Consider the following 54,321-nt stretch of genomic DNA (forward strand, 5'->3'; position numbering starts at 1 on the left):
GCTCACGGCACCCGCGTACGCCTCCCCGGAGCAGGCCCGCGACCAGCGCATCGGCCCCGCGGCCGACCTGTGGGCGCTGGGCTCGATCCTGTACACGATGGTCGAGGGGCGCCCGCCGTTCCGGGACCGGGGACGCCCGGAGAACACCCTGAAGGGCGTGGATCGGCTGCCGCTGCGCACGCCGGTGCGCGCGGGGCCGCTCACCCAGGCCGTGCAGGGGCTGCTCCGCAAGGACTCACGGGAGCGGCTGACCCGCCAGGTGGTGCGCGAGGCACTGACCCGGGCACTGAGCGAGGATCCCGAGGCGACCCTGGCCGCGGCACCGGTCCCGCGGCTGCGTGGCGCCTACGCCGCGATGCGCCCGGGGAGCCCGGCGTGGAGCAGACGGACCATGGTGGCGGGAACGGCCCTGGCCGTCGTCACCGTCGCGGTCGCCGTGCTCGCCGCGACCCAGGGGCTGCCCGGCACGGACAGCGGCAGCGACGCGGCCGAATCACCGGTCCGGCCGCCGGCCTCCGCCGCCACACCGGGCGAGGGCACGGGCGGTGACAGCGCCGATCCGTCCGGGCCGCCCAGCCCGCCCGAGTCCCCCACCCCCACCCCCACCCCGTCGTCCCCGTCCCCGACTCCCACGCCCACACCGTCCGCCCCGGCCACGGCCCTGCCACCCGGCTTCCAGCGCTACCGCGCGGCGGAGGGCTTCTCGGTCGCGCTGCCCGAGGGCTGGAAGCGGCTGGACACCGACCGCGACGGCGAGGCGTACCGGGTCGTCTTCGGCGCCCGGGGGGACGACCGCACGCTGGCCGTCACCTTCAGCGATCAGGCCGGCCCGGACCCCGTGGCCGTGTGGCGGGACGACGTCGAACCCAACCTCAAACAGGCGGACGACTACGACCGGATCGGCGCGATCCGCGCGACGACGTACCAGGGCCGCAAGGCCGCCGACATGGAGTGGACCGCCGACGTCGACGGCACCCGGGTGCACACCCTCGGCCGCGGCTTCCTGCTGGGTGAGGGCCGCAGCTTCTCGCTGCGCTGGACGACCCCGGACGCCGACTGGGAGGACGCCGCCAACCAGGAGGCGCTGCGCACGTTCTTCAAGACCTTCCGGCCGGGCTCGGTCTGAGCAAGACCTTCGGGGCAGGACTGAGCAAGACCTCCCGGCAGGGGCCACACTGAGCAAGGCCTTCCGGCCCGGCTCAGACCGAGCGGCGCGGGGCGCGCAGGGTGGTGAGCCGGCCTCCGTGCAGCGGCTGGGTGCGCCAGTGCGCGGTGAGCGTCCGGTCCGCGAGGGAGCAGGTCAGCGCCAGGCGGTGCGGGGTCTCCAGGAACACCACCTCCACCGCGAGCGTGCCGGCATCGGTCCAGCCGCCGCTCACCGCGGTCGGGACGGGTTCCTCGGCGACCGTCCAGCCCTCCCCCGCGAGACGCAGGGCGAGCCGGTCCGGATGGTCCGGACGGTCCCCGTCTCCGGTGAGGGTGAGCGTCCAGCCGTCCGCGTCCCGGGTGAGCCCGGCCGCCCGGACCGGCTTGGTCTCGTCGGAGGGCGTGAACGCGGCGGCCGCCCAGTCCTGCTCCCGCTCCGGGGCTGCGGGACGGCCCGGGGCGGGCGGCAGCGCGAGCCGGGCGAGGCGCTCCCGCAGCTCCGCGTCGGCGGCCTCGCGGCCCGTCAGCGGCTCGGGGCCGAAGGCGGGCAAGAGGTGCTCCCACACCAGATTCAGGTACTCCTGCATCCGCTCGGTCGCCGAGGTCGCCGCGATCACCACGTCGTGCTCCGGCAGCACCAGACAGAACTGGCCGTAGGCGCCGTCCCCCCGGTAGCCGTGCCGGGACGTCCAGAACTGATAGCCGTAACCCCGGTCCCAGTCCTGCCGGTCCACCTCCCCCATGGCCCCCGCGGTCGGTATGTGGGGCTGCGAGGCCCGGGCCGCCCATCCCTGAGGCAGCAGCCGCCTGCCCTCCCACAGCCCGTCGCACAGATACAGCCGGCCGAGCCGGACGACGGCGTCGGTGGTGGCGTGCAGGCCGCTGAAGCCGAGCTCGCGGCCGGCACGGTCACGGCGCCAGGCCACCTCGCCGATGCCCAGCGGATCCAGCAGCCTGGGCCGCAGGTAGTCGCTGAGCGACTGCCCGGTGGCCCGCTGGACGATCGCGGCGAGCGTGTAGGTGGCGGGCTGGTTGTAGGCGAAGACCGTGCCCGGGTCCTCGTCGGGCGGCAGCCGCAGGAACCCCCGCACGGGCTCGGCGGGGTCCCGCCCGAAGGCCTCGTCGACGGTGTCCCGCCGGTGGCCGCTCGCCATGGACGCCACGTGCCGGACGAGCATGGCCCGGCTGCGCGGGTCGGTGATGTCGGCCTCGAACTCGGGGAAGTACGAGATCACGGGCGCGTCGAAGTCGAGCAGTCCCTCGGTCTCGGCCAGGGCCGCCGCGGTCCCGGTGAAGCTCTTGCTGAGCGAGTACAGCAGGTGGAGGCGGTCGGGGGTGTAGGGCGTCCACCAGCCGGAGGCCACCAGGTGCCCGTGCCGCATGATCATCAGGCTGTGCGGCTCGATCTCGGGGGCGGCTTCGAGGGCGTCGAGGAAGGCGTGGACGCCGGAGGCGTCGACACCCTGGGCGGCCGGACCGGAAGTCGGCAGGGGGGAAGCACTCATGGATGCATCCTGCACCCGTCGGCGACCTTGATCGAGCCGTTTCCGGGCCCGCTGTCAGGGGACTCGCCGGGTATGGTGCAAATCGGATACACGATGATGACCGAGCAGGCCGGCCCCCGAGAGCTCGTCGACCACGTGGTGCGGGCCGAGGAGGCGGGCTTCGACTTCTCGGTGACCTCCGACCACTACTTCCCGTGGCTGCGCTCGCAGGGTCATTCGCCGTACGCCTGGGCCGTGCTCGGCGCGGCCGCCCAGGCCACGTCCCGTATCCCGCTGATGACGTACGTGACGTGCCCGACGTTCCGCTACCACCCGGCGGTGGTGGCGCAGAAGGCGGCGACGCTGCAGTTGCTGTCCGAGGGCCGGTTCCGGCTGGGGCTGGGTTCGGGCGAGAACCTCAACGAGCACGTGGTGGGCGGCGGCTGGCCGTCCGTCGATGTGCGGCACGAGATGTTCGAGGAGGCCGTGGAGATCATCCGCGCGCTCTTCAAGGGCGGACACGTCAACCACCGCGGCACGCACTTCGACGTGGAGTCGGCCAAGCTGTGGGACCTGCCGGACGAGGCGCCGCCCATCGGCATCGCCGTCTCCGGGGAGCGCTCGTGCGAACTCGCGGGCCGGCTCGGCGACCTGGTGATCGCCACGGAGCCCAAGGCCGGGCTGCTGGAGGCCTTCGACCGCCACGGCGGCCGGGGCAAGCCCCGCATCGGCCAGCTGCCGGTCTGCTACGACCCCGACCGGGACGCGGCCGTCGAGCGGGCGCACTCCCAGTTCCGCTGGTTCGGCAGCGGCTGGAAGGTCAACTCGGAGCTGCCGCATCCCGATTCCTTCGACGCGGCCACCCAGTTCGTCAGGCAGGACGACGTCGCCGACGCGATCCCGTGCGGTGACGACCCGGAGGCGTTCGTCGAGGCCGTCCGCCCGTACGCCGAGGCCGGGTTCACCGAGATCGCCCTCGTCCAGATCGGCGGCGAGTCGCAGCCGGCGTACCTGGACTGGTCGGAGAAGACCCTGCTGCCGGCGCTGCGCGACGCGTTCGGCTGAAGTCCTCGGCCATCGCCTCCACGGCCCGTTCGACCAGAAGAGCCCTCCGCACCGGGGGGCTCTTCTTCACGAGCGCGCTGACCCGTTGGGCGTCCTCGGTCGTGGGCAGGAACCCGGCCAGCAGGAGGGGCAGCAGCAGCCGCCGGACGAGTACTTCGCTCTCCGAGGTGACCTGGGGTCTGCGCATCACCGAGACGTTGACCCGGATCGCGTGCTCGTTGCCGGGCGGTACACCCGGCCGGTCCGTCTCGATCGCGGCGTAACGATAGCCGTGCGCCCGGTCACAGGCGGCGCAGCCGACCGGGCCCCGCGTGAGCCGGTCGCCGCAGTCGGGGCACACCAGCCGGTCGAGGGCGGCGTCCACCAGCCGCCAGTCGTGCCGGTCGGGTTCGGCGACGACCATCTCGGCCAGGGCACGCTCCTGGTCGTCGTCCGCGGCGGTGTCCCACTGCTCCAGGAACGCGGCCCACGCCCTCTCGACGATGCCGTCCACCAGGTCGCGGCAGGCGGCACAGGCGGGGGCACCGCCGTACGCGTAGCCGCCGCACTCCGCACAGCGGCGTAGCGACATGTCCGCTCCCTGTCGCACCATGTCCGGCATCCTCCCGCACCCGCGTCCGCCCGGGACAACGGTTTTCGGACGGGCCGCGCGGGCGGTGAACGGCGAGGTCAGCGGGTGCCGCTAGGCTTCCGTGCGCACCTCGTGCAGTCCGATCTGCCCCGCCTCAGGAGAGTCGTCCGTGACCGTTGCCTTCACCCCGCCCGAGACCCCTGTCGCCCCGGCGCCCCTGTCCGACCTGGTCGCGCGGGACGCGCGGGAGTTCGGGGCGTACGCCCGGACCGGAGGGTGGGCCTTCGGGCTGAAGGTGGCGCGCAGTGTGCGGCCCGGCGGTCAGGGCGCGGACGAGACGCCGAAGGTGTCCGCGAAGGAGTTCGCCGAACTCGCCGGCTGCTCCCCGGAGCGGGTCATGCGCTACTACAAGGCGTGGGACCGGGCGGCGGACGACGGCATGGTTCCGCACTTCGAGGCGCTGACGCCCGGTCAGGAGGTGGACCTGCCGGACGCCGACGTGTGGCTGAGCTACTACGTCTCCCGCAACAGCGCCACGTCCGAGCGCGGCACCGCCATCTCCGAGGCCGCCGAGGCGGAGGGCATCCGGCCCACCAAGGCCCTGGAGGTGGCGGAGAACCCCACCGCGCTGCGCGCCGCGATCCTCGCCGACCCCTCCACCGCGCGTGCCGCCCGCCAGGCCCTGCTGGACCGGGTGCGCGAGGACCCGGACCTGCAGTCGGAGCTGGCCCGTGACGTGGTGCGCACCGACGAGCTGAAGAAGGCCGTCGCCGGGGAGAGCAGGGCGGCCGACCGGATCGGGTACGTGCGCCAGATCGCCGAGTCGGGGCAGATCAAGACGCCCGCCGGGCAGACCGTCGACGCCCCCGCCGACCTGCGCCAGGAGGCCGAGCGGCACCTGTCGCTCATCGACGAGCTCGACGAGGGCGAGGACGCCGGCGAGTGGGCCGCCGAGGCGTACGACACGATGAAGTCCCTCGTCGTCGAGGTCGTGGAGACGGACCCGGGGCTGCGCGTGCAGGAGCGGCGCACGAAGTTCTACAGCAGCCTCCAGAAGGCGACCAAGGTGTTCGAGGAGCTGACCTTCGACGACGCCGGGGAGTTCTACGAGGACGACATGGTGCAGCGTCTGGAGGATCTGCAGCGGGCCGTCGCGGTGTGCATCGAGTCGCTGCGCGGCGCCCGCGGGAATCACCCGGTCGGCTGAGCATTCCGGCGAAATCGGGGGTACTAGAGGGCTCTACGTCGGTTCTTCCCGGAGGCCCCCTCGTGAACTCGTTCGTCCACAAGACCCTGGTGGTGCAGCTCCAGGCGGGCGACACGGACCGTTTCTCCGTGCTCGCCCACCTGAGCTACGACGCCGCGGACCCGTTCGCCGTCACCGTGGTCTTCAGCCATGACGGCCGCGTTCTCGCCCGGTGGCAGCTGGACCGGGAGATGCTCGGTGACGCGCTGCGGCGTCCGGTCGGGGAGGGCGACGTGCGGATGCGCCCTCAGGCGCGGGGGATGTGGCAGGAGCTGCGCCTGGAGTTCCTCGGCGACGCCCGGGCCGACGGCGGCCGTCACCACGCCGTGGTGTTCGCCTGGGCGCCGGGGTTCGCGGCGTTCCTGCGCGAGACCTACGAGGTGGTGCGGCCGGGCCGCGAGGAGGTCCATGTCGACGACTTCCTGGCGGGCGTGCTCGCCGGGGGCTGAACCGCCGCCGGTTTTGAGTAGGCGTACTCATGCCGAGGGCCCGCCCCCGACCGGACGATGGGCTGCCTCGAGAGGAGCCCGCCATGTCCGCTGTGTCCGACGTACGTCCGGGTCCCCGGCCGTTGCTGCCCGCCGCCCTCGCCTGGGGTGTGCTCGCGGTGCTGGCCCTGTCCGGGTGGAACCCGCACGACCGCATGACCTGGTTCCTGGAGGTCGTGTGGGTCGTCGTCGGTCTGCCGCTGCTGGTGCTGACCCGGCGGCGCTTCCCGCTCACCGGTCTGTTGTGCTGCCTGCTGGCCGCCCACGCCGTGGTGCTGATGGTGGGCGGCCACTACACCTACGCCGAGGTGCCGCTCGGTGACCGGGTCCGGGACGTCTTCGGTCTGGATCGCAATCCCTATGACCGGTTCGGCCACCTGATGCAGGGCTTCGTGCCGGCCGTGCTGGTGCGCGAGCTGCTGGTGCGCACCTCGCCGCTGCGCGGCAGCCGCTGGCTCGCTCCGCTGACCGTGTGCGCGTGTCTGGCCTTCAGCGCCGTCTTCGAGATGCTCGAGTGGGCGGCCGCCGTGGCCGGAGGGCACGCGGCCGACGCCTTTCTGGCCACCCAGGGCGACGTGTGGGACACGCAGTGGGACATGTTCTGCGCGCTGATCGGGGCCACCGCCTCGCTGCTGCTGCTCAGCCGGGTGCACGACCGGCAGCTGGCGGCGGTGCCGTCACTTCGACGTGTAGCGGTGCCGGGTCCACAGCGGCAGGACGAACCAGCACAGCAGGTACCAGCCGACCACACCGGCGACCAGGTAGGGCACGAAACCGTCGTGCGTGGCCACGCGCAGGATGAGCAGCAGTGAGGCGGTCGTGGTGGCGAGCAGCAGCACGAGGCCGAGCAGGGTGAGCCGGGAGGCCAGCTGGACCGCCTGGGGTTTGACGCGCCGCCCGGCGACGATGCGGTGCAGGGCCACCGGCCCGATGAGCGCCCCGGTCGCGCAGGCACCGAGGACGACCGTCACGAGATAGATCGTCTGGTCGGTGCCGGAGAGGTCGTCGTACTTCTCGGTGAACACCACCGTGAGGAGGAAGCCGAAGAGGATCTGGACGCCCATCTGCGCCACGCGGACTTCCTGGATGAGCTCCTGCCACATCCGGTCCGCTCTCTCCTCCTCCGTCTCGTTGCGCCCCCGGCGCATGGCCCCGCCCTCTGCCGCGTCCGCCACTGTTCCTCCCGGTGTGAGACCTGAGCCCTCCGCGTTCCCGGGTTCCCCGGAACGACTCGTCGTCCCGCGGGCCCCCCGGGAGCGGTTTGAGCGATCAGGGGACGGTTACACGGACGGCGCGAATGACGCAGAACCGAGGAGGTCGTGGACTCATGTCCGGAACACAGCTCACCGTGACGCTCAGCGGCGGAGGCGCCGACGACGCGCGAGCGGTCGTCCGGGCCCTGGAAGGCACGTTCGGGTCGCCCGACGAGCTTCCCGCCGACGAGAACGCGACGGTCCACACGGCGACCTTCGACGGGGAGACGGACGCGCGTCCCGCCGGCGGCGACGGAGCGGGTTCCGGGCGGCTGTCCGCACCGGTGACCGTCACCGTGCAGGGCAGCCCGGAGGCCGTGCGGCGGGCGAGCGACACGCTCACCCGGGCCTTCACGGCACGCGACGACGGCGCCGCCTCCGGCGACCAGGAGCAGGAGAGGCAGCTGCTCCTGGAGCCGTGAGAGGCGGCCTCACCAGCGGGATTCGACCTGGTCCTTGATGCGCCGGTCGTACAGGTCGCGGATCGCCGTCAGCGTCTCGCCGGGCAGCTGCGGGAGGCGGGCGGCGTCCGCGTTGGCCCGGGCCTGTTCGGGTGAGCGCGCGCCGGGGATCACGGTCGTGACGCCGGGCTGCTCGACGATCCACCGCAGGGCCAGCTGGGCCGGGGTGTACCCCTCGGGGGCGAGCGCCGCGAACTCGGCGGCCGCCTCGACACCGGTGACGTAGTCGACGCCGGAGAAGGTCTCGCCCTGGTCGAAGGCCTCGCCGTGCCGGTTGTAGGTGCGGTGGTCGTTCTCCGGGAAGACCGTGTCCCGGGTGTACTTGCCCGACAGCAGGCCGGAGGCCAGCGGCACCCGGGCGATGATGCCCACGCCCGCCTGGCGCGCGGCCGGGAGCACCTCGCGCAGGGGCTTCATGCGGAACGGGTTCAGGATGATCTGCACGCTCGCGACGTGGGGCCGGGCGATGGCGGTCAGCGCCTCCTCGCAGGTCTCGACGCTGACGCCGTAGGCGGCGACGCGCTCCTCCTCGACGAGGGTGTCGAGCGCGTCGAACACCTCGTCCGTGGAGTAGACGGGCGTCGGCGGGCAGTGCAGCTGCACCAGGTCGATGCGGTCGACGCCGAGATTGCGCCGGGAGCGGTCGTTCCAGGCGCGGAAGTTGTCGAGCACGTAGTTACCGGGGATCTGGTCGACCCGGCGGCCCATCTTCGTGGCGACCATGACGTGCAGGTCCGGGCGGCCGCTGAGGAACGCGGCGATGGTCTGCTCGCTGCGCCCGTCGCCGTAGACGTCGGCGGTGTCGAAGAAGGTCACCCCGGCTTCGGCCGCCGTCTCCAGTACCGTCAGGGCTTCCTTGTCGTCGACGTCTCCCCAGTCGGCCCCCAGCTGCCAGGTGCCCAGACCGATGACGGAGGCGTGCTGGTCCGACCTGTCGAATGTGCGCTCGTCCATGGGCGTCAGTCTGTCATCCGTCCCGGCGTCACGCGGAAGTGTCGATCCGGCTCGTCGAGCCCGCTCGATTCACTCGCACGAGTGAATCGATGCGACAGGAACGCGTCACGTGTCAACCAGCCCCTAGCGTGACTCCACGTGACCACTGGTGCAACGAACAACTACCCGTCGGCCGCCTCCCCTTGGACCCGCAGGGGCTTCCTCCGCACCGCCGCCGCACTGGCCGTGGTGCCCGGTCTGCCGGCGGATCCGGCGGTCGCCGCCGCGGAGTTGCCGGGCTTCCCGGCGGACGTCGCGCTGTACCGCTCGGCGTACCGGAACTGGGTCGGCGAGATCACCGCCGACGGCCTGTGGGCCTGTGCGCCGGGCAGCCCGGACGAGCTGGTCGACGTCGTCAACTGGGCGTGGCGGCACGGGTGGCGGGTGCGGGCCCGGGGTGCCTCGCACGGCTGGTCGCCCCTGACGGTCACGGAGGGGACGCCGTCCGGCGCGCCGGTCCTCCTCGTCGACACCGTGCCCCACCTCACCGGTCTGGCCCTGGACTCCCCCACCGCCGTGCGCGCCGGAACCGGCGTGACCATGGAGGCCCTGCTGACCTTCCTTGAGGAGCACGGTCTGGGCGTCACGGCCGCCCCCGCTCCCGGAGTGCTGACCCTGGGCGGCGCCCTCGCCGTCGACGCCCACGGCACCGCCGTTCCCGCGCGGGGCGAGCGGCGGCGGCCCGGGCACACGTACGGCTCGCTCAGCAATCTGGTCCTGTCCCTGACGGCGGTCGTGTGGGACGCCCGGGCCGGCGCGTACGTACTGCGCACCTTCCACCGATACGAGGCGGACTGCGCCGCGCTGCTGACCCACCTCGGACGGGCCCTGGTGACCGAGGTGGTGCTGCGGGTGGGTGCGAACACCGACCTCAGGTGCGTGAGCCGTACGGACATCCCGGCCGGGGAGCTGTTCGCCGCGCCAGGCTCGGGCGACGGGCGGACCTTCGCGAGCTACCTGGACGAGGCGGGGCGGGTCGAGGCGATCTGGTTCGCCTTCACCGAGCACCCCTGGCTGAAGGTGTGGAGCGTCTCCCCCACCCGGCCGCTGACCTCGCGGAAGGTGACCCGGCCGTACAACTACCCGTTCTCGGACAACATCCCGGGACCGGTGGCGGAGCTGGTCGGCCGGATGACGTCGGACGCGGCCTGGTACCTGGCGCCGCTGCTCGGCACCGCCCAGTACGAGGCCGCCGCGCTCGGGCTGGTGACGACGCTGTCCGCGGACCTGTGGGGGCCGTCCAAGAACACACTGCTGTATCTGAAGCCGAGCACGCTGAGGGTGCACGCCAACGGCTACGCGGTCCTCACCTCGCGGGACCGGGTGCAGCGGGTCGTCTCCGAGTTCGCCGCGTTCTACCGGGAGCGGCTGACGGCCTACGCGGCCCGGGGCAGCTTCCCGGTCAACGGCTCGGTGGAGATCCGGGTGACCGGCCTGGACGACCCGGGTGACGCGAGGGTGGCCGGGGCCCGTCCGCCGCTGCTGTCGGCACTCCGGCCGCCCGCGGACCACCCCGGGTGGGACACGGCGGTGTGGCTGGACATCCTGACGCTGCCGGGCACGCCGGACGCGGAGGCGTTCCTGCGCGAGATCGAGCGGTTCCTGCTGCGCACCTTCGACGGCGGGTTCGCGCTGACCCGGGTCGAGTGGTCCAAGGGGTGGGCGTACACGGACGACGGGGTGTGGGACGACGAGGAGGTGCTGGACGACGTCGTCCCGGCGGCGGTCGGCCGGGACGCGTGGGGGGAGGCGGACGCGGCGCTGGACCGGCTCGATCCGCACCGCGTGTACGGCAACGCGTTCCTGGACCGCCTGTTCGGCTAGTGCGGACGCGCCCTAGGTGTATTGACCCAGAGCGTTGTTCACACGGCTGATCGGTGGGTGGCCGCCGAGTGCGGTGTGGCAGCGGTGGTGGTTGCAGGTGTGGAGGAAGTCTGTCAGGGCTGCGGTGCGTTCGTCGTTGCTGGTGCAGGGGCGCGAAGACGACCCGCAGCGGCCGGTGAATAGCAATTCACCCAAGGTTCGGCGGGCTACTCCCGCGCGGCCGGCGACCGTGCGCGCACGGTTCGCGCGGCCCTTCGGCCCCAGCCGGCGCTTGAACCGCAGCAGTGGTTCCAGTCGCCCGGCCGCCCGGTCGAGCCGGTAGTACAGCTGGGGCGGGACGTAGGGCAGCAGGGGCGAGTGGCGCTGGCCGAGCAGGGCGAACATGCGCTCCGGGGGCAGGTGCATGTAGCGCGGCAGGTTCTCGTACCACTGGGCGCTGTAACGGGCCGCGCTCTGCACGGGCAGGAGGGCCGCCTTGCGTTCCCGCTCGTAGCGGGCGAGGGGCTGCGGGAGCTCGGGGTGCTGGCGCAGCGCGGCGGCCAGGGCCATCGCGTCCGCCAGGGCGAGCGTGGTGCCGGCGCCGATGGAGTAGTGGGTGGTGTGGGCGGCGTCGCCGAGCAGGACGACGGTGCCGTGGTGCCAGGTGTCGTTGGTGAGGGTGCGGAAGGTCTGCCACGGGGTGCCGCTGGGGCGGCCCAGCGGCACCGGGTGACCGTCCAGGACGTCCGCGAAGAGCTTCTCCAGCAGGGCGCGGCCGTCGGCCTCGCTCGCGCGGTCGAGACCGAGGCCGGCCCAGGTCTCGGGCGCGTATGCGACGACGCAGGTGCTGCGGTCGGGGCCGTAGCCGTAGCACCAGATCCGGCCGTGGGCTGTTTCCACGAAGGCGAAGGTGAAGGCGTCGAAGACCTGGTGGTGCCGAGCCAGACCAAGTGGTTGCGCCCGGGTGTGAGGCGGCTGCCGAAGTGCGTGGCGTGGCGGGTGCGCAGGGCACTGCGGACACCGTCGGCCGCCACGATCGGGTCGGCGCCGGAGGGCAGGTCACCGGCGGTGACCTCGCGCTCGTACTCCAGGCGTACGCCGAGGCCGCGGTCCCGGGCGGCGAGGATCTCCAGCAGCCCGGTGGCGGCCGATGCCGTGGCCCTGGTCGCCGCTGTGCCGGGTCGTCAGGTCCCGGACGTGGGCGACACCGTCGTTCCACCGGACCGAGTCGGCGTCGAGGACGTCCGCCGACTCGGGGCCCTGCTCGTGCAGCCGGTCGAGCAGATCGCGCCAGTACGTCACGTCCCAGCCGTAGGTGGAACCCTCCGGATCGCGTTCGTAGACGGTGACGTCGTGGGACGGGTCCTGCCGCTTGAGCAGGATCGAGAGATACAGACCGGCGGGCCCGCCGCCGGCACAGGCGACCTGGACGCAACCCCTGAGCCGTCACTTGCGAACGCAGAGCAGCGGGAGCCGGGCACCTTCGACCGGACCGCCGAATCGCGCCAGTTTCGCGGCGTGACGCGTACCACGGGCCTCGGAGCGCCCGGGCAGAAACATCCGCCACAGCACCCCTCGGGGGTGGAATTTCCCCTTCCGTACGGGTGCGCAGCCCCCTCAAGGCAAGATCATCTTCGTTCAACCTTGCACGACATAAGGGGAATTGCCCGGATCGCAGCCAACCGGCTCGCGTGGATTTCTCCCGGTAGCGGGCGGGCCGATAGGCATGCGAGGTCATCAACCCGATCCACCCAGGAGGTCCGTATGCCGGAACTCAGCCGTCGCAGCGCGCTCACCGCCGCGGCCGTCCTCGCCACCGGCGCGGGGACGTTGTCAGCCGTCGTCCCGGCCTCGGCCGCCGGGCACCACGACTCCCCCGGGAGTTTCGACGAGGTCTACAAGGGCCGCCGGATACAGGGCCGTCCGGCCACCGGGTCCGGTCACCACGAGCACCACGGCGGGGGTTACGCGGTGTTCGTCGACGGGGTCGAGCTGCACGTGATGCGCAACGCCGACGGCAGCTGGATCAGTGTCGTCAGCCACTACGACCCGGTGGCCACCCCGCGCGCCGCCGCCCGCGCCGCGGTGGACGAGCTGCAGGGCGCACCCCTGCTGCCCTTCCCCGCCAACTGACCCGCACCGCAAGGCATCTGGAGCACCCGCACATGGCTGTCCGCAAGAACCAGTCCACCCTGACCGCCGACGAGAAGCGGCGTTTCGTCGCCGCACTGCTGGAGCTGAAGCGCAGCGGCCGCTACGACGAGTTCGTCACGACGCACAACGCGTTCATCGTCTCCGACACCGACAACGGCGAGCGGACCGGGCACCGCTCACCGTCCTTCCTGCCCTGGCACCGAAGATTCCTGCTGGAGTTCGAGCGGGCGCTGCAGTCGGTGGACGCGTCGGTGACACTGCCCTACTGGGACTGGACCGTGGACCGTACGCCGCGCGCCTCGCTGTGGGCGCCCGACTTCCTCGGGGGCACCGGGCGGGAGCGGGACGGCCGGGTGACGGACGGGCCGTTCTCCGCGTCCGGCGGGAACTGGCCGGTCAACGTGCGGGTCGACAGCCGTACGTTCCTGCGGCGCTCCCTCGGTTCCGGGACGCGCGAGCTGCCGACGCGGGCCGACGTCGAATCGGTGCTCGCGATGTCCACGTACGACATGGCGCCCTGGAACAGCGGCTCGGACGGCTTCCGCAACCACCTCGAAGGGTGGCGGGGCGTCAACCTGCACAACCGCGTCCATGTCTGGGTCGGCGGACAGATGGGCACCGGGGTGTCCCCCAACGACCCGGTGTTCTGGCTGCACCACGCCTACATAGACAAGCTGTGGGCCGAGTGGCAGCGCCGCCACCCCGGCTCCGGCTATCTGCCGGCCGCGGGCACCCCGAACGTGATCGACCTCAACGAGACGATGCGGCCGTGGCACGACATGAGCCCGGCGGACCTGCTGGACCACACACCGCACTACACGTTCGACGTCTGATCAGACGGTCGCACCCGTGCGGCACTCCGGGTGGCCCCAGCCGCTGTCGTTCTTGGCGATGGGCTCGCCGGCCGCGTAGGAGCGGCCGCAGAGGCACCGGCCGGGGAACTTCGCCTTGATGGTGCGCGGGGAGCCCTTCCCGCCCGTGGTCCTGGCGCCGCGGGCGGCGCCGCCGCGCGGGCGGGACCGCGGGGCCTTGGCCGGGGTGTCCGGGGCGGGCGGCGGCTCGGGGGAGCCTAGGCCGCTGCCCGCGGCCTCCTGGACCGTGGCGGCCTGGCTGGCGGCGCGGTCGGCGAAATCGTTGAGCCGGTCGCCGTCGACCTGGTGGGCGGGAACGTAGCGGAACTCGACCGAGCGGCCGTCGAGGAGTTCGTCGATGCGCACGACGAGGTCCTGGTTGGCGACCGGCTTGCCGGCGGAGGTCTTCCAGCCGTTGCGCTTCCAGCCGGGCAGCCAGGTGGTGACGGCCTTCATGGCGTACTGCGAGTCCATCCGGATCTCGAGCGGCACGTCCGGCTCGGTCGCCGCCAGCAGGCGCTCCAGCGCGGTGAGTTCGGCGACGTTGTTGGTGGCCTTGCCGAGCGGCCCCGCCTCCCACCTCTGCGGCGTCTCGGAAGCGTCGGCGACGACCCAGGCCCAGCCGGCGGGTCCGGGATTTCCCTTCGAAGCCCCGTCGCACGCGGCCACTACACGTTCACGCATGCGCTCGATCATGCCATGACCGCGGGAATCGTCCGGCCGGGAGGTCCGGGGTGCCTGAACGGAGGCCCCCCTAGGCCACGTCGGTCAGCTTCGGCATCTCGCCCTCGGTCGTCGTGGTGTCGATCACCGAGAAGTTCGCGCCCTGCGGGTCGCTGATCGCCGCGAACCGGCCGAAGGGAGTGGTCATCGGGCCGAACCGCAGCACGCCGCCGAGTTTGGTGGCCCTCGCCACGGCCTCGTCGCAGTCCTCGACCCCGAAGTAGACGTTGATGTACGGCCGCATCTCGGGCGGGAACTCCTCGCCCATCTTCATCCGGCCCAGCACGGTGCGCTCGCCCAGGTCGTAGATCCGGAAGTCGATCTCGCCGTCCCGCATGTCCCGCTGCCGGTAGGAGAAGACGGCGGGGAAGAACGCGTCGGATTTCTCCGGCTCGCGGGTGAAGACCTCCGCCCAGGTGTAGGCACCGGGTTCTCCCATCGCCTGGAATCCCTCGTGGGTGCCCGCCTGCCAGACACCGAAGACGACGCCACCGGGGTCGCGGGCCAGGCACATGGTGCCGAAGTCGGCGACCTGCATCGGCTCCATCAGCACCTCGCCGCCGTGGTCACGGATCCTGGCCGCGGTGGCGGCGGCGTCCTGGGACGCGAAGTAGAGGCACCACTGCGACAGGCCTTCCTGGCCGGGCATGGGCGGGACGACGGCGGCTACCGCCTTGCCGTTCGCGGAGGCCTGCGTGTAGTTGCCGAACTCCGCGGACGACTCGGCGAAGGTCCAGCCGAGGACCTCGCCGTAGAAGCTCTTGGCCCCTTCGAGGTCACTGAACATCGCGTCGGCCCAGCACGGGGTTCCTTCAGGTTGCACGGCCATGGCTGCGGCCCTCTCCGAATGAGTGGATCTGAGTGAGGTCTGAGTGGAATCGTCCGCTTCCTCACGCTAGTCACCCGGGAGCCTGCCCGCGCGTCGAGCGGGCCGTCACACGGCGGGCGTCTTCCCTCCGGCGCCCGGCTGTGCTTGCCTGAGTGCCCTTTCGGTGGCCGGGGCGGGAGTTGCCGTATGCGCAAGCCGTGGGTCGTGGGGGTACTGCTGGCCGGGATGCTCCTCGGCGGGTGCGGGGATCCCGCATCCGCACCCGAGGAGCCGGCACCGGCGGCACCGCGCACGTCGACGACCACCCACCAGCGCGCCCCCGCCTCCCCCGGACCGCTGCCGAGGAAGGCGCCCACGGTGCTGTACCTCGGGGACTCGCTGGCGATGGAGGGCCAGAAGGTCCTGGGCCAGGAGTTGCGCCGGGACCTGAGGGCGAAGTACACCGCCGCCCCGTACTCCGGCACCACCCTGTGCGACTACCTGGAGGGCACGGCCGACCGTTCCCTGGTGCCGGCCGCGGACAAGGCCGCCGCGCTGGTGCGCAGGCTGCGGCCCGACTTCGTGGTCCTGCAGTTCTGGGGGAACTCCTGGGGCTACACGCCGTGCATGGACGGCATCACCTACGACAAGGCCCCGGCCCGGTACTTCAGTCGCTACGCCGCCGACGCGCTGCGGCTCACCGAGCAGATCGCCGCGGCCGGGGGCGGCAGCCGCCCGAGGATCGTCTGGGTGTCGCAGGGCCCGGATCCGATCACCCCCGACCGGGTCCGGCGTGTCAACGCGCTCTACGAGAGGCGGGCCGCCGCCTCGGGGGACCTCGTGGCGGACGCCGGGAAGGCGGTGAGCCCGGCCGGCGGCCGGTACACCTGGACGCAGTCCCTGCCGTGCACGGCGTACGAGCGTGCCCACCGCGGCCTGTGCACACAGCCCGGCCGCGACCGCACCGCCCTGCACCGCGACGACGACCATCTGCACTTCTGCCTGGCCCCCACCACCAGCCGGCCGAAGCCTTGCCCGGTCCGCTCCCCCGGGATCCTGCGCCTCGCCCGGGAGGTCACCAAAACCATTCGACAGGCGGCGCGTTGACCGCTCGAATGGGTGCCATGTGTGCGGTGCGAATGCATGAGGACGAGGTGGCCGTCGACGTCCCGCTGGTCGGCCGGCTGATCGCGGAGCAGTTCCCGCAGTGGGCCGGACTGCCCCTGCGGCGCCTGGAGTCCTCCGGGACGGAGAACGCCATGTTCCGCCTCGGTGCGGACAAGGTCGTACGGCTCCCCCGGCACCCTCGCGCCGTGGAGGCCATCACCCACGAACTGCGCTGGCTGCCCAGGCTGGCCCCCGCGCTGCCCGCAGCCTCCCCCGAGCCCCTCGGGCGGGGCGAGCCCGACGGCGGGTTCCCCTGGCCCTGGTCGGTGTACGGCTGGCTGGACGGCCGCAACCCGGTGCCCGGCGCGCTCGAGGAACCCGTGCCGCTCGCCGAGGACCTGGCGGCGTACGTCACGGCCCTGCGCGGGATCGACGCGTCCAAGGGCCCGCCGGGGTACCGGGGAGTGCCGTTGGCGGCACGGGACCGGTTCCTGCGCGAGGCGCTGGCGCAGCTCGCGGGGCGGGTCGACACCGCCGCGGTGACGAAGGCGTGGGAGGCGGCCCTGCGCGTCCCGGAGCACACGGGGCCGCCGGTGTGGGCCCACGGCGATCTGATGGCCGGGAACCTCCTGGTCACGGGCGGGCGGCTCAGCGCCGTGATCGACTTCGGCACGGTGGGGGTCGGCGATCCCGCCGTCGATCTCATCGGGGCCTGGTGTCTCCTGCCCGCCGGGGCCCGCGGCGTCCTCCGCGAGGCCGTGGGAGCCGGCGAAGCCGAGTGGGCACGGGCCCGGGGCTGGGCCCTGTCGATCGCGGTCATCGCCCTGCCGTACTACTGGGACACGAACCCGCCGGTCGCGGAGAACTCCCGGCATGCGATCGGGGAGATCCTGGCCGAGACGGCGTAGGGGCGGAGACGGCTCAGCCCCCGTGGGAGGCACTTCCGCCCCGGTGCGGGCAAGCTCCGCCCCCTGTGGGTGACGCGTCACTCGCCCGCGTACGCCTTCTCCAGGGCCGCGATGTCGAACTTGCTCATCGCCATGAACGCCTGGGTGACGCGGGCCGCCTTCGCGGGGTCCGGGTCGGTGATCATCGCGTCGAGCCGGTCCGGGACCACCTGCCAGGACACGCCGAACCGGTCCTTCAGCCAGCCGCAGGGGCCGGGCTCACCGCCGTTCTCGGTGAGCTTCGCCCAGTAGTGGTCGATCTCCTCCTGGTTCTCGCAGAAGAGCATGAAGGAGGTGGCCTCGGTGAACGTGAACTGGGGGCCGCCGTTGAGCCCGAGGAAGCGGTGCCCGTTGGCCGTGAACTCGACGGTCATCACGGTACCGGCGGCCTGGGGCGCTCCCTCGGGGTAGCGCGCGATCTTGCCGACGCTGGAGTTCTTGAAGACCGAGACGTAGAAATGGGCGGCCTCCTCCGCCTGGCCGTCGAACCAGAGACACGTGGTGAAACCGTCGGTGGTCATGAGTCCTCCTGGAGGCGTGGAACGCTGTCACCACTGTCGACCGGCCGGGGCCCCGGAACTCATCGGTCGGCCGGCCCGCAAATTCAGGTGGCCGTTACACCGTTCGGAACTAGGCTCGCGGCCATGACGTCCACGCCCGCCGACAGCGGCATCCGTCCCTTCCGCATCGACGTACCGCAGAGCGACCTCGACGACCTGCACGACCGACTCGACCGGGCGCGATGGCCCGACGAGCTGCCCGGCGTGGGCTGGACGTACGGCGTTCCGTCGGGCTATCTGCGCGAGCTGGTGCGGTACTGGCGGCACACGTACGACTGGCGGGCCGCCGAGGCGCGGCTGAACGCCTGGCCGCAGTTCACCACCGAGATCGACGGCGCGCGGGTGCACTTCGCGCACATCCGCTCCCCCGAGCCCGACGCCACCCCGCTGATCGTCACGCACGGCTGGCCGGGTTCGATCGTCGAGTTCGCCGACATCGTGGGGCCGCTCACCGACCCGGCCGCCCACGGCGGCGATCCCGCCGACGCCTTCCACGTGGTGCTGCCGAGCATTCCCGGCTTCGGGTTCTCCGGTCCCACCCGGGAGACCGGCTGGGAGGCGCGCCGGATCGCCGACGCCTGGGCCGAGCTGATGACGCGCCTCGGCTACGAGAGGTTCGGCGCCCAGGGCGGCGACTGGGGTGCGGGCATCTCCCGCGAACTGGGCCGCGTCCACCCCGATCGGGTCGCCGGCGTCCACCTCAATCTGCTGCCCGGCGCACAGGCCTCCACCGAGCCGACCGCCGAGGAACTGGAGGCACTGAGCCCCGCGGAGCGCGAGCGTACGCTCACCTCGTGGCGACGGTGGCGGGAATGGTCCCGCGACGGCACGGGCTACTTCCACGTGCAGTCCACCCGGCCGCAGACCCTGTCCTACGCGCTCACCGACTCCCCGGTGGGGCAACTCGCCTGGGTCGTCGAGAAGTTCCAGGAGTGGACGGACTCCGGGGAGGTGCCCGAGGAGGCCGTCGACCGGGACCTGATGCTCACGAACGTGATGCTGTACTGGCTGACGGGCACGGCGGGTTCGTCGGCGCGGGTCTACTACGAGCGCGCCCACGCCCGGGGCGAGAGGATCGCCGCCCCGCAGGAGCCCTCCACCGCGCCGACCGCGGTGGCGTCCTTCTTCGGCGACCCCCAGATCCCGCTGCGCCACAAGGCCGAGCGGACGGAGAACATCGTCCGCTGGACGGAGTTCGACCACGGCGGGCACTTCGCGGCGATGGAACAGCCGGACCTGCTGGTGGGTGATGTGCGGGCGTTCTTCCGCCAGTTGCGCGAGAAAGGCTGAGCGTTCGGGCTCTGCCGGTAGCGGATCTGCCGAGGGCAGAGAAACCGTTCGCGGGCATCGCCCGAGGTCAAGAGTGGAGTCGACGGCACATCCCCGACACGTCCGCGGCACCTGTCGCCGCGACGAGGAGAACCGATGACTCCACTCACGACACTCGCCCCGCGGGCGGAGGAGGGCGACACCCCTCCGACCCGGTTCGACGACCACCTGGCCGCCCAACTGCTGGCGCAGCGCATCGTGCTGCTGGGCACCCAGGTCGACGAGGTCTCCGCCAACCGGGTCTGCTCCCAGTTGCTCATCCTGTCCGCGGAGGACGCCCACACCGACATCAGCCTGTACATCAACAGCCCGGGCGGTGCGGTGCACGCGGGTCTCGCCATCTACGACACGATGCGGCTGATCCCGAACGACGTCTCCACACTGGCCATGGGCTTCGCGGCCAGCATGGGCCAGTTCCTGCTGAGCGTCGGCGCGCCGGGCAAGCGCTACGCCCTGCCGAACGCGCGGATCATGATGCACCAGCCGTCGGCGGGCATCGGCGGCACCACCGCCGACATCGAGATCCAGGCGGAGAACCTGGAGTTCACCAAGCGGACCATCGAACGGATCACCGCCGAGCACACCGGCCAGAGCCCGGAGACCATCTCCCGGGACGGTGACCGCGACCGCTGGTTCACGGCCGAGGAGGCCAGGGAGTACGGCATGGTGGACCAGGTCGTGGAGTCCCTCGCGGACGTCCGCCCGGCGGCCACCCGGCGCAGGATGGGGCTGCAGTGATGGGGACGTACACAATTCCGAACGTCGTCGAGCGCACCCCGCAGGGCGAGCGGTCCTACGACGTCTTCAGCCGGCTGCTGTCCGAGCGGATCATCTTCCTCGGCACCGAGATCGACGACGGCGTCGCCAACGTCGTCATCGCCCAGCTCCTCCACCTGGAGTCGTCCTCGCCGGAGAGCGAGATCGCGATCTACATCAACTCGCCGGGCGGCTCGTTCACCTCGCTCATGGCGATCTACGACACCATGACGTTCGTGCAGGCGCCGATCTCCACGTTCTGCGTCGGGCAGGCGGCCTCCACGGCGGCCGTGCTGCTGGCCGGCGGGGATCCCGGGCGGCGGTTCGTGCTGGAGCACTCGCGGGTGCTGCTCGGACAGCCGGCCGCGGGCGGGCAGCGCGGCATGGTGTCCGACCTGGCGCTCCAGGCCAAGGAGATGGTGCGGATCCGCTCCCAGGTGGAGGAGGTGCTGGCGCGGCACACCCACCACGACGTGACGGCGCTGCGGGCCGACATGGACCGCGACAAGGTGTTCACCGCGCAGGAGGCGGTGGGCTACGGGCTGGCCGACGAGGTGCTCAGCCGGCGCCACGTCACGGTCTGAGGCGCCGGCCGGCGATACGGCTCAGGCGGCCAGGCACATGCCGTCACGCGACGGGGTGGTGACCCCGCGGCGGCTGCCGACCGTGTAGCGCGAGGTGACGCGGGTCAGTTCGCCCTGCGCCCTCGTGAGCAGGTCGCCGAGGCCCAGTCCGAGGGCGTGGGCGGCGGCCGCGAGGACCTCCGAGGATGCCTCCTTGCGGCCGCGCTCCACCTCCGAGAGGTAGGGCATGGAGATCCGTGCCTCGTCGGCGACGTCCTTCAGCGTGCGCTCCTGCGCGAGGCGTTCACGGCGCAGGACGTCACCCACGAGGTCCCGCCACAGCGGCTCCTTCGCGGCGGGGGCCGGCGGCGCCTGGCGCGGCGGTGCGCCGGAGGGGCGCGCACCGTGCGGGCGCAGGGGGATGACTCGGGCTTCGTTCGGCAGGTGGTTGCTCACTTCTCCAGCCTAGGAATCCCGGCCGCCGGGGGAAGGGCCCGGCGTTCCGCCCTGGGTGGAATCACCCCGCGCACGAGAAGGAAGGGAACATTCCGCCCGATTTCACCCATGGCAGAATCGGAGGGCATGGTGCGCGTCAACCCGGGTACCCGCAACTCGGGAGTACCTATGCAGATGTCCGCCGTGACGTTCGTGGGAGAGGTAATGGAGACCGCCGTGATCCGGTCGAAGGCACAGGTCGTCGAGGAGAACACCGAGGCCGCCGCGGGTGACGGAGCACTGCCGGGCGTCGTGGACCCGCGGTCCGTGGCCCCGCGGGACGCGAGGCAGCTGTCCCGCCAGTTCTTCCAGCGCCTGACGGAACTCGAAGAGGGAACGCACGAGTACCAGTACGCGCGCAACACCCTGATCGAGATGAACATGTCGCTCGTGCGTTTCGCGGCCGGCCGCTTCCGGGGCCGTGGCGACGACATGGAGGACATCGTCCAGACCGGCATGATCGGCCTGATCAAGGCCATCGACCGGTTCGAGCTCTCGCGCGAGGTCGAGTTCACCTCCTTCGCGCTGCCGTACATCGTCGGCGAGATCAAGCGGTTCTTCCGGGACACCACGTGGGCGGTGCACGTGCCGCGGCGGCTCCAGGAGCTGCGCGTGGAGCTGGCCAAGGCCCGCGAGGAGCTCGCCAGCCGTCTGGACCGCGAGCCGACGGTCGCCGAGCTGGCGACCCTGATGAACATCTCCGAGCGTGAGGTCGTGGAGGGGCAGATCGCGGCGAACGGGTACAACTCGTCGTCGCTGGACGCCGCGCTCACCGGCGACGGCCCGGAGGGCGGCGAGGCGGTTCTGGCCGACTTCATCGGCGTGGAGGAGGACGGGCTACGGCTCGTCGAGGACTTCCACTCGCTGGCGCCGCTCATGGCGGAGCTGAGCGAGCGCGACCGGCAGATCATCCACATGCGGTTCGTCGAGGAGGCCACCCAGGCGGAGATCGGTGAGCAGCTCGGCTGCTCCCAGATGCACGTCTCCCGCCTGATCAAGCGGATCATCACGCGACTGCGCGAGGGCATGCTGGGCGAGCTGGGCTGCGCCTGACACCCTCGTCCGACCAGCGGGTGCCGTCCCCCATGTGGGAGTGGGGGTGGCACCCGCGACCGTGTGTCGCCCTAGGTTTCGACCGTGTATCGCCGCTGGTTTCCGTCGGCCCGCGACCTTCCGCAGGCCCGCGAGGGTGTCTCAACCCTGAGGTGCGTCGGAGAGCGGCAGCACGGCGCGCACTCGCTTGCCCACCGGCACCCGTTCCACGCTGACCTGCTCCGCGAGCGCGTGGACGATCTCCAGGCCGTGCCGGCCGATGCGCTCGGGGTTGCGGGGGAAGATGCGGGGCAGTGCGGAGCTGCTGTCGTAGACCGACACGGTCACCGCGGCGTCGGTGCCGACGAGCTCCAGGATGTAGGGCCCGTTGCTGTGCCGGTCGGCGTTCGTGATCAACTCGCTCACCACCAGCAGCACGGCGCCGTCGACACGGTCGTCGATCCGCGCGCACCACTCGGTCCTGAGCTGGTCGAGAAAGAGCGCGGCGAAGGACCGCGCCTCGGCGATGCAGCCCTGCTCGCCGGTGTAGTGTGCCGCCCGCCGCAGCGGTTCCACGGGCACGTCGAAACCAGTCGGTATCACTGCCCCGTCCAGGTGGTCGATCATTCTTCTCTCTCCGGGAAGCCGGACTGGCCGGACGCTCTGCACCAGTGCTCGTACCCCGGGCCCGGCTTCACAGTCCTGACAGATTCTCCACCATTCGATGCCCCGGGCATTGTCCCCCCTTCGCGGGGCACCCGGAAGGAATCAGGGCCGGCCGAGGGAGGCCGGGCCGGATCACCGGAGGTGCGCGGTGGCCTGGTGGACATGGCTGGTCGTGGTGATCGCGGCGCTCGTCGCCGTCGCGGCTGTGACGCTCGCCGTGCAGGCGGGCCGGCGGTCGGGGACCGTCATCGCGGTCCGGCGCCGTCCCGGCGGAAAGGGCCCGCGATGAACGAGCTGCTGGCCGCACGCAGTCTGACGACCCTGCCGGTGGTCACCCTGGGCGGCGATGCCGTCGCCCAGATCAAGGACACCGTCTTCGATGCCGCCGCCGGGCGGATCACCGGTTTCACGCTCAGCGGCCGGGGGCTGCTGTCGGGCCCGCTGAAGCAGAGTCTGCCCTGGTCGGCGGTGCACGCCCTGGGCCCGTACGCGGTCATGGTCCGTGACGCCCTCGCGCTGGAGGACACCTCCGCCGTGGTGGCACGGCGTGAGGCACAGCGGGGCCGGGTGCTGCACGCCAAGGTGCTGACCGACGAGGGCGCCGAGGTCGGCACGGTGCTCGACGTGATCGTCGAGAGCGGAACCAGCGGCCGGGTCGTGGGCTTCCGGATCGCCGCGGGCAAGGCGCTGGTGCAGGGCTCCAGACGCCGCCGGCACCGGGTGTACGTGCCGCGCGGCGAGACGGTCGCCGTCTCCGGCCGCGCCCTGGTCATCCCGGCGGACGCCACCCGCTTCGTCGCCGACGACCTGCCCGCCTTCGTCGCCCGGGTCGGCGCCTTCCGGGCCGGGCGGGAGGGGACGGCGCCATGATGCTGTTCTCCGAGGCGCGGGGCCTGCCGGTGCTGACGCTGACCGAGGCGGAAGAGGTCGGTGCCCTGAAGTCGCTGACGGTGGACGCGGTGTCGGGTGTGGTCACCCACGTCCGGGTACGGGGCCACCACTCCCGCAAGGAGACCGTGCTGGCCTGGGGCGCCCTGCACGCCATCGGCCCCGACGCGGTGCTGGTCCGCACGACCGCCGAACCGGCCGAAGTTCCGCCGCACCACGAGCTGCCGGGCCTCCGGATCCTCACCGAGACGGGCGAGGCGCTCGGCACGGTCCAGGACGTCGCGTTCGAGCCGGGGACGGGCCGGGTCGAGGCGGTCGTCACCGCCCACGGCGACCTGCCGGCCGACCGGCTGCTCGGGCTCGGCGACTATGCCCTGGTGGTCCGCGCCGCTTGAGTCGCGCCGCTTGGGCGGGCCGGGTCAGCGTGAGTCGTGCCGCTCGGGCCGGCCGGGTCAGGAGGCCGGCGCCTGTTCCGTCGTGCCGCCGCCGGTGTCGCTCCCGGTGTCGCTGTCGGGCGGCGGCTGCTGGGTGTCAGACGACGGTGGCTCGTCCGTCGTCGGCCCCGAGGTGTCCGTGTCCGAGGTCGGCGGTTCGCTCGTGGGAGGTTGCGACGACGTCGAGTCGGACGGTGCGGTGGGCGTGGTGACGCTGGCCGACGGGGACGACTTGTCGGGCTTCTTCGTCTTGTGATCCTTGTTGCCGGTGTCCCCCGCCTCGCGCTTGAACCACTCGCCGTCGGGTTCGCACATCACGAATGCGTCGACGGGCTGCGGAGCGGGCGTCACCATGACGACGTTCGACGACTTGTACCCCGGCCACGCGTTGCCGGTCGTCTTCGGCGCGCTCTGCTGGGCGACGGGCGGGGACAGCGGGTTGCCGCACGCGCAGCGCACCCGGGGCACGCCGCGGTCGTCGACCAGGACGGCCGTGCCGGCCTGAAGGACGGCTTGGTAGCTGGTGGGGGCGCCGTTCTTGTAGCCGTGGTTGGTGACGCGGGTGTCCATGCGCAGCTGCACGGGGGTGAGCGAGCGCAGGTAGGCGGGGACCTCGGACGGCTGGATCCGGACGACCGAGGCGAACGCGCGCTCCTTGTCCGGGGCGTCCTCGAAGTACTTGATCTGCTTCTCCACGTCACAGCTGGCGACGTTGCGAGTGCCGCCGTACAGGCCGGGCGCGTCGCCGTTCACACCCCGCACGGCGTTCTGCGGGGCCGACTCGGTGTCCCCCGAGGGCGTGACCGGGGAGGCGGAGCTGTCCTCCTGGGCCGTCGACTCGGTGAACTCGTCCGGTCCGGTGTCGGCCGCGGGCTGGAGGAAGACCTCGCCGCTGGACGTGCTGGTACCGCCGTCGGTCGCGCCGGTGCCGCCGTTGTCGGGCCGGGAGAGCACCACGGCCAGGACCACGGCGGCCACCACGGCGGTGGCGATGATCGCGACACGGGGCACGGACCCCCACCAGGGCCGGCGGGGCTCCGGCTCCTTGCCGCCGCCGCTCGGCGGCTCGGAGGGCGGGCCGCCGCCCGAGGGCGGCTGGGAAGGACCCGAGAGCGGGCCCGAGGGAGGTCCTGTGGGGCGGCCGGACGACGGTGGATCGACGCTCACGAGCTCTTCTCCCGTGTGGGTTCTCTGCGGCCTTCACACAGCCGTGATGATTCATACCGGTGTATTCCGCTTTTTCCACTACGCGTTCATTGTGTGCCCCGGTCCCGTACACCCCGCAAGCCGACGCGGACGGACCCCTCCGGCGGGCGTCGGGCTCGCGGGCTGCTTAGCGTGGCACCGTGAGTTCGCGCACCCCTTCCGGCCAGGCACATACCTCCGGCGAGCGGGCCGCCGCCCGCCACGGCTGGGCGCACGCCCTCGTCACGGTGCTCGGCGGTCTGCTCGCCATGGCGCTGGTGTCCGCCCTGGGTCTGTGGGCGGCCGGGGCCGCGGACCTCCCGGACGGTTCCTTCGCTCCCGTCGTCGCGGCCTCCATGGTCACCGCCGTCGGCGGCACGGTGAAAATCGCCGGAGGCGCCGGCGACCTCGCCGAGACACGGGCGGGCCTGACGGTGATTCCCTTGTCCGTCACCCTCACCGGGGCGCTGGTGATCGCCTGGGGGTTCCTGCGTCCGCTGCGGCACCGCGCGGTGGCCAGTGCCACGGAGCTGGCCGGCTGGGCCGGGCGGGTGGCGGCCCTGTGGCTGCTCGCGCTGATCGGCCTGACGCTCGCCGCCCGCCACACCTTCGAGATCTCCCTCGGGGACAACACGCTAGGTGACCTCGGCGACCTGTTCGGTGCCTCGCCGCAGATCGGCTTCACCACCGACGTTGCGCTGTCCGTGTTCGTCGGCATGGTGTGGCTGGCCGGTGTGCTGGTGCTGGCGCTGCTGGTGTCGCGCGGGGCTCCGCTGCCCGCGGGTCTGCTGCGCTTCCAGGCGTCGGTGCGGCCGGCCGCGTACGCGATGGTCGCGCTGCTGCTGGCCTGCGTCGTCATCGGCGTGGTCGTCGCCCTGATCGTCGCGGCGACCAAGGGGCACGCGCGGGAGACGTTCGCGGTGATCCTGCTGGGCATTCCCAACCTGGTGTGGCTGGCGCTGACGATCGGGCTCGGCGCCACCTGGAACGGGCGGGTCGAGGGGCCGTTCGGGCTGCCCATGCCGCACGTGCTCGACGAGGTGCTGCGCACCCCGGACGTCTCCGAAGTGAACCTTCGGACCCTCGCCGAGCACGACGGCCGGGTGTGGTTGCTGCTGGTCGTCGACGTCGTGCTGCTGCTGGCCGCCGCGTTCGTGATGGCGGCCCGGTCTCCGGCCCGGGTGCGGGCCTGGCAGCACGCGGTGCACATGGCGGTCGCCCTCGTGCTCACGGTGTTCATGATCTGCCTCGTGGGGCGCATCTCCACGCACTTCGGCCTGTCCGTGCTGGGCATCGGTGATCTGGGCGGCGGTCTGGGGGGCGAGCTGTTCCTGAGGCCCAAGTTGTGGGGTGCCGTCGGTCTGGCCGTCCCCTGGGGGCTGGTGACCGGGTTCGCGGGGGCGCTGCTGGCGCGGCACGTACGGCGGCGCGGTGAGGTGCGCCCCGACAGCGAGGGCTGACGCCCCGTTTCTGCGGCCCCCGCCTCACATCCGCTGCACGAAGACCGGTTCGGCCCAGCGCGGCGGCGGCTTGGGCCGCTCCTCCCCCGTATCCCGCGGTGTCCGGTCCACCCGCGTGGGCGTCCTCGTGCCCCCGGCCACGCCGCCGGTGGTCGCGGCGCGCAGGGCGGCGACGAAGGCGAGGCAGGACGGGTACCGGTCGTCGGGGCTCTTGGCGAGGGCCTGGGCGAAGACGGGGTCGACCCGCGGGTCGAGGTCGGGCCGTTCCCCGGTCAGCGGCGGCGGTTCGTCGTACTGGTGGGCCCAGAGCAGGGCCATGTCGTCGTCGCGGATGAAGGGCGGGTGCCCGGCCAGGGTCTCGAAGACGACGCAGGCGAAGCCGTACACGTCGCAGCGGGCGTCGACCGGCTTGCCGGAGATCTGCTCGGGGGCGACATAGTCGAGCGTGCCGACGAACTGGCCGACCGTGGTGAAGCCGGTCAGGGACAGCGACTTCTTCGTCAGGCCGAAGTCGGTGAGGTAGACGTGCTCGGGGTGGTCGCTGTCGGTACCGCGGGACACCAGGATGTTGCCGGGCTTGACGTCCCGGTGGACCAGTCCGTTGTCGTGGGCCGCGTCGAGCGCGGAGGCGAGCTGGGCGGCGACGCGCAGGGCGGTGACGGGCGGCATCGGGCCTTCGCGGTCGAGGACGTGCCGCAGGTCGCTGCCGGCGACGTACCGCATCGCGATGTACAGCACACCGTCCGTCTCCCCGGCCTCGAACACCGGCACGATGTGGGGGTGGTCGATCGCCGCGGCGGCCCGTGACTCGTGGGTGAAGCGGCGGCGGAAGGTGTCGTTGCGGGCGAGTTCCGGGGCGAGCAGCTTCAGGGCGACGGTGCGTTCCAGGCGCAGGTCCCGGGCCCGGTAGACGACGGCCATGCCGCCGCGTCCGATCTCCTGCTCGATCCGGTACCCGGCGATCTGCTGCCCGACCAGCTCGGAGGGCCGCCCGGAGAACAGGCTCGTCTCGCGGTTCAACGGCCGTCACCCTCGGGCGAGACGACCCGGGTGGGCGGCGCCGCAGCCGGCCGATCCGCCTCACCCTCAGCCTTGCCCTCCCGATCCTCGGGGGACACGACGCGGGTGGGTTCGGAGGCGTCAGGGGACACGACCCTCGTCGGTTCGGGGGCGTCGGGCGACACGACTCGTGTGGGCTCAGGGGCATCAGGCGTCACCACACGGGTCGGCTCAGGAGCATCGGGCGGCGACCCCCGTTCGGGTTCGGGGGCGTCCGGAGACACCACCCGGGTCGGCTCAGGAGCATCGGGCGACACGACTCGTGTGGGCTCAGGGGCATCAGGCGTCACCACACGGGTCGGCTCAGGAGCATCGGGCGGCGACCCCCGTTCGGGTTCAGGGGCATCCGGAGACACCACCCGGGTCGGCTCAGGAGCATCGGGCGACACACCCGCCAGCGGCTCGGGCGCTTGGGGAGACACCACCCTGGTCGGCTCAGGAGGACCCGGAGCGACCACTCGGGTCGGCTCCGGGGCGGCAGGCACGATCCCCTGAGGTTCGGGCGCCTCCGGCGGGGCCACCCCCGGCGGCTCCGGCGCCTCGGGCTGGGCCGCCCCCGTCGGCTCGGGGGCCTCCGGTGGCACCACCCGCGTCGGTCCGGCCGGTGCGCTCCGGGCGGATGGGGGCGTGCCGGCAGGGCCCTCGGGCGGCACCACTCGTGCGGGCTGATGCGCGGGGCGTGACTCCGGTTCGGCCGCCGGCGTCTCGTCCGTCGCGTACGTGGTCGTCCGGCTGCCGTCGGCGTACACCCAGTGACCATGGGCGGAGTCGTAGAGCCACACGGACTCGCCGTCGATGACGACGCCGATCCGCATGCCGTGGGTGCGGGTGCGGAAGGACTCCCGGTCGAGGCCGCCCGCGAGGTCCTCCACCGCGGAGCGGTAGCGCGCCAGGGCTTCCTGCGCCCGCCCCAGCAGCGGCCGCGGATCGGCGGCGCGGGTGAGGGGCCCGTCCGCGGCGGGCGGATCCAGCGGTACGGCGACGAGCCGGCGGCCGTCGACCCAGGCCGACCAGCCGTTGAAGCACAGCACATGTCCCCAGTCGCCCTGCCGCTCCAGGAGCTGCACCGGCAGCAGGGGGTCGAGGTCCACGGTGGGCCGGGCCGGGTCGGGGGCCTCCCAGGCGGGCATCCCGTGCTGCGGGACGACGTGCGTGGGCCGGAAGTCAGGGGTCGTCATAGGCGCTCCCTACTTCCGCATGACGGCCGGTTCGTGCCGGCGCAGCATGCGGGACACCAGGAACCCGAAGAGCACCGACAGCACGACCAGCATCCCCACGTCCAGCAGCCATGTGCCCGCCGAGTGCTCGAACAGCGGGTCCTTCGTCAGGTCGTCGGGCACGATCCGGCCCAGTCCGACGGTGCCGGCCATCGCGGCCAGCGCCCAGCGCGCCGGCACCAGCCAGCCCAGCTGCTCGAGTCCGGGGGTGTCGGCCAGCTTCAGCAGGGCTCCGCAGAACACGACCTGGACGATGGCGATGAGCACGAGCAGCGGCATCGTCACCTCTTCCTTGCGCACCAGCGCGGAGACGAGCAGGCCGAGCATCATCGCCGTGAACGCGAGCAGGGCGACGGCGACCGTGATCTCCACCAGCGGCGGCATCAGCACGCCTTCGCCGCCCGGTGCGTTGAGGTCCACGCCGAACAGGGCGACCAGGGTCAGCACCACCGCCTGGAGCACGGTGATGACGCCCAGGACGATGACCTTGGACATCAGGTACGCCGATCTGGACAGGCCCACCGCCCGTTCTCGCTGGTAGATCACGCGTTCCTTGACGAGTTCGCGGACGGCGTTGGCGGCGCCGGTGAGCACCGCGCCGACGCACAGGATGAGCAGCGCGTTCATCGCCGTGTCCTGCGTCAGCTTGCCGCCCGCCAGGGCGCGGGCCATCGCACCCATCACGAACGGCAGGGCGATCATGATGATCAGGAAGGTGCGGTCGGCGCTGAGCGCGGCCGCGTACCGGCGCACCAGCGTGCCGAGTTGGGCACCCCGGCTGCGCGGCCGGGGCGGGGCGGTGATGACGACGGGCTCGGACCGGGGCTGCTGGGGCTGCGCGGAGGCGTCGGTCACGTACCGGCCGTGGAAGGGCGAGGCGAGGTACTCCCCCGCCCAGTCCCGGTCCGTGTCCCGGTCGAAGGCCTCGAAGGCCTCCGGCCACTCCTCGAAGCCGAAGAACGCCAGGGCTTCCTCGGGGGGCCCGTAGTAGGCGATCTTCCCGCCGGGCGCCAGAACGAGGAGCCGGTCGCACACGTCGAGGCTGAGCACGCTGTGGGTGACGACGATGACGGTCCGGCCGTCGTCGGCGAGGCCGCGCAGCATGTGCATCACCGAGCGGTCCATGCCGGGGTCGAGGCCGGAGGTCGGCTCGTCGAGGAACAGCAGCGACGGCTTGGTCAGCAGCTCCAGCGCCACGCTGACGCGTTTGCGCTGGCCGCCCGACAGGCTGTGCACGTGCTGGTCCGCGCGTTGTTCCAGGCCCAGTTCGCGGATCACCTCGTCGACCCGGGCGCGCCGCTCGGCCTTGGCCGTGTCCTGCGGGAAGCGCAGTTCGGCGGCGTAGGAGAGGGCTTTGCGGACGGTCAGCTGCGCGTGCAGGATGTCGTCCTGCGGGACCAGGCCGATGCGCTGGCGCAGCTCCGCGTAGTCGCGGTAGAGGTCGCGGCCGTCGTAGAGGACGGTGCCGTGGTTGGCGGGGCGCTGGCCGGTGAGGGCGTTGAGGAGCGTGGACTTGCCTGCGCCGCTCGGGCCTACGACGGCGAGCAGGCACTTCTCCCCCACCGGGAACGACACGTGGTCGAGGAGCGTCTTGCGGCCGCGGTCGACGGAGACGGCGAGGTCCTGTACGTCGAGGGAGACCTCGCCGGTGTCGACATACTCCTGGAGTTGGTCGCCGACGAGGCAGAACGCCGAGTGGCCGATGCCGACGATGTCGCCCTGGCCGACCGGGGCGCTGGTGACGCGGCTGCCGTTGAGGTAGGTGCCGTTGTGGCTGCCCAGGTCGACGATCTCGTAGGTTCCGTCGGCCAGGGCGCGCAGTTCGGCGTGCCGCCGGGAGACCTGGAGGTCGTCGATGACCAGGTCGTTGTCGGTGGCGCGGCCGATGCGGACGGTGCGGGAGGGCAGCGGCCGTACGGTCGTGGGCTGCCGGTAGGTGCCGGTGTGGGCCGGCATGGAGACGGCGGAGGGGCGTTCGGGGGCGCGGGCGCGGGGTGCGGGGCGGCCCATGAGGGTCATGCGCGGCCCGTCGGCCGGGTTGCCGAAGCGGATGACGCTGCCGGGTCCGATGTCCCATTCGTGGATGCGCCGGCCGTCGGCGTAGGTGCCGTTGGTGCTGTCCTCGTCCTCGATGATCCAGTGACCGTCCTCGGGTTTCAGCACCGCGTGGTGCCAGGAGACCCGGTCGTCGTCGATGACGATCTCGCACATCGGGTCGCGCCCTACGTGGTAGTCGCGGCCCGGAATCATCACGGTGGTGCCCGTCTCTGTCTCCAGCACGAGCTCTGGTGCTACCGAGGGTTGCGCCATGGTCAAGATTCTACCGATTTACCCTGGTGTGCGCCTGGGCGAGAGGGGCGAGGGAGCGGGTCGAGCGGTCGGCGGGCCGGCGGGTCAGCCGACGGTGATGCCGACGAAGGGAGCGGCGCGCTGCATCCGCAGGGCGTCCACGGACTCGGCGAGCAGTTCGTATTCGGTGGTGTCGTCACTGGTGGCGATGCGTACCAACCGTCCGGCGGCCAACTCCTCGGCGACCCGCTCCTGCTGGGCGGGATCGGCGCACCAGGCGCGCAGCAGCCCGGGCACGTCGGGCGCGGTGTGGGCGACCGGCACGAGCGCGCCCGGCGGTAAGTGCTCGGCGTCGGGCTGGGGATCGAGACGCTGGGCGATCCAGGAGGCGCGGTCACGCAACCACCAGAGGGCGAGGGCAAGGGTGGGCGCCCGGTAGGTTCCGAGGGGCACTCCGATACGGCGGCCGTCGCAGACTCCGTACGCCGTGACGTGGCACAGAAACTCGTCGTGCACGTGACCCTCCCCCGTTGCCCTGCCCGTCTGCCGGCCCGGCTTCGCTTCTGCTGCGGCTCGCGTGCTGTGCGTGAGGGCGCCGTCGCTCGACGTGAAAAGCGCTCTCGCAGGTCAGTATGTTCACTACTGAATCACTGTCACCACGACTTTCCGGCCACTCTCCTGGCATATTCACCCCCCGAGGTGGCCGAAATCCGGCGAGGGGTCGCAGCGGCCCATGACTCCGGAGGTAATCGACGCTCCCGGCGGGTGCGGGCAAGGTGGTCACACCGAGTTCGCCGCGAGGGGAACCCGGGCCCTGACCAGCAGGTATGACTCCTTGGAGGCTGATCGCCCATGTCCGCAACCGCCCGCCGTCACGAGGACGCCGTCGCCCGCTACTTCGAGGCCTGGAACGCCGAGGACCCGGCGGCACGCGCCAAAGCGGTCGCCGCCGCCTGGACCGAGGACGGCGGATACACCGACCCCCTGGCCGACGTCCGCGGCCACGAGGGGATCGCCGCGGTGATCGCGGCGGCCCGGGAGCAGTTCCCGGGATTCGCGTTCCGGCTCACCGGTGTCGTCGACGGGCATCACGACATCGCCCGCTTCTCGTGGGAACTGGTGAGCACCGCCGACGGCGCCGCGCCGGTCGCCGGGTCGGATGTGATCACCCTGGACGGCCAGGACCGGATCAGGGCGGTGCTCGGGTTCCTGGACCGGGTGCCCGCCGGGGCGTGAGGCCGCCGCCGCGATGAGTTCTCCGGCGTCCGGCGGTCTGCATGAGGGAGATACCGCCGAGCACCGGAGGACGTCATGGCCGTCACGGGAGAACTGGACGCGGAGTTCACCTCCGTCCTGCGCAAGAGCCCCGCCGAGGGCGGCTGGACCTATCTGGTCTGGCCCCGGTCCGTCGAGTTCTTCGGCACCGGCGGCCTGGTCAAGGTCCGCGGGACGATCGACGGCCACCCGTTCCGCAGCTCCTTCATGGCCCTGGGGGACGGCACGCACAAGCTGCCCGTGAAGGCGGACATCCGCAAGGCGATCGGCAAGGAGGAGGGCGACACGGTGACCGTGCGCATCGAGGAGCGGATCGGCTCGTAAGCCGATCCGCCCGTGGTCCGCCCGCCCGGGGGCGCCCCCGGGCGGGCGGACCTGCTACTGCTTGACGATGGCGTCGATGCGGGCCAGCTCGTCCGCGTCGAAGTCCAGGTTCTGGATGGCGCCGACGCTGTCCTCGATCTGCCGCGCGCTGCTCGCGCCGACCAGCGCCGAGGTGACACGGCCCCCGCGCAGCACCCACGCCAGTGCCATCTGGGCGAGGGTCTGGCCGCGGGACTTGGCGATGTCGTTCAGGTCGCGCAGCCGGCCCACCAGGTCCTCGGTGAGCCTGGCGGAGTTCAGGAAGGGGCTGTCGCTCGCGGCCCGGGAGCCCTCGGGGATGCCGTCGAGGTAGCGGGCCGAGAGCACCCCCTGCTCCAGCGGGGAGAAGACGATGGATCCGACCTGGAGCTCGTCGAGCGCGTCGAGCAGGCCCTCGCCCTCGGGACGGCGGTCCAGCATCGAGTAGCGCGGCTGGTGGATGAGGAGCGGGGTGCCCAGCTCGCCGAGAATGCGGGCGGCCTCGCGGGTCTGCTCCGCGGAGTAGTTCGAGACGCCGACGTAGAGCGCCTTGCCCTGCTGCACCGCCGAGTGCAGGGCCCCCATCGTCTCCTCGAGCGGGGTGTCCGGGTCGGGGCGGTGCGAGTAGAAGATGTCGACGTAGTCCAGGCCCATGCGCTTCAGGCTCTGGTCCAGCGAGGACAGCACGTACTTGCGGGAGCCCCACTCACCGTACGGGCCGGGCCACATCAGGTAGCCGGCCTTCGTGGAGATCACCAGCTCGTCGCGGTACGGCGCGAAGTCCGCCTTCAGGAACTCGCCGAGCGCGGACTCGGCGGCGCCGGGCGGCGGGCCGTAGTTGTTGGCCAGGTCGAAGTGGGTGACACCGAGGTCGAAGGCGCGGCGCAGGATGGCGCGCTGCGTCTCGACGGGCCGGTCCGGGCCGAAGTTGTGCCACAGACCGAGCGAGAGCGCGGGGAGCTTCAGGCCGCTGCGTCCGGTGCGCCGGTAGGGCATGTCCGCGTAGCGGTCGGGGTGTGCGGTGTACAACGCGACTCCAGAGGGGTTGGCACGGTCGGGATGAAACCGGTGTCCACTCTGGCGTGACCTGCGCCCATGCGTCCAACAGAAGAATCCGATGGAATTCAGCGGCTACGCTTCTCAGTCATGGAACTGCGCCACTTGCAGCACTTCGTCGCGGTCGCCGAGGACCAGCACTTCACCCGGGCGGCGGAACGCCTCCTGGTGTCCCAGTCGGGCCTGTCGGCGTCCATCCGGGCGCTGGAGCGGGAGCTGCAGACGCCGCTGTTCGTGCGCACGACCCGCCGGGTGACGCTCACCCCGGCCGGGCGGGCGCTGCTCGGCGAGGCGGAGCGGATCCTGGCGCAGGTCCGCTCGGCCCACGAGGCGGTGGCCGCGGTGCAAGGTGTGCTGCGGGGGATGCTCGCGCTCGGGTCCGAGCAGTGCATCGCCGGGGTGCACGTGGCGGGTCTGCTCGCCGCCTTCCGACACCGTCATCCGGACGTGGAGATCTGTCTGCGGCAGGCCGGGTCGGGCGCGCTCGCCGAGGACGTCGAGGCCGGGAGGCTCGACCTGGCGTTCGCGGTGCGGACGCAGGCGGACAGCGACCAGCTGCGATCGGTGCCCCTGACCAGTGAGCCGATGACGCTGCTGTGCCACTCCAGCCACCGGCTCGCCGCCGCCGGTGCGGCGGTCACACCGGAGGAGCTGGGCGGCGAGGTGTTCGTCGACTTCCAGCCGGACTGGGGTCCGCGACGCACCACCGACACGGTGTTCGCAGCCGCGGGCGTACGGCGGACGGTGGCCCTGGAGGTGAACGACGTGCACACGTTGCTCGACCTGGTCGACGAGAACCTCGGCGTCGCCGTCGTGCCGCGGCACTTCGCGCACAAACGCGCCTCCCTGACCGCGCTGCCCGTGAAGGGCACCGGCGAGGCCGTCTACGAGACGGTGGCGCTGCTGCCGCCCGAGCAGGCGACCAGTCCGGCGGCCCGGGCCTTGATGGGCCTGCTGGAAACAGGGGGTCTGGCACCACCCCAGGAGGGTGTCCACCCCTCCTGACCCGATCCGTTCCGCACAGCAGACTCGTGACCGTTCCCCGGAGGCAACTGCGGTCAGGAGTAGGCGAGATGACGGATCCCACACGACGGAACGTGCTGCGCGGCGCGGCGGCGGTCACGGCGGCCGGCGCGCTCGTCGGCACCGGCGCCGGAGCCGCGCCGGCCCTGGCGGCGCCCACGGCACCGCGCCGCTTTCCCTTCCTGGAGGGCGCGTTCGAGCCGGTCACCGAGGAGCTGACGGCCTTCGACCTGCCGGTCACCGGCCGCATTCCGCGTGAGCTGAACGGCCGCTATCTGCGCAACGGCCCCAACGTCCTGGGGCTGGAGGACCCCCGGGCCCACCACTGGATGCTCGGCGACGGCATGGTGCACGGGGTGCGGCTGCGTGAGGGCCGGGCCGAGTGGTACCGCAACCGCTGGGTGCGCTCTTCACAGGTGGCGAAGAAGCTCGGCGAACCGTACCCGGGTCCCGTGCCGCCGGACGACTTCCCGTGCAACACCCATGTGATCCCCCACCGGGGGCGGATCCTCGCGCTCCAGGAGAGCGGCCCGCTGCCGTACGAACTCGACGACGAGCTGAACACCGTCGGCACGTACGACTTCCGGGGCACGCTTGAGGGCCCGCTCACCGCGCACACCAAGTTCGACGTCCATGCCGACGAGCTGCACGCGATCGCCTACTACCCGACCTGGGACCACGTCCGGCACCTGGTCGTCGGCCCGGCGGGCAAGGTGGTGCGGAGCACGAGGATCCCGGTGGCGGACGCGCCGATGATCCACGACTTCGCGCTCACCGAGCACCACGTGGTGATCCTCGACATGCCGGTCACCTTCGACCCGGTGGGCGCCGAGCGCGGCGACCTCGTGCCGTACGTCTGGAACGACCGGCATCCGGCGCGGGTCGGGGTGATGCCCCGCGAGGGCGGCGCGGTCCGCTGGTTCGAGGTCGACCCGGTCTACTACTCGCACACGCTCAACGCGTACGAGGAGGGGCCGCACATCGTCGTCGACCTGACGAACTTCGACGCGCCGTTCCTCGTCGCCGGCAACGGCTCGGGCGGCCCCCACACGGCGGGCACCCCCCGGCTCGACCGCTGGACGATCGACCTGCGGCACGGGCGGGTGCGGACCAGGACCCTCGACGACCGCCCCCAGGAGTTTCCGCGGGTCAACGAGGCGCTGGTGTCCCGCAGGCACCGGTACGGCTACTCGGCCGCGGCGGCGGAGATGTCACTCGCCTACCAGGCGGTCGACGGCACCCCGCCCGACGGGGCCTTCGCCAACGCGCTCATCAAGCACGACCTGCTGCGCGGGACCTCGCAGGTGCACCGGCTGCCCGCGGACGCGGCGGCGAGCGAGGCGGTGTTCGTGCCGTCCGACCCGTGCGACGGACGGGCGGCGGAGGACGACGGATATGCGATCGCGTATGTGCACAACCCCGACCGCGGGGCGTCGGACCTGGTGATCCTCGCGGCCCAGGACTTCACCGGGGAGCCGGTGGCCCGGATCCACCTCCCGGGCCGGGTGCCGCTGGGCTTTCACGGGAGCTGGGTTCCCGACGCGTGATCCCCGGTGATGCGCGATGGTGGACCCATGCATGCGAAGGACATCCTCATCGACGGCTTCAGCCGCATCCGCGAAGAAGTCCACGCCACCGTGGAGGGCCTCGGGCCCGACGAGCTGAGCGCCCGCCCCTCCCCCGACACCAACTCGATCGCCTGGCTGGTCTGGCACCTCACCCGCGTCCAGGACGACCACATGGCCGACGCCTTCGGTCTGGAACAGGTGTGGCTGTCCCAGGACTGGGAGAAGCGCTTCGGGCTGGACCTGCCGCGCCGCGACACGGGCTACGGCCACAGCCCCGCCAAGGTGGCCAGGGTCCGGGTCGACTCGGGAGAGCTGCTGACCGGCTACTACGACGCGGTGCACGGGCAGAGCCTGGACGCCCTGCGGGGCCTCGCCGCCAAGGACCTGGAGCGGGTCGTCGACGAGCGCTGGGACCCGCCGGTCACCCTGGGCGTCCGGCTGGTCAGCGTCCTGTCCGACGATCTCCAGCACATCGGACAGGCCGCCTACCTGCGGGGGCTGCTTCAGAGCGCGGCGGCGTAACCGGGCAGCACCACGTCGCGGATGAGTGCGTTCCGCTCGTCGAACGGGATGAACGCGCTCTTCAGCGCGTTGACGGTGACCGTGCGCAGGTCCTCGACGCTCCAGCCCGCCTCCTCGACCAGCAGGGACATCTCACGGGTCATCGTGGTGCCCGAGACCAGCCGGTTGTCGGTGTTGAGGGTGACGCGGAAGCCGAGGTCCTTGAGCGCGGTGATCGGGTGCTCGGCGATGGAGGTGGCGGCGCCCGTCTGGAGGTTGGACGTCGGGCACATCTCCAGCGCGATGCGCCGGTCGCGCACCCAGCCGGCGAGCCGGCCGAGCTTGCCCGCCGCGAGGTCCGGGATGTCGTCGGTGATGCGCACGCCGTGCCCGATGCGCTGGGCTCCGCACACCTGGAGGGCCTGGTGGATGCTGGGCAGGCCGTGCGCCTCCCCGGCGTGGATGGTGAAGGGCACGTTCTCGCGGCGCAGGTGCTCGAAGGCCGCGAGGTGGTCGGCGGGCGGGAATCCGTCCTCGGCACCGGCGATGTCGAAGCCGACGACACCGGCGTCGCGGAACGCCACGGCCAGGTCGGCCGCCTCGCGCACCCGGTCGAACATCCGCATCCCGCACAGCAGGGTGCCGACCCGCACGGGCGTGCCCGCGGCAGCGGCCTTCGCCATGCCCGCCGCGAGGCCCTCCTGGACCGTCTCCACGACCTCGGCCATGGTCAGCTCGCCGTTGGTGTTCAGCTCGGGGGCGTAGCGCACCTCGCCGTACACGACACCGTCCGCGGCCAGGTCGAGCACATACTCCTCGGCCGTGCGCAGCAGGCCCTCGCGGGTCTGCATCACGGCGAGGGTGTGCTCGAAGGTGGCTATGTAGCGCACCAGGTCACCGGAGTTGGCGGCCTCGTAGTACCAGGCGGCGAGCTCGTCCGGGTCGGTGGTGGGCAGGGTGTGGCCGACCGTCTCCGCCAGCTCCACCACGGTGGCGGGGCGCAGGCCGCCGTCGAGGTGGTCGTGCAGCACGGCCTTGGGGAGGCGGCGGATCAGGTCGGCGTCTACGCGCGTAGCAGTCATGGCGGGTCTTTCCTCGGGCGGGTCGTTCGAAGCGGTGGGGAGGGGTCAGCCGGCGGGCTGGAGCAGGTCCCAGCGGTTGCCGTACAGGTCCTGGAAGACGGCGACGGTGCCGTAGGGCTCGTGCCGCGGGTCCTCCAGGAAGGTGACGCCCGCGGCGGTCATGCGGGCGTGGTCGCGGGCGAAGTCGTCGGTGTGCAGGAAGAAGCCGACGCGGCCGCCCGTCTGGTCCCCGACCCGGGCGACCTGGTCCTCTCCCTTGGCACGAGCCAGCAGCAGACCGGTGCCGGTTCCCGGGGCGCCCGATTCGACGACGACCCAGCGGGATCCGTCGGGCCGGGGCGCGTCCTCGGCGAGCCGGAACCCGAGGGCGTCGGTGTAGAAGCGGATCGCCTCGTCGTAGTCGTCGACGACGAGGGTGACCAGGGCGATGCGTCTCATCGGGGCCTCTCGGAGCGGGCGGTTGACCGGAGAGGTTATACGTAAAACTCAGGGGATGCCAACTGCGTGGCCGACTTCCGAGTCGGGATTGTAACTACTAGTATGTACATTCGCGATCACCGACTTTTGGGAGGCCTCATGCCCTTCGTCCGCATCGACACGCTCCGGGCCGGTCCCGAGCGCCTCGCCGCTCTCGGCCGGGCGGTGCACGACGCCCTGACGGAGACCATCGGCATTCCGTCCGACGACCGGTTCCAGGTGCTGACGGACCACGACGGCACGAGCGGCACCCTGCGTCACGACGACTACCTCGGCGTGCACCGCGACGACGGCATCGTGTACGTCGCGATCACTCTGCGGTCCGGCCGCACGCCCACGCAGAAGCAGGCGCTCCACCGGAGGATCGCCGAGCTGGCCCACGCGTACGCGGGCACGGAGCCGCGGAACGTGTTCGTCGTCCTGACGGAGAACGAGTCGGCGGACTGGTCGCTCGGAGAGGGCGTGGCGCAGTACCTCGACCAGAGCTACTAGGTCGTGTCCGTGAAGTCCCTGCGTTCGCGCGGGGCAGGCGGGCCTTTGCGGACACGACCTAGGCCCCGGGCCTAGGACTGCGGCCGGAGGCGCCTCGCCCCCTCCGGCCGCTAGCGTCCCCTCCATGAAGATCACTGAGCCGCCCCGCACCCCCGAGCAGCGGAAGGCGGACCTGCTGGGCCGGCTGGAGCGGGAGATGGACATCTGGGTCGCGACGGCGGATGCCGAAGGGGTGCCGTGTCTGGTCCCGCTGTGGTTCGTGTGGCACGACGAGGCTGTGTGGCTGTGCACCCGGCTGACCAATCCCACCGGCCGCAATCTGCGGGACGGCCGACACGCCCGGCTGGCCCTGGGGGACACCCGGGACGTCGTGCTCGTCGACGGTGAGGTGCGGACCCACCCGATGCGGGAGGTTCCGTCGGCGGCCGCTGAGGCGTTCCGTGTGAAGACCGGCTGGGATCCGCGCGAGGACCACGCGTCGTACGCGTTCTTCCAGGTGCGGCCGCGCGCGGTGCAGGCGTGGTGCGAAGTGCGGGAACTGCCCCGCAGGCATCTCATGCGGGAGGGTGTCTGGGCCGTGTAGACGCCGTCAACAGGCCTTGTGGTGTGCCCTGCCGAGCCGGTCCAGCTCCTCGTCCGTGAGGCGGATCGCGCCCGCCGCCACGTTCTCCGTGAGGTGGTCGGGGTTGCCGGTGCCGGGAATGGCGAGGACGTGGGGACCTTGGTGCAGGGTCCATGCGATGCGGATCTGGGCGGGGCTCGCGCCATGGGCCCGGGCCACGGCGCGGACGCCCTCGTCGTGGGCCGTGGTGGCACCCTGCTCGGCGGCCTCGCCGGCGACGGCGTAGAACGGCACGAAGGCGATGCCCTGCTCGCCGCAGACGCGGAGAAGTACGTCGCCGTCGGGGTCGGGGCGGTCGAGGGCGTACCGGTTCTGGACGCAGACCACGGGGGCGATGGCCTGGGCCTCGGCGAGATGGCGGGGTGTGACGTTGGAGATGCCGAGGTGGCGGATCAGGCCCGCTTCGCGCAGCTCCGCGAGGGCGCCGAAGTGTTCGGCGATGGAGTCGTACTTCGGCATCCGGCGCAGGTTGACGACGTCCAGGTGGTCGCGGCCGAGCTGGCGCAGGTTCTCCTCGACGTGGCCGCGCAGGTCCTCGGGGCGGGCCGAGGTGCCCCACTCCCCGTCGTAGGCACGGTACGGGCCCACCTTGGTGACGATGACCAGGTCGTCGGGGTAGGGCGCGAGGGCGCTGTTGATCAGTTCGTTGGCGGAGCGCAGCGACGAGAAGTAGAAGGCCGCCGTGTCGATGTGGTTGACGCCGAGGTCGATCGCCTTGCGCAGGACGGCGATCGACCGGTCGCGGTCGCTCGGTGTGCCGTGGTGGAAGGCGGCGCTGCCCGTCAGCCGCATCGCGCCGAAGCCGAGGCGGTGGACGGGCAGGTCGCCGAGTTTCCAGATGCCCGCGTTCTCCGCGGTGATCGTCTGTGAGCTCATCGGCGGAGTCTCACACACGGCACGCGGGCCGGCGAAGCCGGTTTACGGATACGTGTACGCGTTGAGGGTGGTGACGGCGGAGGCCGGGTTGCCGCGGTCGTAGTGGTCCACGGCGAGGAAGTTGGGCTTCTTGCGGGCGGCCGGCTGGCAGAACCTCTGGGCGCGGTCGGCGAGTTTGGTGTTGTCCGTGCCGGCCGTGCCGGTGAGCGGGACGTCACGGAAGTGGTTCATGACGAACAGCGGGCGGAATCCCGGTTCGGTGCGGGTCAGCGGAATGTTGGTGTCGGCCCCGTACCAGCGGCTGTAGCAGGACCAGTCGGAGGTGCCGAGGCCCGAGCCCATCGACCAGTAGTTCTCGACGGTCCACTCGGGCTGGTACATGACGCCGAAGCTGTCCCGGGTCAGGCCCGCGGCCTGGTCGGCGGAGCGGCTGTGGTCGGTGAAGATCAGCAGCCGGTCGCCGGCGGCGGCCAGCTCCGTCATCGTCGGCCAGCCGTTCTGCCGCACGCCGGTGAGATCGGGCCGGTAGAGCACGTCCGACAGGCCGTTGACACGGGCGAGTTCGGCGCGCAGGACGGCCGGATCGACGTAGTCCTCCAGGAAGACGGTGACGAACTGGTCGGGGTGGGCCTTCAGGAAGTCGACCATGCGCTGGAGGTCGACCCACAGGGCGACGGGTCTGCTGACGAGGGTGCAGCTGTTGTGGCAGAGGATCGCGCCGTCGGGGGTCTGGTGGATGTCCAGCATGAATCCGCGGACCCCGTCGGCGAGTTGACGTTCGATGCCGCGGGTCTGGTTGGGCACGAGGTTGACGAAGGGCGGGGCGAAGCCGCCGTCGACGCCGTTGGCGTACGCGTTGTGCGTGGTGAGGAACGTGACCTGGTCCAGGGTGCGCCGGTCCTGCGGCGGCATGGGGTTGGTGGCGGGCGTGACCGGGGTGAGGTACCAGGCGGCGAGGTCGCCGGATCCGCCGAGCGCGAGCCGGGCGGGGTAGGTGGCGCCGGACGGCTTGGGCGCGACCGTGAGGTGGCGGGTGGTTCCCGGGACCTTGAGCGTGTAGCGGTCGGCGCCGATCGGGTCGATCTCCCACCCGGCGTCGCCACTCGCGCAGGCGACGGTCGCGGCCTGGTCGCCACTGCGGCCGAGGCAGCTGCCGGGCGCGACGGTGTTCTCCAGGAGGTAGGAGGACCCGCTCGGCTTCAACTGCCACTGCTGGCGGTCCTCGTTGCCGCGGGGTCTGCGCTGCTCGACCGCGCCACCGTTGTCGGCCGCGTTGAGCCCGGTCGTGGCGCTCTGGACGTAGTACGGGCCCGGAGCCGGAACGGCGGCGGCAGCGGGCTGGGGGGCCACGACCGCGGCGGCCAGTGCCGCGGCCGTGGCGAGCAGGGCGTGGGGGGTGCGTAGGCGCATGAGGGATGCCCTTCGGTCAACCGTCAGGTTCATGACATCCCGCATGACACCACGCCGCACGGTCCCGCGTCAGCAGTACAGGTTGCCTCCGGGGGACGTCCCGAGGATCTGCGTGAACCGCTGGTAGTTGTTCACACGGCTCTGCACCTGCGCCGGGTTCTTGCCGTCGCACTCCAGGGAGCCGTTGATGCTGCGGATCGTCTGGCCGAACCCGGCGCCGTTCACCATGGCGTTGTGCGGGGTCATGCTGCCGGGGCCGGTCTGGGTGTTCCAGTACCACAGGGCCGTCTTCCAGGCGACCGCCGAGTCGTTCTGCACCAGCCAGGGGTTGTTCAGCAGGTCGATGCCGAGCGCGTCGCCCGCGGCCTTGTAGTTGAAGTTCCAGCTCAGCTGGATCGGGCCGCGCCCGTAGTAGGCGGCCTGTCCGGCCGGACAGCCGTAGGGCTGTCCCCAGTCGCAGTAGTGCGGGTAGTTGGCGGTGTTCTGCTCCACCACGTGCACCAGACCGCCGGTCTCGTGGCTGACGTTGGCGAGGAAGGCGGCGGCCTCCTGCTTCTTCACCGTGTCGCTGCCGGTGTTGGCGAAGCCGGGGTAGGCGCTCAGGGCCGCGGTGAGGCCGCTGTAGCTGTAGAACGAATTCCGGTTCGGGAACATCTGGTTGAACTGCGCCTCGCTCACGACGAAGCGCGCGTTGGGCGTGCCCGGCCCGCTGTCGCAGGCGTACGGCTCCCAGTACCAGGTGCTGATGACCGGGTCGTAGCCCGGATTGGCGTGCTCGGCGATGTACGCCTTGCCGTCGGTGTAGCGGACGATGTCGCCGGCGTTGTACGACGTCCCGGCCGTCCAGTTCGGGTAGCTGGAGCAGGCGGCGGCCGAGGCGTTCGAGGCGGGCAGGAGCACCGGCGCGGTGCCGGCGAGGGCGAGGGTGGCCAGGACTGCGGAGATACGGCGTCTCGACACGGGTTCAACTCCTTCGCGGAGCACGGCCGCACCCTGACGAGGGCAGGGCGAAGCGGGCCCTCGACCGCACGCACCGGGGGGTCCGGTCACGGCGTGGGGGCGGCCGTGGTGGGGGGCTGTGGAGCCACACTCAACCGCGTTGGTCTGTACCAGTCAAGGGTGTAGACCAGTCAGGTATAGACCTGTTGGTGTCCGTGCTGGTTGACGGCCCGTCATTCCCCCGATCGGCTCGGCGCGATCGGCGACCCGTTCGTGCCGTCCGGCGTCCTGGAGCGCTCACACGTGCGCCGGGTCCTCCAGCGTCGCCGCCAGCCGGTTCAGCAGGGACCGCAGCAGGTCGTCGTCGCCTTCGCCGAGCGAGGGCCGTGCGGCGCGGACCGCCTGGTCGACGCGCTGCCAGTACTCCTGGCCGCGCGGAGTGAGATGGGCGAGGATGCGGCGGCGGTCGAACGGATCGACCCTGCGGTGCACGAGGTTCTGGTCGACGAGCTGGTCGACCAGCTTGGTCAGCGTCGGAGGCGGCAGGAAGGCGGCTTCCGCGAGCCCCGTCATGTGGTGCCCCTCGCCGTCCGACAGCGAGGCCAGCACCCGCCACGCGTCCAGCGAGCAGCCCTCCGCCTCCAGCACACCCTGCAACCGGCGCGCCGCGAGTCGTTCGGCCCGCGTCAGCAACTGCACGAGGTCGTCGGGCCGACGCGGCGGGGTGGGGCTGGGCATCCCTGCTCTCCTAGGTGCCGAGGGGTGTCCATCGTAGGAGACGCACTGGAGTTCGTCCCCCGCAGCCGGAATCATGACGCCATGTTCCGGCGCGACCTTCCCGGGCCCGAGTGGTTCACGGCCGACGACTCCGTGTTCGGCGTGGCCCTCGTCTTCCCGCTGCAGGGGCCGGCCGGGATCTTCGGGCCCACGTGTGAGCTGTGTGCGCGGCTGGCCGCCGAGGAGGTCAACCGGGACGGCGGCGTGCTCGGCAGGCAGCTCCGGCTGGTGCCCGTCGACGGCTCGGGCGCGCCGCACGACATCGCCGACGAGGTCGAGGCGCTGGTGGACCTGGGCGCCGTGCAGGGCGTCACGGGCTGGCACATCTCGTCCGTGCGGCGGGCGCTCGCACCACGGATCGCGCACCGCGTCCCCTACGTGTACACCGCGCTGTACGAGGGCGGGGAGGACACGGCGGGGGTGTTCCTGACCAGTGAGACCCCGCGCGACCAGCTCCGGCCGGCGATGGATCTGCTGGCACACGAGCGCGGAGTGCGGCGCTGGTTCGTGGTGGGCAACGACTACGTGTGGCCGCGGCACACGGCCCGCTCGGCCCGCGGGTACGCCCGGGACCGCGGCGGGTGCGTCGCCGGTGAGGCGTATCTGCCGCTCGGCACCCACGACTTCGAGCCGGTGCTGCGCCGCGTCGAGCGCTCGGACGCCGACGCGGTGCTGATGCTGCTCGTCGGCAGCGACGCGGTGCGCTTCAACCGGGCGTTCGCGGCGTACGGCCTGCACGAGCGCTGTCTGCGGCTGAGCACGCTGATGGACGAGAACATGCTGGTGGCGAGCGGCCCGGAGGCCACCGAGGACCTCTACAGCACGGCCGGGTTCTTCGCCTCGCTGGCCAATCGCGACACCCTCGACTTCCATGGCCAGTACGCCGCCCGCTACGGCGTCCAGGCACCCGCCCTCGGCAGCCTCGGCGAGTCCTGCTACGAGGGTGTGCTGCTGCTGGCCGCACTGCTGAAGAGAGCCGGCACGCTGGACGTCTCGGCGATCGGCGCGGCCGCCGGGGCGGGGGCGGTGTGGTACGAGGGCCCGCGCGGGCTGCTGCACCTGCGCGACGCCCATGTGCGCCAGCGGATCTACCTGGCTCGGGCCGACGGGCTCGACTTCGACGTGCTCACGGAACTGGAGGCGCGCCCCTAGGCGCCGGGCCGGCCGACGACACGCCCCCGGATCAGCGCCCCGCCCCGCTCGACCGCGAGAATTCCTCCCATGACCACCACACCCCATCCCCTCGTCACCGGCGCACAGCGACTGGCGCACGATCTCCTCGTCCCGCGGGCCGAGCTCGTCGACCAGGAGGGGGTGCCCGCGAGCCATGTCGAGGCGGTGAAGCGGGCAGGGCTGCTGGGGGTGGTCGCGCCGCGGGAGTACGGCGGGGCGGACGCGCCCGTGGCCGTGGCGCGGGAGACCGCGGAGATCCTGGCCGGGGCGTGCTGCTCCACATGGTTCGTGCAGACACAGCACCACACACCGGTGAAGCTGCTCGCCACCTACGACTCCCCCGTCCGGGAGAAGCTGCTGCGCCCGCTGGCGACCGGCGAGCTGATGGCCGGCATCGCGTTCGCCCACGTCCGTGCCTTCCCCCGGGTGCCCGTGCGGGCCGTCGCCGAGGAGGGCGGCTGGCGGTTCGAGGGCCGGGTGCCCTGGTACACCGGCTGGGGGCTGAACGACGTGATGCTGCTGGCCGGGGTGACGGACTCGGCCGAGGTGGTGTTCGTGTTCGCCGAGGCCCGCGCGCAGCCGGGGCTGACACCGTCGGCGCCGATGCGGCTCGCGGCCCTCACCGCCGCGCGTACGGTGTCCCTAAAGCTGGACGGCCTGTGGGTTCCGGACGAGTCCGTCGTGCTGCGCACCTCGCAGGAGGAGTTCGCCCTGGTCGACCTCCCCCGGGCCGCCAACGCCAGTCCGGCCGTGTTCGGGGTGGCGGACGCGGCGCTGGACCTGGTGGCGCAGACCCCGGAGGGCCGGGAGACGGCCCGGTCGCTGCGGGCCCGGCTCGACGAGGTACAGCAGGAGGCCTACGCCCTGGCCGACCGGCCCGCCCCGCAGGACTCCGTCCCGGAACGACTGGCCGTGAAGACACGGGCGTTCGACCTCCTGCGCGCGGCCACGACCGCGGCGATCGTGGCCGGGGGCGGCCGCTCCATGGCCCTCGACAACCGGGCGCAACGGCTGGCGCGCGAGGGGATGTTCCTGCTGGTGCAGGGCCAGACGGCCGAGGCACGCCGGACGCACCTCGCCTCGCTGGCGTCGGGCTAGCCGAGGCGGGGCGCGGCCGGTGCCCGTTCCGTCCGGGACGGGGCCTTCCCGCAGAACTCGGCTTCGATGACGTCGACATAGAGCGAGGAGTCCGGGAGCCAGTCGCCGTTGATGTTGAAGGTGAGCTGGTGTTCGCCGTCCTGGGTGCCGACCATCGCGGACAGTGAGCCGTTGGTGCGGCCGCTCTTGCCGACGACCTTCACACCGCAGGACAACTGCGCGAACTCGACTCCGAGTCCGTACCCGATGCCGTGCCCGGCCGGGACCTCGTCGAACATCTCCTTCGTCTGCCGCGGGGGCAGCACGTCGCCCTTGACCAGGGCCCGTTGGAAGCGGTTGAGGTCGCCGCTGGTGGAGATGACGTCACCGGCCGCGCCCAGCCAGGTCATGTTCTGTTCGGTGGCGTCGTGGATCTCGGCGTCGGGGGTGTCCTGGTGGAGCCGCGAGTAGCCGACGGGGTGCGGTTTCGGCATCTCGGGTGCCGTGCCCGGGAACGACGTCCCGCGCAGCTTCAGAGGCCGGATGATGCGACGGGTGATCTCCTGCGCGTACGAGCGTCCCGTCGCCTTCTCGATCACCATGCCCGCAAGGACGAAGTTGGTGTTGGAGTACGAGGGCTCACCCTGCGGGCCGGGCTGCGGCGGGTGCTTCAGGGCGATCGCCACCAGTTCCCCGGGCTGATAGGTGTCGTACCGGTGATCCGGGAAGCCGGGTCCTGCGGTGTCGTGGATGAAGTCGGGGTCGTCGGTGTAGTTGGCGATGCCGCTGGTGTGGTTGAGGAGTTGACGCAGCGTCACCTTGCTGCCGTCGTAGCCGTTGCCGCGCACCAGGCCGGGCAGCCATCGCTCGACCGTGTCGTCCAGGTCCAGTCTGCCTTCCGCCTCCAGTTGGAGCAGGACGGTCGCGACGAACGTCTTGGTGATGCTGGCACCGCGGAAGTGCTCGCCGGCCGTCCGCTTGCGGCCCGTGCCGGTGTCCGCGTGACCGGCCCGCCCGAACCAACTCCCTTGGGTGTCCCGGACGGTGGCCGCCGCTCCGGGGAGGCCGCCCTTCTCGACGAGAGCGCGTAACGCGGTCCGGGTGGCCTCGTGGCCCTGCGTCGGTTCCGCCGCCTGCGCTGCCGGGGCGAGTGCCGCCGTACCGGCGGACAGTGCCACGGCCAGGGCGATCGAGACGGTGCGTGCGGCGCGCTGCTTCATGATGGCCTCCTGGTCACCGAGGGGGTCGGTGGGCCCGCCCTCTCGCTGACCAGGACGCCCAAGTCCCGTGCCAGGGTTGATCTTTGCGTGCGATCCGCGAGATGTCAGCTCGCGACCGGTACGAAGGGAGCGGGAGCGACGGGAGCGGCCTCCCGGCCCGCGGGATGCCGCCACAGTCCCCGCGCGGCGAGGCGTGGCAGTACGCCCTCGCCGAACCAGTAGGCCTCTTCCAGGTGCGGGTAGCCGGAGAGGACGAACTCGTCGATGCCCAGGGCGTGGTACTCCCTGATCCGCTCGGCGACCTCGTCGTGGCTGCCGACCAGGGCGGTGCCCGCCCCGCCGCGCACCAGGCCGATGCCGGCCCACAGGTTGGGATGGATCTCCAGGCGGTCACGGCGGCCGCCGTGCAGGGCGAGCATGCGCTGCTGCCCCTCGGACTCACTGCGGGCGAGCCCGGCCTGCACCGCCGCCACCGTCTCCGGGTCGAATTCGTCGAGCAGCCGGTCCGCCTCGGCCCAGGCCTGCTCGGCGGTGTCGCGGGTGATCACGTGCAGCCGGATGCCGAAGCGCAGGGTGCGGCCCTGTGCGGCGGCCGGCGACCGGAGCCGGGCGATCTTCTCGGCGACCTGAGCGGGCGGCTCCCCCCAAGTGAGGTAGACGTCGGCGTGCCGGGCCGCGATCTCACCGGCGATGGGTGAGGAGCCGCCGAAGTAGACCTCGGGCACGGGGTCGGGCACCCGGGCCAGCGCCGCGTCCTCCACCCGGACGTGCTCGCCGTGCAGGTCGACGGTCCGCCCCCGCCACAACTCCCGTACGACCTGGAGGAATTCACCGGTGCGGCGGTACCGGCCGTCCTTGTCCAGGAAGTCGCCGAAGGCGCGCTGCTCCTTGTTCTCACCGCCGGTGACGACGTTGAGCAGCAGCCGTCCGCCGGTCTGGCGCTGGAAGGTGGCCGCCATCTGCGCGGCGAGGGTGGGCGAGATCAGGCCCGGCCGGAAGGCGACGAGGAACTTCAGGCGTTCGGTGTGCTGGGCGACCATCGCCGTCGTCAGCCACGCGTCCTCGCACCATGCGCCGGTGGGTGTGAGAGCACCCGCGAAACCCACCTCCTCGGCGGCCCGGGCGATCTGGCTCAGGTAGGCGACCGTCGGCGGCCGGTCCCGCCCGGACGCGGTGGCCGGGGTGCCGTGACCCCCACCGACGACATGGCGGCTGTCGCCGTTGGTGGGCAGGAACCAGTGGAACGTGAGGGACACGAGGTCTCCGATCGAGGAGTACGCGCGGTGGCGCGTCGGTGCGGGGTGTCAGCCCGCCACGGCCAGCAGCGGGATGCGGCCGAGCGCCGCGGAGAACTGGTCGACCACCTGGCTCAGCGCCTCGGTGGCGGCCGGCGCGACGGTCAGGGACCCGTCGTCCTGCACGGTGAGGTCCTTGTCGAGGGTGAACCAGCCCTGCACGATGTGGGCCGCACCCATGGAGTTGAGCACCGGGCGCAGGGCGTAGTCGATGGCCAGCACATGGGCGACGCTGCCGCCGGTGGCGAGCGGCAGGACGGTCTTGCCGGTCAGGGCGTACTGCGGGAGCAGGTCCAGCAGGGCCTTCAGGACACCGGAGTAGGACGCCTTGTAGACGGGCGTGCCGACGACGACGCCGTCGGCCCGCGCGAACAGTTCGGTGGCCTCGACGATCGCGGGGTGGCGGAAGTCGGCGCCGAGCAGGGCCTCGGCGGGGATGGTGCGGACGTCGAGCGGGATCACGTCATGCCCCTGGGCCGCCAGCCGCTTGTCCAGGTGGCGCAGCAGTCGGCTGGTGCGGGAGGAGGCGGACGGGCTGCCGGAGACGGACAGGACGGTGGCCATGGGCACTCTTTTCCGGGATGAGGCGCGACTGCGCGGGCATCGCCGAATTCGGGGGCACGCAGGTGAAAGGGCGTGCCGAAGCGCCGAATTCAGGCGTGAGGGGAGTTCACCGCACATCGCATCCCGTCGGCACGGCAATGGCCGACGGACGGCGGAAACGGCGGTGTGAGGAAGCGGCGAGCCGAAGGACTCAGGCTGCGGCGCGACAGGAAGCGCTGGAGACGCGTGCGAGGTCGACGTGGCGTCGCCGCGTGAGGTCCAGTCGCATGGTCATGCCATGGATCGTGGCAGTGGATGTCGAGGGCCGTCAAGGAATGAGCGGCTCATCTCGTATCCCGGACCGGCCATTTCACGAAAGGCGGCCCGGAAAGGCTTGCGTGCGCCCCCGGTTCGGCCGGCTCGGTTCGGCACGGCCCGAGGGCGCGGATCTCTGTGCGGTGCGGGCGGGCGCCGCCTCAGTCGCCGTCCGCCGGAACGACCACGAGGAAGGCGTCCGACTCCAGATCCATCACGACGGTGGCGGGTTCGCCCTCGGCGCGGCGGCGTGCCGCGTACTCCTCCGCGGGCCACGATCCGCGCGGAGACCCCGCCGGGAACCGCTCCAACACCTTCGCACTGATGGCCGCAGTCACGTCCGCTGCCCTCCCCTGTCCCGCGCCGCCCGCCGGGGCGACGTCGATCGGTCGCTGTCGTACGCATGCGGATGCCCCCGATCCGCCCGGACATGTACTGCCGGGTAGATCCCGGTACCCTCCGCCGACCTCTACACATAAAGGGAAGATAAGCGCAGAATGACGCTTACGCGGCGTTTACCGCATACCCCACCAGACGCGGTCGCCCTGCACCATGAAGGAGACGAATCATGGCCAACGTCTCGCCCACCAGAGGTGATATCGCCAGCCACCCGGATGCCTCAGAGATGCGGGACCGGTACGCCCGCGTGCTCGGCGGCCGCGATGTGGCGCTCGTGGACGGACCGGTGTTCCTGCTCGGTCTGTACTGCGCCGCCTCCCCGTGGATCGTCCACTACACGACCAGCCAGCCGGCCCTCGTGACCCACAACCTGATCATGGGCATCGCGATCGGCCTGCTGGCGCTCGGGTTCACTCGCGCTCCGGAGCGCATGTACGGCCTGAGCTGGGCCATGTGCGCGCTCGGGGCGTGGATGATCATCTCACCGTGGGTCGTCGGCGAAAGCCCGGACGCCGGTGTCGTGTGGAACAACATCATCATCGGTGCACTGACCGTGATCCTCGGGCTGGTGTGCGCCGGAACGGCGGCGAAGGCCTCGCCCAGGCCGTAGCGCCCGCCGGAAAGGAGCCGAGGGCCGGTCCGCGTCCCGGACCGGCCCGTTCAGGTCGGGCACGCCGATCGGCCCCTGACACGTCCGCCGCGCCTGTTCGGCCCCCGAAGGCCTCCGCGCCACGTCCGCCGACCGCGCGGGGCTCGGCGGCGGTTCGCCGACGGTGCGGGGCTCAGTTGCGGCTCGCCGACCGCATCGCGGCGAGCCCCTCGCCGCTCGACGCGTAGAGCGGCCTCCAGCCGAGTTCGCTCCCCGCCTTGGCGGTGGACACGCGGAGCCGGGACGCCATCATGGTGTGCGCGTACGACATGGGCGTCATCAGCCACAGCGGCACGGTCATCGGCGTGGGCAGCCCGAAGGTCCGGGCCACGGCCTCGACGTGAGCGCGGAACCCCGTCGGGGTGTCGTCCGCGATGTTGTAGGCCTGCCCCGGCCGGCCGCGCTCCACGACGGCGACCACCGCGCGGGCGGCGTCGGTGAGCTCCACCCACGGCAGCACGCGGCCCCGGTCGCCGGGCACGGGGAGTTGCCGCTTGCGCAGCAGGGGCAACAGGGCGTCGGTGCCGCCGGGGCCGTAGAAGCAGCCGAAGCGGAGCGCGATGCCCTCCAGCCCCTCCGCGCCGAACGCGAGCCGCTCCTTGGTCCGCATCCCCGCGATGTGCCGTTCCAGCCGTGGTGTGCGGCCGGGCGGCCCGAAGGGGTCGTCCTCGGTGAGCGGGCGGTCGCCGTGGTCGCCATAGCCGTATCCGAAGACCATCGACTCCACGACGAAGCGGCGGGCACCGCAGGCGCGGGCGGCCTCGACCAGGTGGGCGGTGCCCTCGATGCGCAGCGCGTCGGTGGCGTACATGTCGCTGTCGCGCATGGGTGGCTTGCGCAGGGCGGTCGCGGCGTGGATCACGGTGTCGAAGCGGTGACCGTCGACCGCGCCCAGCAGCGCGTCGCGGTCCATGAGGTCGGCTCGGATGCCGTTGTCCCCGCTCCGGCCGAGGCCGGTGACCTTGTGGCCCGCGTCGGTCAGGGCATGGGCGATGTGCCTGCCGAGGACGCCGCTCGCGCCGGCGAGGAGGATGCTCTGGCTCGTGTGGTTCGTCGTCATGTCAGTGCGACGGACCGGGTGGGCGCGGATGTGACATCACCACCACACAGAGGTTGGGACATCACCACCACACAGAGGTGAGGTCACACCCGCATCCACGCTCGGCTAGGACGCGTACTCGTACGGCGTCGTGGTCGTCAGCGACAGAAAGCCGAGCCGTTCCAGGATCGGCCGGCTCTGGCTGGAGGCGTCGACCTGGAGGTAGCGGTAGCCGCGGGTCGCCGCGGCGTGAGCCCGGTGGGCCACCAGGGTGCGGTAGATGCCGCGGCCGCGCCAGCCCGGGACGGTGCCGCCTCCCCACAGACCGGCGAAGGGCGTGCCGGGCACAAGCTCCATGCGCGCCGCGCTCACCGGCTCGTCGCCGGCCATCGCCACGACGGCGACCACGCTGTCCGGGTCGGAGAGCCGGGCGAGGAGCTGGTGGCGCAGCCAGGAGCTGTCGGCGCCGAACGCCTTCTCGTGCACGTCGGCGACGAGATCGACGCCCGCCGGGTCGGTGACCTGCACGACGCGCACGCCCTCGGGCGGTGCGGCGTCGCGGGCCAGACCGGCGGCCTCTCCGATCATCAGCGTCTCCTCGGGCCCGGGGGTGAACCCGGCCGCGCGCAGCCGCCGCCCGAGGTCCGCCGGCCGGTCGTGCCCGTACAGCTTCCACTCGAAGTCGAGGCCGAGCCCGGTGTAGTGGCCGATCTGCCCGGCGATCGCCGCGTCCGCTCCGGCCTCGTCCAGGGCGGACCACAGCACGCCGTTCCAGCCCGGCGCCGGGGCGACCTGGCGGACGACGCCGCCGGTCCGCTCGACACGGGCGTCGGGACCGTCCGGCCGCGCTCCCTCGCGCAGGTCGCGGTCGAACAGGGTGAGCAGCTCGGCATGATCCATGGACAGACCTCAGCAGCCGCCGGGCCGTATGGCAAAGGGTTTTCCGGCACGGCGGCACTCCCCCGGCCCGGCAGCCCCGTTCCTTTGTCCCGGTGTCGCGGCACCATAGGCTCCTGTTGATCACGTCGTCACGGGAAAGGCCGGCCCATGGTCGTGAAGGACACGGAACTGCCGCATCTGCGCCGCTGCGTGGAACTCGCCGCCGAGGCCCTGGAGGCCGGGGACGAGCCGTTCGGGTCGGTCCTGGTGGGCGGGGACGGCACCGTCCTCGCCGAGGACCACAACCGCGTGGCCTCGGGCGACCGCACCCGGCACCCCGAGTTCGAGCTGGCGCGCTGGTCCGCGGCGCACCTCACACCCGGGGAGCGGGTGGCCGCCACGGTCTACACCTCCGGCGAGCACTGCCCGATGTGTGCGGCCGCGCACGCCTGGGTCGGCCTCGGCCGCATCGTCTACGTCGCCTCGTCCGAGCAACTCGGCTCATGGCTGTCGGAGTTGGGGGTCCCCGCCCCGCCGGTGCGGGCACTCCCCGTGCATGAGGTCGCACCCGGGGTGACCGTGGACGGTCCGGTACCCGAACTGGCCGAGCAGATCAGGGAGTTGCACCTCAGGTTTCACCGCGGTCGCGTCTGAGACACCGGTTCGGGAGGCGTGATGCCGCCCTGCGGGGCACGCGCCCGAGATGCAGGGCCGCTCGGACGAACCTACGATCGATTCCGATTGGACCAACAGGACCAGGTGTAAGACCAGGCGTACGCCCCGGTCTCCCCGACGGGGGGAGGCACATGTCCTCGCTGCCGGCACGTCGGCTCATGGCCGTCTACATCACCCTGGTCGCGGTCGTCACCGTCGTGTACATGACCGTCCCGGTGATGGTTCCCGTGATGTGGGCCGTGATGGGGCTGGCCGGGGTCGCCGCCATCCTGATCGGCACCCGCCTCTACCGGCCCGCCCACCAGTGGCCCTGGTGGGTCCTGGCAGCGGGCTTGCTCGTCTTCATCGCGGGCGACACGTACTACTTCGTGATGGAGCAGTACCTGGGAGCCTCCAACCCGTTCCCCTCCCCGGCCGACGCCTGCTACCTGGCCATGTACCCGCTCATCGCGATCGGCCTGTCAGGGCTGGTGCGCCACCGGTGGGCCGACCGCGACCTGCCGAGCCTGCTCGACGCGCTGATCGTCACCGCCGGCCTCGCGCTGCCCGTGTGGGTGTACCTGGTGCAACCGCTGACCGTGGTGCAGGGCATGACCTGGCAGCAGAGGGCCATCAGCATCGCCTACCCCCTCGGCGACATCCTCGTACTGGCCCTGCTGGTCCGGCTGCTCACCCCCAGCCCGCTCGACGGTTCCAATCGCGCCGTACGGCTGCTGGTCGCCGGCACGGTGACCCTGCTCGTCACCGACATCGCCTACGGGATCCTGCAGTTGTACGACGTGTGGGAGACCGGCAGCTTCCTGGATCTCGGCTGGGTCGCCTTCTACACCGCCTGGGGCCTGGCGGCGCTGCATCCGTCCATGGTCGAGCTGACGGCCTCCGTGCCCCAGCGGGAGTCCCTGCTGCCGCCGCCGCGCCGGCTGGTCATGCTCGCCGTGGCCACATTCATCGCGCCGGGGATCCTGCTCTGGGAGGGGCTGAGCGGTCAGACCCGGGACGCCGCCGTGATCGCGGTCTTCTCGGGCGTGCTGTTCCTCCTGGTGATCCTGCGGCTGGCGGGGATGGTCGTGGCCCATCGCCACGCCGTCACACGCGAACTGGCCCTGCGGGGAGCGGCCGCGTCGCTGGTCTCCGCCTTCCGGCAGCAGGAGGTCGACCAGTCCTGCCGCGAGGCCGTCGACCGGCTGATGGGCCCGGAGATACCGCATCGGACCATGCTGCTCCCGACGGAGCACGCACCGGATCTGGGCACCCGCGGCACCCGGCTGGTGAGCCCGGCCGCCCTCGGCCCCGCGGTCGCCGCCGGGCTGGACGGCCTGCCGTCGGTCCTGGCGTGCCCCATGACCCAGCCGGACCGTCCGACCGGAGCGGTGCCGGGCATCCTGCTGGTCGCCGCCCCCGAGCGGCAGCTCAACGAGACCTGGGGCTCCCTGGAGATCCTGGCCTCGCACGCGGGCCTGGCCATGGAGCGCGTCGCGCTGCGCCAGGAGGTGGTCCGGCGGGAGAACGAGGCGTACTTCCGCACGCTCGTCCGCAACGCCGCCGACGTCATCCTGATCCTGGAGGACGACGACACCGTGCGGT

General features: G+C 72.0%; 58 protein-coding genes and 3 pseudogenes (2 of these 61 cut by a window edge). 31 read left to right on the forward strand and 30 right to left on the reverse strand.

Features of this window, described 5'->3' with window-relative positions; translation table 11 throughout:
* On the forward strand, positions 1-1,126 hold the 3' portion of the coding sequence (locus tag IE153_RS23555) for a serine/threonine protein kinase (RefSeq protein ID WP_189591808.1). It extends 521 nt beyond the left edge of the window; only the last 1,126 of its 1,647 coding nucleotides appear in the window; the start codon falls outside the window, past its left edge; it ends in the stop codon at positions 1,124-1,126.
* A gap of 73 nt (positions 1,127-1,199) precedes the next feature.
* Here IE153_RS23555 and IE153_RS23560 read toward each other — a convergent pair whose 3' ends face one another.
* Complete coding sequence (locus IE153_RS23560) at positions 1,200-2,651, reverse strand: serine hydrolase domain-containing protein (RefSeq protein ID WP_189591809.1); 1,452 nt, start codon at positions 2,649-2,651, stop codon at positions 1,200-1,202.
* 72 nt (positions 2,652-2,723) lie between these two features.
* Between IE153_RS23560 and IE153_RS23565 the strand changes: the two genes are divergently transcribed.
* On the forward strand, positions 2,724-3,695 hold the full coding sequence (locus IE153_RS23565) for an LLM class F420-dependent oxidoreductase (protein ID WP_189591810.1): 972 nt from the start codon (positions 2,724-2,726) through the stop codon (positions 3,693-3,695).
* On the opposite strand, the gene IE153_RS23570 is transcribed toward IE153_RS23565, so the two are convergent.
* Positions 3,592-4,266, reverse strand: coding sequence for a hypothetical protein (locus IE153_RS23570; protein ID WP_229829129.1), 675 nt, complete (start codon positions 4,264-4,266; stop codon positions 3,592-3,594). The genes IE153_RS23565 and IE153_RS23570 overlap by 104 nt on opposite strands.
* Positions 4,267-4,435: 169 nt before the next feature.
* Here IE153_RS23570 and IE153_RS23575 point away from each other — a divergent pair, with 169 nt between their 5' ends.
* From IE153_RS23575 to IE153_RS23585, 3 genes and pseudogenes are all read left to right on the forward strand, one after another.
* Positions 4,436-5,473, forward strand: coding sequence for a hypothetical protein (locus tag IE153_RS23575; protein ID WP_189591812.1), 1,038 nt, complete (start codon positions 4,436-4,438; stop codon positions 5,471-5,473).
* A gap of 62 nt (positions 5,474-5,535) precedes the next feature.
* The gene (locus IE153_RS23580; protein ID WP_189591813.1) at positions 5,536-5,961 is read left to right on the forward strand and encodes an SsgA family sporulation/cell division regulator; all 426 of its coding nucleotides are present in this window, start codon (positions 5,536-5,538) and stop codon (positions 5,959-5,961) included.
* Between the two features lie 83 nt (positions 5,962-6,044).
* A pseudogene (locus IE153_RS23585) lies at positions 6,045-6,677 on the forward strand (DUF2238 domain-containing protein); the annotation flags it as partial.
* Here IE153_RS23585 and IE153_RS41740 read toward each other — a convergent pair.
* The gene (locus tag IE153_RS41740; RefSeq protein WP_229829130.1) at positions 6,678-7,175 is read right to left on the reverse strand and encodes a DUF6328 family protein; all 498 of its coding nucleotides are present in this window, start codon (positions 7,173-7,175) and stop codon (positions 6,678-6,680) included.
* Positions 7,176-7,327: 152 nt separating this feature from the next.
* Here IE153_RS41740 and IE153_RS23590 point away from each other — a divergent pair, with 152 nt between their 5' ends.
* Complete coding sequence (locus IE153_RS23590; protein WP_189591814.1) at positions 7,328-7,675, forward strand: hypothetical protein; 348 nt, start codon at positions 7,328-7,330, stop codon at positions 7,673-7,675.
* Positions 7,676-7,684: 9 nt separating this feature from the next.
* Here the strand turns inward: IE153_RS23590 and IE153_RS23595 are convergent, their stop codons facing one another.
* Complete coding sequence (locus IE153_RS23595) at positions 7,685-8,668, reverse strand: aldo/keto reductase (protein ID WP_189591815.1); 984 nt, start codon at positions 8,666-8,668, stop codon at positions 7,685-7,687.
* A 138-nt stretch (positions 8,669-8,806) separates the two neighbouring features.
* On the opposite strand from IE153_RS23595, the gene IE153_RS23600 reads away from it, so the two are divergent.
* Positions 8,807-10,531 (forward strand): cholesterol oxidase substrate-binding domain-containing protein, encoded by a 1,725-nt coding sequence (locus IE153_RS23600; RefSeq protein ID WP_189591816.1) that lies wholly within the window; start codon positions 8,807-8,809, stop codon positions 10,529-10,531.
* Positions 10,532-10,543: 12 nt separating this feature from the next.
* Here IE153_RS23600 and IE153_RS23605 read toward each other — a convergent pair.
* Together IE153_RS23605 and IE153_RS23610 are read right to left on the reverse strand one after the other, a co-directional pair.
* Positions 10,544-10,675 (reverse strand): annotated as a pseudogene (locus tag IE153_RS23605) (IS481 family transposase); the annotation flags it as partial.
* Positions 10,676-10,744: 69 nt separating this feature from the next.
* Positions 10,745-11,905: pseudogene (locus tag IE153_RS23610) on the reverse strand (FAD-dependent monooxygenase); the annotation flags it as partial.
* A gap of 369 nt (positions 11,906-12,274) precedes the next feature.
* Between IE153_RS23610 and melC1 the strand changes: the two are divergent.
* Both melC1 and melC2 read left to right on the forward strand, forming a co-directional pair.
* A complete protein-coding gene (gene melC1, locus IE153_RS23615; protein ID WP_189591817.1) occupies positions 12,275-12,643 on the forward strand; it encodes an apotyrosinase chaperone MelC1 in 369 nt (122 codons plus the stop codon).
* Positions 12,644-12,675: 32 nt separating this feature from the next.
* Positions 12,676-13,497 (forward strand): tyrosinase MelC2, encoded by an 822-nt coding sequence (gene melC2 / locus IE153_RS23620; protein ID WP_189591818.1) that lies wholly within the window; start codon positions 12,676-12,678, stop codon positions 13,495-13,497.
* Here melC2 and IE153_RS23625 read toward each other — a convergent pair whose 3' ends face one another.
* Together IE153_RS23625 and IE153_RS23630 are read right to left on the reverse strand one after the other, a co-directional pair.
* Complete coding sequence (locus IE153_RS23625; protein ID WP_189591819.1) at positions 13,498-14,211, reverse strand: ribonuclease H family protein; 714 nt, start codon at positions 14,209-14,211, stop codon at positions 13,498-13,500.
* A 58-nt stretch (positions 14,212-14,269) separates the two neighbouring features.
* Entirely contained in the window at positions 14,270-15,067 is a 798-nt protein-coding gene (locus IE153_RS23630; RefSeq protein ID WP_189591820.1) for a VOC family protein, read from the reverse strand.
* A gap of 186 nt (positions 15,068-15,253) precedes the next feature.
* Between IE153_RS23630 and IE153_RS23635 the strand changes: the two genes are divergently transcribed.
* On the forward strand, positions 15,254-16,153 hold the full coding sequence (locus IE153_RS23635; RefSeq protein WP_189591821.1) for an SGNH/GDSL hydrolase family protein: 900 nt from the start codon (positions 15,254-15,256) through the stop codon (positions 16,151-16,153).
* A 17-nt stretch (positions 16,154-16,170) separates the two neighbouring features.
* Entirely contained in the window at positions 16,171-17,061 is an 891-nt protein-coding gene (locus IE153_RS23640) for an aminoglycoside phosphotransferase family protein (protein WP_189591822.1), read from the forward strand.
* A 77-nt stretch (positions 17,062-17,138) separates the two neighbouring features.
* Here IE153_RS23640 and IE153_RS23645 read toward each other — a convergent pair whose 3' ends face one another.
* Positions 17,139-17,621, reverse strand: a complete 483-nt coding sequence (locus IE153_RS23645) for a VOC family protein (protein WP_189591823.1) — start codon at positions 17,619-17,621, stop codon at positions 17,139-17,141.
* A 123-nt stretch (positions 17,622-17,744) separates the two neighbouring features.
* On the opposite strand from IE153_RS23645, the gene IE153_RS23650 reads away from it, so the two are divergent.
* The 3 genes from IE153_RS23650 to IE153_RS23660 all read left to right on the forward strand — a co-directional run bounded on the left by IE153_RS23650 (position 17,745) and on the right by IE153_RS23660 (position 20,329).
* Positions 17,745-18,950 (forward strand): epoxide hydrolase family protein, encoded by a 1,206-nt coding sequence (locus IE153_RS23650; protein ID WP_189591824.1) that lies wholly within the window; start codon positions 17,745-17,747, stop codon positions 18,948-18,950.
* Positions 18,951-19,085: 135 nt separating this feature from the next.
* Positions 19,086-19,727 carry an ATP-dependent Clp protease proteolytic subunit gene (locus IE153_RS23655; protein WP_189591825.1) on the forward strand — a complete coding sequence of 214 codons (642 nt, stop codon included), beginning with the start codon at positions 19,086-19,088 and terminating at the stop codon, positions 19,725-19,727.
* Complete coding sequence (locus IE153_RS23660) at positions 19,727-20,329, forward strand: ClpP family protease (RefSeq protein WP_189591826.1); 603 nt, start codon at positions 19,727-19,729, stop codon at positions 20,327-20,329. The genes IE153_RS23655 and IE153_RS23660 overlap by 1 nt, the downstream gene beginning before the upstream one ends.
* A 21-nt stretch (positions 20,330-20,350) precedes the next feature.
* On the opposite strand, the gene IE153_RS23665 is transcribed toward IE153_RS23660, so the two are convergent.
* The gene (locus tag IE153_RS23665) at positions 20,351-20,764 is read right to left on the reverse strand and encodes a helix-turn-helix domain-containing protein (protein WP_189591827.1); all 414 of its coding nucleotides are present in this window, start codon (positions 20,762-20,764) and stop codon (positions 20,351-20,353) included.
* A gap of 204 nt (positions 20,765-20,968) precedes the next feature.
* On the opposite strand from IE153_RS23665, the gene IE153_RS23670 reads away from it, so the two are divergent.
* The gene (locus IE153_RS23670) at positions 20,969-21,856 is read left to right on the forward strand and encodes an RNA polymerase sigma factor SigF (RefSeq protein ID WP_189591996.1); all 888 of its coding nucleotides are present in this window, start codon (positions 20,969-20,971) and stop codon (positions 21,854-21,856) included.
* A 141-nt stretch (positions 21,857-21,997) separates the two neighbouring features.
* Here IE153_RS23670 and IE153_RS23675 read toward each other — a convergent pair whose 3' ends face one another.
* The gene (locus IE153_RS23675; protein WP_189591828.1) at positions 21,998-22,462 is read right to left on the reverse strand and encodes an ATP-binding protein; all 465 of its coding nucleotides are present in this window, start codon (positions 22,460-22,462) and stop codon (positions 21,998-22,000) included.
* A 187-nt stretch (positions 22,463-22,649) separates the two neighbouring features.
* Between IE153_RS23675 and IE153_RS23680 the strand changes: the two genes are divergently transcribed.
* From IE153_RS23680 to IE153_RS23690, 3 genes are read left to right on the forward strand one after another with little or no spacing between them, the layout of a single operon-like run.
* Positions 22,650-22,790, forward strand: coding sequence for a hypothetical protein (locus tag IE153_RS23680; protein WP_179878737.1), 141 nt, complete (start codon positions 22,650-22,652; stop codon positions 22,788-22,790).
* Positions 22,787-23,371, forward strand: coding sequence for a PRC-barrel domain-containing protein (locus IE153_RS23685; protein WP_189591829.1), 585 nt, complete (start codon positions 22,787-22,789; stop codon positions 23,369-23,371). The genes IE153_RS23680 and IE153_RS23685 overlap by 4 nt, the downstream gene beginning before the upstream one ends.
* A complete protein-coding gene (locus tag IE153_RS23690) occupies positions 23,368-23,784 on the forward strand; it encodes a PRC-barrel domain-containing protein (protein ID WP_189591830.1) in 417 nt (138 codons plus the stop codon). Before IE153_RS23685 ends, IE153_RS23690 begins: the two co-directional genes overlap by 4 nt.
* A 57-nt stretch (positions 23,785-23,841) precedes the next feature.
* Here the strand turns inward: IE153_RS23690 and IE153_RS23695 are convergent, their stop codons facing one another.
* Positions 23,842-24,990, reverse strand: coding sequence for a DUF6777 domain-containing protein (locus IE153_RS23695; RefSeq protein ID WP_229829131.1), 1,149 nt, complete (start codon positions 24,988-24,990; stop codon positions 23,842-23,844).
* Positions 24,991-25,169: 179 nt separating this feature from the next.
* Here IE153_RS23695 and IE153_RS23700 point away from each other — a divergent pair, with 179 nt between their 5' ends.
* The gene (locus IE153_RS23700) at positions 25,170-26,468 is read left to right on the forward strand and encodes a streptophobe family protein (protein ID WP_189591832.1); all 1,299 of its coding nucleotides are present in this window, start codon (positions 25,170-25,172) and stop codon (positions 26,466-26,468) included.
* A gap of 24 nt (positions 26,469-26,492) precedes the next feature.
* Here the strand turns inward: IE153_RS23700 and IE153_RS23705 are convergent, their stop codons facing one another.
* From IE153_RS23705 to IE153_RS23720, 4 genes are all read right to left on the reverse strand, one after another.
* Positions 26,493-27,488 carry a serine/threonine-protein kinase gene (locus tag IE153_RS23705; RefSeq protein ID WP_189591833.1) on the reverse strand — a complete coding sequence of 332 codons (996 nt, stop codon included), beginning with the start codon at positions 27,486-27,488 and terminating at the stop codon, positions 26,493-26,495.
* Positions 27,485-28,705, reverse strand: coding sequence for a hypothetical protein (locus IE153_RS41745; protein ID WP_229829132.1), 1,221 nt, complete (start codon positions 28,703-28,705; stop codon positions 27,485-27,487). Before IE153_RS41745 ends, IE153_RS23705 begins: the two co-directional genes overlap by 4 nt.
* 9 nt (positions 28,706-28,714) lie before the next feature.
* Entirely contained in the window at positions 28,715-31,054 is a 2,340-nt protein-coding gene (locus IE153_RS23715) for an FHA domain-containing protein (RefSeq protein WP_189591834.1), read from the reverse strand.
* Positions 31,055-31,138: 84 nt separating this feature from the next.
* Positions 31,139-31,549, reverse strand: a complete 411-nt coding sequence (locus IE153_RS23720; protein WP_184907087.1) for a hypothetical protein — start codon at positions 31,547-31,549, stop codon at positions 31,139-31,141.
* A 336-nt stretch (positions 31,550-31,885) separates the two neighbouring features.
* Here IE153_RS23720 and IE153_RS23725 point away from each other — a divergent pair, with 336 nt between their 5' ends.
* Together IE153_RS23725 and IE153_RS23730 are read left to right on the forward strand one after the other, a co-directional pair.
* On the forward strand, positions 31,886-32,269 hold the full coding sequence (locus IE153_RS23725) for a nuclear transport factor 2 family protein (RefSeq protein WP_189591835.1): 384 nt from the start codon (positions 31,886-31,888) through the stop codon (positions 32,267-32,269).
* 75 nt (positions 32,270-32,344) lie between these two features.
* Positions 32,345-32,632: a DUF1905 domain-containing protein gene (locus tag IE153_RS23730; RefSeq protein ID WP_189591836.1), complete on the forward strand. Its 288-nt coding sequence runs from the start codon at positions 32,345-32,347 to the stop codon at positions 32,630-32,632.
* Positions 32,633-32,686: 54 nt separating this feature from the next.
* Here the strand turns inward: IE153_RS23730 and mgrA are convergent, their stop codons facing one another.
* Positions 32,687-33,679, reverse strand: a complete 993-nt coding sequence (gene mgrA, locus IE153_RS23735) for an L-glyceraldehyde 3-phosphate reductase (RefSeq protein WP_189591837.1) — start codon at positions 33,677-33,679, stop codon at positions 32,687-32,689.
* A 117-nt stretch (positions 33,680-33,796) separates the two neighbouring features.
* Between mgrA and IE153_RS23740 the strand changes: the two genes are divergently transcribed.
* The 3 genes from IE153_RS23740 to IE153_RS23750 all read left to right on the forward strand — a co-directional run bounded on the left by IE153_RS23740 (position 33,797) and on the right by IE153_RS23750 (position 36,819).
* Entirely contained in the window at positions 33,797-34,711 is a 915-nt protein-coding gene (locus tag IE153_RS23740; protein ID WP_142166029.1) for a LysR family transcriptional regulator, read from the forward strand.
* Positions 34,712-34,779: 68 nt separating this feature from the next.
* Positions 34,780-36,276: a carotenoid oxygenase family protein gene (locus IE153_RS23745; protein WP_229829133.1), complete on the forward strand. Its 1,497-nt coding sequence runs from the start codon at positions 34,780-34,782 to the stop codon at positions 36,274-36,276.
* A gap of 27 nt (positions 36,277-36,303) precedes the next feature.
* Entirely contained in the window at positions 36,304-36,819 is a 516-nt protein-coding gene (locus IE153_RS23750; RefSeq protein ID WP_189591838.1) for a mycothiol transferase, read from the forward strand.
* Here IE153_RS23750 and IE153_RS23755 read toward each other — a convergent pair.
* Together IE153_RS23755 and IE153_RS23760 are read right to left on the reverse strand one after the other, a co-directional pair.
* Positions 36,801-37,880, reverse strand: coding sequence for an adenosine deaminase (locus IE153_RS23755; RefSeq protein ID WP_189591839.1), 1,080 nt, complete (start codon positions 37,878-37,880; stop codon positions 36,801-36,803). The two genes, IE153_RS23750 and IE153_RS23755, sit on opposite strands and share 19 nt — an antisense overlap.
* Before the next feature lie 45 nt (positions 37,881-37,925).
* Positions 37,926-38,318 (reverse strand): VOC family protein, encoded by a 393-nt coding sequence (locus IE153_RS23760; protein WP_189591840.1) that lies wholly within the window; start codon positions 38,316-38,318, stop codon positions 37,926-37,928.
* Between the two features lie 138 nt (positions 38,319-38,456).
* On the opposite strand from IE153_RS23760, the gene IE153_RS23765 reads away from it, so the two are divergent.
* Positions 38,457-38,849: a tautomerase family protein gene (locus IE153_RS23765; protein ID WP_189591841.1), complete on the forward strand. Its 393-nt coding sequence runs from the start codon at positions 38,457-38,459 to the stop codon at positions 38,847-38,849.
* A gap of 124 nt (positions 38,850-38,973) precedes the next feature.
* The gene (locus IE153_RS23770) at positions 38,974-39,432 is read left to right on the forward strand and encodes a pyridoxamine 5'-phosphate oxidase family protein (RefSeq protein WP_189591842.1); all 459 of its coding nucleotides are present in this window, start codon (positions 38,974-38,976) and stop codon (positions 39,430-39,432) included.
* 6 nt (positions 39,433-39,438) lie between these two features.
* On the opposite strand, the gene IE153_RS23775 is transcribed toward IE153_RS23770, so the two are convergent.
* From IE153_RS23775 to IE153_RS23790, 4 genes are all read right to left on the reverse strand, one after another.
* A complete protein-coding gene (locus IE153_RS23775; protein WP_189591843.1) occupies positions 39,439-40,347 on the reverse strand; it encodes an oxidoreductase in 909 nt (302 codons plus the stop codon).
* Positions 40,348-40,389: 42 nt separating this feature from the next.
* The gene (locus IE153_RS23780) at positions 40,390-41,757 is read right to left on the reverse strand and encodes a phosphoinositide-specific phospholipase C-related protein (RefSeq protein ID WP_189591844.1); all 1,368 of its coding nucleotides are present in this window, start codon (positions 41,755-41,757) and stop codon (positions 40,390-40,392) included.
* A gap of 69 nt (positions 41,758-41,826) precedes the next feature.
* Positions 41,827-42,717, reverse strand: coding sequence for a glycoside hydrolase family 19 protein (locus IE153_RS23785; protein WP_189591845.1), 891 nt, complete (start codon positions 42,715-42,717; stop codon positions 41,827-41,829).
* A 276-nt stretch (positions 42,718-42,993) separates the two neighbouring features.
* Positions 42,994-43,434, reverse strand: a complete 441-nt coding sequence (locus tag IE153_RS23790) for a MarR family winged helix-turn-helix transcriptional regulator (protein ID WP_189591846.1) — start codon at positions 43,432-43,434, stop codon at positions 42,994-42,996.
* 81 nt (positions 43,435-43,515) lie between these two features.
* On the opposite strand from IE153_RS23790, the gene IE153_RS23795 reads away from it, so the two are divergent.
* Both IE153_RS23795 and IE153_RS23800 read left to right on the forward strand, forming a co-directional pair.
* Positions 43,516-44,625: a substrate-binding domain-containing protein gene (locus IE153_RS23795; protein ID WP_189591998.1), complete on the forward strand. Its 1,110-nt coding sequence runs from the start codon at positions 43,516-43,518 to the stop codon at positions 44,623-44,625.
* Positions 44,626-44,694: 69 nt separating this feature from the next.
* Positions 44,695-45,744, forward strand: a complete 1,050-nt coding sequence (locus tag IE153_RS23800; protein ID WP_189591847.1) for an acyl-CoA dehydrogenase family protein — start codon at positions 44,695-44,697, stop codon at positions 45,742-45,744.
* Here the strand turns inward: IE153_RS23800 and IE153_RS23805 are convergent.
* From IE153_RS23805 to IE153_RS23820, 5 genes are all read right to left on the reverse strand, one after another.
* Positions 45,741-46,943: a serine hydrolase domain-containing protein gene (locus IE153_RS23805; RefSeq protein ID WP_189591848.1), complete on the reverse strand. Its 1,203-nt coding sequence runs from the start codon at positions 46,941-46,943 to the stop codon at positions 45,741-45,743. The two genes, IE153_RS23800 and IE153_RS23805, sit on opposite strands and share 4 nt — an antisense overlap.
* A gap of 104 nt (positions 46,944-47,047) precedes the next feature.
* Entirely contained in the window at positions 47,048-48,199 is a 1,152-nt protein-coding gene (locus IE153_RS23810) for an LLM class flavin-dependent oxidoreductase (protein WP_189591849.1), read from the reverse strand.
* A gap of 48 nt (positions 48,200-48,247) precedes the next feature.
* On the reverse strand, positions 48,248-48,802 hold the full coding sequence (ssuE, locus tag IE153_RS23815; protein WP_189591850.1) for an NADPH-dependent FMN reductase: 555 nt from the start codon (positions 48,800-48,802) through the stop codon (positions 48,248-48,250).
* A 190-nt stretch (positions 48,803-48,992) separates the two neighbouring features.
* Positions 48,993-49,076 (reverse strand): putative leader peptide, encoded by an 84-nt coding sequence (locus IE153_RS42760; protein ID WP_350710819.1) that lies wholly within the window; start codon positions 49,074-49,076, stop codon positions 48,993-48,995.
* 181 nt (positions 49,077-49,257) lie between these two features.
* Positions 49,258-49,422: a DUF8839 family protein gene (locus tag IE153_RS23820; RefSeq protein ID WP_491588370.1), complete on the reverse strand. Its 165-nt coding sequence runs from the start codon at positions 49,420-49,422 to the stop codon at positions 49,258-49,260.
* Between the two features lie 242 nt (positions 49,423-49,664).
* On the opposite strand from IE153_RS23820, the gene IE153_RS23825 reads away from it, so the two are divergent.
* Positions 49,665-50,105, forward strand: a complete 441-nt coding sequence (locus IE153_RS23825; RefSeq protein ID WP_189591851.1) for an SPW repeat protein — start codon at positions 49,665-49,667, stop codon at positions 50,103-50,105.
* 172 nt (positions 50,106-50,277) lie between these two features.
* Here IE153_RS23825 and IE153_RS23830 read toward each other — a convergent pair whose 3' ends face one another.
* The gene (locus IE153_RS23830; protein ID WP_189591852.1) at positions 50,278-51,204 is read right to left on the reverse strand and encodes an NAD-dependent epimerase/dehydratase family protein; all 927 of its coding nucleotides are present in this window, start codon (positions 51,202-51,204) and stop codon (positions 50,278-50,280) included.
* A 105-nt stretch (positions 51,205-51,309) separates the two neighbouring features.
* On the reverse strand, positions 51,310-52,083 hold the full coding sequence (locus tag IE153_RS23835) for a GNAT family N-acetyltransferase (RefSeq protein ID WP_189591853.1): 774 nt from the start codon (positions 52,081-52,083) through the stop codon (positions 51,310-51,312).
* A 147-nt stretch (positions 52,084-52,230) separates the two neighbouring features.
* Here IE153_RS23835 and IE153_RS23840 point away from each other — a divergent pair, with 147 nt between their 5' ends.
* Both IE153_RS23840 and IE153_RS23845 read left to right on the forward strand, forming a co-directional pair.
* Positions 52,231-52,716, forward strand: a complete 486-nt coding sequence (locus IE153_RS23840) for a nucleoside deaminase (RefSeq protein WP_189591854.1) — start codon at positions 52,231-52,233, stop codon at positions 52,714-52,716.
* Between the two features lie 179 nt (positions 52,717-52,895).
* A protein-coding gene (locus IE153_RS23845) for an aminotransferase class I/II-fold pyridoxal phosphate-dependent enzyme (RefSeq protein WP_189591999.1) crosses the window boundary here: on the forward strand, positions 52,896-54,321 show its 5' portion. It continues 2,852 nt past the right edge of the window; the window shows 1,426 of its 4,278 coding nt (coding positions 1-1,426); it begins with the start codon at positions 52,896-52,898; its stop codon lies beyond the right edge, outside the window.

The sequence above is a fragment of the Streptomyces massasporeus genome, assembly GCF_014648995.1.
GTDB lineage: Bacteria > Actinomycetota > Actinomycetes > Streptomycetales > Streptomycetaceae > Streptomyces > Streptomyces massasporeus.

Bases quoted from the DNA above. Each gene is read 5' to 3' on its own strand.
- IE153_RS23745 (WP_229829133.1), top strand. From the start codon at position 34,780: ATGACGGATCCCACACGACGGAACGTGCTGCGCGGCGCGGCGGCGGTC.
- IE153_RS23565 (WP_189591810.1), top strand. From the start codon at position 2,724: ATGGTGCAAATCGGATACACGATGATGACCGAGCAGGCCGGCCCCCGA.
- IE153_RS23800 (WP_189591847.1), top strand. From the start codon at position 44,695: ATGACCACCACACCCCATCCCCTCGTCACCGGCGCACAGCGACTGGCG.
- IE153_RS23645 (WP_189591823.1), bottom strand. From the start codon at position 17,621: ATGACCACCGACGGTTTCACCACGTGTCTCTGGTTCGACGGCCAGGCG.
- IE153_RS23765 (WP_189591841.1), top strand. From the start codon at position 38,457: ATGCCCTTCGTCCGCATCGACACGCTCCGGGCCGGTCCCGAGCGCCTC.
- IE153_RS23725 (WP_189591835.1), top strand. From the start codon at position 31,886: ATGTCCGCAACCGCCCGCCGTCACGAGGACGCCGTCGCCCGCTACTTC.
- IE153_RS42760 (WP_350710819.1), bottom strand. From the start codon at position 49,076: ATGACCATGCGACTGGACCTCACGCGGCGACGCCACGTCGACCTCGCA.
- IE153_RS23770 (WP_189591842.1), top strand. From the start codon at position 38,974: ATGAAGATCACTGAGCCGCCCCGCACCCCCGAGCAGCGGAAGGCGGAC.
- IE153_RS23795 (WP_189591998.1), top strand. From the start codon at position 43,516: ATGTTCCGGCGCGACCTTCCCGGGCCCGAGTGGTTCACGGCCGACGAC.
- IE153_RS23570 (WP_229829129.1), bottom strand. From the start codon at position 4,266: ATGTCGCTACGCCGCTGTGCGGAGTGCGGCGGCTACGCGTACGGCGGT.
- IE153_RS23840 (WP_189591854.1), top strand. From the start codon at position 52,231: ATGGTCGTGAAGGACACGGAACTGCCGCATCTGCGCCGCTGCGTGGAA.
- IE153_RS23650 (WP_189591824.1), top strand. From the start codon at position 17,745: ATGACGTCCACGCCCGCCGACAGCGGCATCCGTCCCTTCCGCATCGAC.
- IE153_RS23835 (WP_189591853.1), bottom strand. From the start codon at position 52,083: ATGGATCATGCCGAGCTGCTCACCCTGTTCGACCGCGACCTGCGCGAG.
- melC1 (WP_189591817.1), top strand. From the start codon at position 12,275: ATGCCGGAACTCAGCCGTCGCAGCGCGCTCACCGCCGCGGCCGTCCTC.
- IE153_RS23775 (WP_189591843.1), bottom strand. From the start codon at position 40,347: ATGAGCTCACAGACGATCACCGCGGAGAACGCGGGCATCTGGAAACTC.
- IE153_RS23690 (WP_189591830.1), top strand. From the start codon at position 23,368: ATGATGCTGTTCTCCGAGGCGCGGGGCCTGCCGGTGCTGACGCTGACC.
- IE153_RS23675 (WP_189591828.1), bottom strand. From the start codon at position 22,462: ATGATCGACCACCTGGACGGGGCAGTGATACCGACTGGTTTCGACGTG.
- IE153_RS23595 (WP_189591815.1), bottom strand. From the start codon at position 8,668: ATGGACGAGCGCACATTCGACAGGTCGGACCAGCACGCCTCCGTCATC.
- IE153_RS23750 (WP_189591838.1), top strand. From the start codon at position 36,304: ATGCATGCGAAGGACATCCTCATCGACGGCTTCAGCCGCATCCGCGAA.
- IE153_RS23685 (WP_189591829.1), top strand. From the start codon at position 22,787: ATGAACGAGCTGCTGGCCGCACGCAGTCTGACGACCCTGCCGGTGGTC.
- IE153_RS23825 (WP_189591851.1), top strand. From the start codon at position 49,665: ATGGCCAACGTCTCGCCCACCAGAGGTGATATCGCCAGCCACCCGGAT.
- IE153_RS23780 (WP_189591844.1), bottom strand. From the start codon at position 41,757: ATGCGCCTACGCACCCCCCACGCCCTGCTCGCCACGGCCGCGGCACTG.
- IE153_RS23755 (WP_189591839.1), bottom strand. From the start codon at position 37,880: ATGACTGCTACGCGCGTAGACGCCGACCTGATCCGCCGCCTCCCCAAG.
- IE153_RS23760 (WP_189591840.1), bottom strand. From the start codon at position 38,318: ATGAGACGCATCGCCCTGGTCACCCTCGTCGTCGACGACTACGACGAG.
- IE153_RS23590 (WP_189591814.1), top strand. From the start codon at position 7,328: ATGTCCGGAACACAGCTCACCGTGACGCTCAGCGGCGGAGGCGCCGAC.
- IE153_RS23560 (WP_189591809.1), bottom strand. From the start codon at position 2,651: ATGAGTGCTTCCCCCCTGCCGACTTCCGGTCCGGCCGCCCAGGGTGTC.
- IE153_RS23660 (WP_189591826.1), top strand. From the start codon at position 19,727: ATGGGGACGTACACAATTCCGAACGTCGTCGAGCGCACCCCGCAGGGC.
- IE153_RS23790 (WP_189591846.1), bottom strand. From the start codon at position 43,434: ATGCCCAGCCCCACCCCGCCGCGTCGGCCCGACGACCTCGTGCAGTTG.
- IE153_RS23635 (WP_189591821.1), top strand. From the start codon at position 15,254: ATGCGCAAGCCGTGGGTCGTGGGGGTACTGCTGGCCGGGATGCTCCTC.
- IE153_RS23625 (WP_189591819.1), bottom strand. From the start codon at position 14,211: ATGATCGAGCGCATGCGTGAACGTGTAGTGGCCGCGTGCGACGGGGCT.
- IE153_RS23830 (WP_189591852.1), bottom strand. From the start codon at position 51,204: ATGACGACGAACCACACGAGCCAGAGCATCCTCCTCGCCGGCGCGAGC.
- ssuE (WP_189591850.1), bottom strand. From the start codon at position 48,802: ATGGCCACCGTCCTGTCCGTCTCCGGCAGCCCGTCCGCCTCCTCCCGC.
- IE153_RS41745 (WP_229829132.1), bottom strand. From the start codon at position 28,705: ATGACGACCCCTGACTTCCGGCCCACGCACGTCGTCCCGCAGCACGGG.
- melC2 (WP_189591818.1), top strand. From the start codon at position 12,676: ATGGCTGTCCGCAAGAACCAGTCCACCCTGACCGCCGACGAGAAGCGG.
- IE153_RS23715 (WP_189591834.1), bottom strand. From the start codon at position 31,054: ATGGCGCAACCCTCGGTAGCACCAGAGCTCGTGCTGGAGACAGAGACG.
- IE153_RS23670 (WP_189591996.1), top strand. From the start codon at position 20,969: ATGGAGACCGCCGTGATCCGGTCGAAGGCACAGGTCGTCGAGGAGAAC.
- IE153_RS23730 (WP_189591836.1), top strand. From the start codon at position 32,345: ATGGCCGTCACGGGAGAACTGGACGCGGAGTTCACCTCCGTCCTGCGC.
- IE153_RS23740 (WP_142166029.1), top strand. From the start codon at position 33,797: ATGGAACTGCGCCACTTGCAGCACTTCGTCGCGGTCGCCGAGGACCAG.
- IE153_RS23640 (WP_189591822.1), top strand. From the start codon at position 16,171: ATGTGTGCGGTGCGAATGCATGAGGACGAGGTGGCCGTCGACGTCCCG.
- IE153_RS23630 (WP_189591820.1), bottom strand. From the start codon at position 15,067: ATGGCCGTGCAACCTGAAGGAACCCCGTGCTGGGCCGACGCGATGTTC.
- IE153_RS23805 (WP_189591848.1), bottom strand. From the start codon at position 46,943: ATGAAGCAGCGCGCCGCACGCACCGTCTCGATCGCCCTGGCCGTGGCA.
- IE153_RS23655 (WP_189591825.1), top strand. From the start codon at position 19,086: ATGACTCCACTCACGACACTCGCCCCGCGGGCGGAGGAGGGCGACACC.